Annotated in this window: 56 protein-coding genes and 2 pseudogenes (1 of these 58 running past the window's edge); 18 read left to right on the plus strand and 40 right to left on the minus strand. The window is 40.4% G+C overall.

Going from position 1 to position 57,671, the window contains the following annotated elements; all coding sequences use genetic code 11:
* Nucleotides 1-268: pseudogene (locus JWR23_RS04980) on the minus strand (adenine phosphoribosyltransferase); the annotation flags it as partial.
* On the minus strand, nucleotides 265-1,164 hold the full coding sequence (locus JWR23_RS04985; protein ID WP_299513715.1) for a helix-hairpin-helix domain-containing protein: 900 nt from the start codon (nucleotides 1,162-1,164) through the stop codon (nucleotides 265-267). The pseudogene JWR23_RS04980 and the gene JWR23_RS04985, both read right to left, overlap by 4 nt.
* A gap of 51 nt (nucleotides 1,165-1,215) precedes the next feature.
* Between JWR23_RS04985 and JWR23_RS04990 the strand changes: the two genes are divergently transcribed.
* Complete coding sequence (locus tag JWR23_RS04990) at nucleotides 1,216-2,970, plus strand: GNAT family N-acyltransferase (protein WP_299513717.1); 1,755 nt, start codon at nucleotides 1,216-1,218, stop codon at nucleotides 2,968-2,970.
* Between the two features lie 168 nt (nucleotides 2,971-3,138).
* Here JWR23_RS04990 and JWR23_RS04995 read toward each other — a convergent pair whose 3' ends face one another.
* The 12 genes from JWR23_RS04995 to JWR23_RS05050 all read right to left on the minus strand — a co-directional run bounded on the left by JWR23_RS04995 (nucleotide 3,139) and on the right by JWR23_RS05050 (nucleotide 13,625).
* Nucleotides 3,139-3,645 (minus strand): DUF962 domain-containing protein, encoded by a 507-nt coding sequence (locus JWR23_RS04995; protein ID WP_299513720.1) that lies wholly within the window; start codon nucleotides 3,643-3,645, stop codon nucleotides 3,139-3,141.
* 119 nt (nucleotides 3,646-3,764) lie between these two features.
* Nucleotides 3,765-5,330, minus strand: a complete 1,566-nt coding sequence (rny, locus tag JWR23_RS05000; RefSeq protein ID WP_299513722.1) for a ribonuclease Y — start codon at nucleotides 5,328-5,330, stop codon at nucleotides 3,765-3,767.
* A 229-nt stretch (nucleotides 5,331-5,559) separates the two neighbouring features.
* Nucleotides 5,560-5,853 (minus strand): cell division protein ZapA, encoded by a 294-nt coding sequence (locus JWR23_RS05005; RefSeq protein ID WP_299496768.1) that lies wholly within the window; start codon nucleotides 5,851-5,853, stop codon nucleotides 5,560-5,562.
* 22 nt (nucleotides 5,854-5,875) lie between these two features.
* Nucleotides 5,876-6,163, minus strand: a complete 288-nt coding sequence (locus JWR23_RS05010) for a hypothetical protein (protein ID WP_299513724.1) — start codon at nucleotides 6,161-6,163, stop codon at nucleotides 5,876-5,878.
* Between the two features lie 48 nt (nucleotides 6,164-6,211).
* On the minus strand, nucleotides 6,212-6,583 hold the full coding sequence (locus tag JWR23_RS05015; RefSeq protein ID WP_299513726.1) for a four helix bundle protein: 372 nt from the start codon (nucleotides 6,581-6,583) through the stop codon (nucleotides 6,212-6,214).
* Between the two features lie 78 nt (nucleotides 6,584-6,661).
* Nucleotides 6,662-9,061 (minus strand): phenylalanine--tRNA ligase subunit beta, encoded by a 2,400-nt coding sequence (pheT, locus tag JWR23_RS05020; protein WP_299513728.1) that lies wholly within the window; start codon nucleotides 9,059-9,061, stop codon nucleotides 6,662-6,664.
* A gap of 117 nt (nucleotides 9,062-9,178) precedes the next feature.
* The gene (locus JWR23_RS05025; RefSeq protein WP_299513730.1) at nucleotides 9,179-9,400 is read right to left on the minus strand and encodes a hypothetical protein; all 222 of its coding nucleotides are present in this window, start codon (nucleotides 9,398-9,400) and stop codon (nucleotides 9,179-9,181) included.
* A gap of 126 nt (nucleotides 9,401-9,526) precedes the next feature.
* A complete protein-coding gene (locus JWR23_RS05030; protein WP_299513732.1) occupies nucleotides 9,527-10,276 on the minus strand; it encodes an SDR family oxidoreductase in 750 nt (249 codons plus the stop codon).
* 125 nt (nucleotides 10,277-10,401) lie between these two features.
* The gene (locus tag JWR23_RS05035) at nucleotides 10,402-10,686 is read right to left on the minus strand and encodes a helix-turn-helix transcriptional regulator (protein ID WP_299513733.1); all 285 of its coding nucleotides are present in this window, start codon (nucleotides 10,684-10,686) and stop codon (nucleotides 10,402-10,404) included.
* 73 nt (nucleotides 10,687-10,759) lie between these two features.
* A complete protein-coding gene (gene radC / locus JWR23_RS05040) occupies nucleotides 10,760-11,461 on the minus strand; it encodes a DNA repair protein RadC (RefSeq protein WP_299513736.1) in 702 nt (233 codons plus the stop codon).
* A gap of 415 nt (nucleotides 11,462-11,876) precedes the next feature.
* A complete protein-coding gene (gene rpsT / locus JWR23_RS05045; RefSeq protein ID WP_299513738.1) occupies nucleotides 11,877-12,131 on the minus strand; it encodes a 30S ribosomal protein S20 in 255 nt (84 codons plus the stop codon).
* Between the two features lie 204 nt (nucleotides 12,132-12,335).
* On the minus strand, nucleotides 12,336-13,625 hold the full coding sequence (locus JWR23_RS05050) for an NRAMP family divalent metal transporter (protein ID WP_299513740.1): 1,290 nt from the start codon (nucleotides 13,623-13,625) through the stop codon (nucleotides 12,336-12,338).
* A 159-nt stretch (nucleotides 13,626-13,784) separates the two neighbouring features.
* Between JWR23_RS05050 and JWR23_RS05055 the strand changes: the two genes are divergently transcribed.
* Nucleotides 13,785-14,744, plus strand: a complete 960-nt coding sequence (locus JWR23_RS05055) for a zinc dependent phospholipase C family protein (protein WP_299513743.1) — start codon at nucleotides 13,785-13,787, stop codon at nucleotides 14,742-14,744.
* A 5-nt stretch (nucleotides 14,745-14,749) separates the two neighbouring features.
* Entirely contained in the window at nucleotides 14,750-15,478 is a 729-nt protein-coding gene (locus JWR23_RS05060; RefSeq protein ID WP_299513746.1) for a TMEM175 family protein, read from the plus strand.
* Here the strand turns inward: JWR23_RS05060 and JWR23_RS05065 are convergent.
* The 14 genes from JWR23_RS05065 to carA all read right to left on the minus strand — a co-directional run bounded on the left by JWR23_RS05065 (nucleotide 15,475) and on the right by carA (nucleotide 32,561).
* Nucleotides 15,475-16,125, minus strand: coding sequence for a DedA family protein (locus tag JWR23_RS05065; RefSeq protein ID WP_299513748.1), 651 nt, complete (start codon nucleotides 16,123-16,125; stop codon nucleotides 15,475-15,477). The two genes, JWR23_RS05060 and JWR23_RS05065, sit on opposite strands and share 4 nt — an antisense overlap.
* A 43-nt stretch (nucleotides 16,126-16,168) precedes the next feature.
* The gene (locus tag JWR23_RS05070) at nucleotides 16,169-16,879 is read right to left on the minus strand and encodes a DUF4397 domain-containing protein (protein WP_299513750.1); all 711 of its coding nucleotides are present in this window, start codon (nucleotides 16,877-16,879) and stop codon (nucleotides 16,169-16,171) included.
* A 16-nt stretch (nucleotides 16,880-16,895) separates the two neighbouring features.
* Nucleotides 16,896-17,567, minus strand: a complete 672-nt coding sequence (locus JWR23_RS05075; RefSeq protein WP_299513752.1) for a DUF4397 domain-containing protein — start codon at nucleotides 17,565-17,567, stop codon at nucleotides 16,896-16,898.
* A 113-nt stretch (nucleotides 17,568-17,680) separates the two neighbouring features.
* Entirely contained in the window at nucleotides 17,681-18,805 is a 1,125-nt protein-coding gene (gene dnaN, locus JWR23_RS05080; protein WP_299513755.1) for a DNA polymerase III subunit beta, read from the minus strand.
* Between the two features lie 37 nt (nucleotides 18,806-18,842).
* The gene (gene gldG / locus JWR23_RS05085; protein WP_299513757.1) at nucleotides 18,843-21,242 is read right to left on the minus strand and encodes a gliding motility-associated ABC transporter substrate-binding protein GldG; all 2,400 of its coding nucleotides are present in this window, start codon (nucleotides 21,240-21,242) and stop codon (nucleotides 18,843-18,845) included.
* Between the two features lie 23 nt (nucleotides 21,243-21,265).
* Nucleotides 21,266-21,976, minus strand: a complete 711-nt coding sequence (locus tag JWR23_RS05090) for an ATP-binding cassette domain-containing protein (protein WP_299513759.1) — start codon at nucleotides 21,974-21,976, stop codon at nucleotides 21,266-21,268.
* A 393-nt stretch (nucleotides 21,977-22,369) separates the two neighbouring features.
* The gene (locus JWR23_RS05095) at nucleotides 22,370-22,666 is read right to left on the minus strand and encodes a septum formation initiator family protein (protein ID WP_299513761.1); all 297 of its coding nucleotides are present in this window, start codon (nucleotides 22,664-22,666) and stop codon (nucleotides 22,370-22,372) included.
* A 191-nt stretch (nucleotides 22,667-22,857) separates the two neighbouring features.
* A complete protein-coding gene (locus JWR23_RS05100) occupies nucleotides 22,858-24,054 on the minus strand; it encodes an alkaline phosphatase family protein (protein ID WP_299513764.1) in 1,197 nt (398 codons plus the stop codon).
* A 135-nt stretch (nucleotides 24,055-24,189) separates the two neighbouring features.
* On the minus strand, nucleotides 24,190-25,515 hold the full coding sequence (locus JWR23_RS05105) for a DEAD/DEAH box helicase (RefSeq protein WP_299513766.1): 1,326 nt from the start codon (nucleotides 25,513-25,515) through the stop codon (nucleotides 24,190-24,192).
* Nucleotides 25,516-26,210: 695 nt separating this feature from the next.
* Nucleotides 26,211-27,506: a phosphopyruvate hydratase gene (gene eno, locus JWR23_RS05110; RefSeq protein WP_299513769.1), complete on the minus strand. Its 1,296-nt coding sequence runs from the start codon at nucleotides 27,504-27,506 to the stop codon at nucleotides 26,211-26,213.
* 132 nt (nucleotides 27,507-27,638) lie between these two features.
* The gene (locus tag JWR23_RS05115; protein ID WP_299513770.1) at nucleotides 27,639-28,889 is read right to left on the minus strand and encodes a metallophosphoesterase family protein; all 1,251 of its coding nucleotides are present in this window, start codon (nucleotides 28,887-28,889) and stop codon (nucleotides 27,639-27,641) included.
* Between the two features lie 94 nt (nucleotides 28,890-28,983).
* Nucleotides 28,984-30,084, minus strand: a complete 1,101-nt coding sequence (locus JWR23_RS05120) for an ABC transporter permease (RefSeq protein ID WP_299513773.1) — start codon at nucleotides 30,082-30,084, stop codon at nucleotides 28,984-28,986.
* 69 nt (nucleotides 30,085-30,153) lie between these two features.
* Entirely contained in the window at nucleotides 30,154-30,918 is a 765-nt protein-coding gene (locus tag JWR23_RS05125; protein ID WP_299513775.1) for an ABC transporter ATP-binding protein, read from the minus strand.
* Between the two features lie 542 nt (nucleotides 30,919-31,460).
* A complete protein-coding gene (gene carA, locus JWR23_RS05130; RefSeq protein WP_299513776.1) occupies nucleotides 31,461-32,561 on the minus strand; it encodes a glutamine-hydrolyzing carbamoyl-phosphate synthase small subunit in 1,101 nt (366 codons plus the stop codon).
* 208 nt (nucleotides 32,562-32,769) lie between these two features.
* On the opposite strand from carA, the gene panB reads away from it, so the two are divergent.
* A complete protein-coding gene (gene panB, locus JWR23_RS05135; RefSeq protein ID WP_299513778.1) occupies nucleotides 32,770-33,585 on the plus strand; it encodes a 3-methyl-2-oxobutanoate hydroxymethyltransferase in 816 nt (271 codons plus the stop codon).
* A 96-nt stretch (nucleotides 33,586-33,681) separates the two neighbouring features.
* Nucleotides 33,682-34,401, plus strand: coding sequence for an RluA family pseudouridine synthase (locus JWR23_RS05140; protein WP_299513780.1), 720 nt, complete (start codon nucleotides 33,682-33,684; stop codon nucleotides 34,399-34,401).
* A 19-nt stretch (nucleotides 34,402-34,420) separates the two neighbouring features.
* Here the strand turns inward: JWR23_RS05140 and JWR23_RS05145 are convergent.
* The 3 genes and pseudogenes from JWR23_RS05145 to yiaK form a co-directional block, all read right to left on the minus strand.
* A pseudogene (locus JWR23_RS05145) lies at nucleotides 34,421-34,768 on the minus strand (DUF86 domain-containing protein).
* Nucleotides 34,758-35,051, minus strand: coding sequence for a nucleotidyltransferase domain-containing protein (locus tag JWR23_RS05150; protein WP_299513782.1), 294 nt, complete (start codon nucleotides 35,049-35,051; stop codon nucleotides 34,758-34,760). The pseudogene JWR23_RS05145 and the gene JWR23_RS05150 overlap by 11 nt, the downstream one beginning before the upstream one ends.
* A gap of 115 nt (nucleotides 35,052-35,166) precedes the next feature.
* On the minus strand, nucleotides 35,167-36,156 hold the full coding sequence (gene yiaK / locus JWR23_RS05155) for a 3-dehydro-L-gulonate 2-dehydrogenase (protein WP_299513785.1): 990 nt from the start codon (nucleotides 36,154-36,156) through the stop codon (nucleotides 35,167-35,169).
* A gap of 101 nt (nucleotides 36,157-36,257) precedes the next feature.
* On the opposite strand from yiaK, the gene JWR23_RS05160 reads away from it, so the two are divergent.
* From JWR23_RS05160 to JWR23_RS05170, 3 genes are all read left to right on the plus strand, one after another.
* Complete coding sequence (locus JWR23_RS05160; RefSeq protein ID WP_299513788.1) at nucleotides 36,258-36,761, plus strand: hypothetical protein; 504 nt, start codon at nucleotides 36,258-36,260, stop codon at nucleotides 36,759-36,761.
* A 56-nt stretch (nucleotides 36,762-36,817) separates the two neighbouring features.
* Nucleotides 36,818-37,396, plus strand: coding sequence for a phosphoribosylglycinamide formyltransferase (gene purN, locus JWR23_RS05165; protein WP_299513790.1), 579 nt, complete (start codon nucleotides 36,818-36,820; stop codon nucleotides 37,394-37,396).
* 113 nt (nucleotides 37,397-37,509) lie between these two features.
* Nucleotides 37,510-38,733 carry an MFS transporter gene (locus JWR23_RS05170; protein WP_299513792.1) on the plus strand — a complete coding sequence of 408 codons (1,224 nt, stop codon included), beginning with the start codon at nucleotides 37,510-37,512 and terminating at the stop codon, nucleotides 38,731-38,733.
* Nucleotides 38,734-38,748: 15 nt separating this feature from the next.
* Here the strand turns inward: JWR23_RS05170 and JWR23_RS05175 are convergent, their stop codons facing one another.
* On the minus strand, nucleotides 38,749-39,141 hold the full coding sequence (locus tag JWR23_RS05175) for a hypothetical protein (protein WP_299513793.1): 393 nt from the start codon (nucleotides 39,139-39,141) through the stop codon (nucleotides 38,749-38,751).
* Nucleotides 39,142-39,299: 158 nt separating this feature from the next.
* Between JWR23_RS05175 and purH the strand changes: the two genes are divergently transcribed.
* The 6 genes from purH to rodA all read left to right on the plus strand — a co-directional run bounded on the left by purH (nucleotide 39,300) and on the right by rodA (nucleotide 46,692).
* On the plus strand, nucleotides 39,300-40,826 hold the full coding sequence (purH, locus tag JWR23_RS05180) for a bifunctional phosphoribosylaminoimidazolecarboxamide formyltransferase/IMP cyclohydrolase (RefSeq protein ID WP_299513796.1): 1,527 nt from the start codon (nucleotides 39,300-39,302) through the stop codon (nucleotides 40,824-40,826).
* 150 nt (nucleotides 40,827-40,976) lie between these two features.
* On the plus strand, nucleotides 40,977-41,999 hold the full coding sequence (locus JWR23_RS05185; protein WP_299497436.1) for a rod shape-determining protein: 1,023 nt from the start codon (nucleotides 40,977-40,979) through the stop codon (nucleotides 41,997-41,999).
* 90 nt (nucleotides 42,000-42,089) lie between these two features.
* Nucleotides 42,090-42,926: a rod shape-determining protein MreC gene (gene mreC, locus JWR23_RS05190; protein ID WP_299513799.1), complete on the plus strand. Its 837-nt coding sequence runs from the start codon at nucleotides 42,090-42,092 to the stop codon at nucleotides 42,924-42,926.
* A 118-nt stretch (nucleotides 42,927-43,044) separates the two neighbouring features.
* Nucleotides 43,045-43,437, plus strand: coding sequence for a rod shape-determining protein MreD (locus tag JWR23_RS05195; protein WP_367277514.1), 393 nt, complete (start codon nucleotides 43,045-43,047; stop codon nucleotides 43,435-43,437).
* Nucleotides 43,434-45,425, plus strand: a complete 1,992-nt coding sequence (mrdA, locus tag JWR23_RS05200; RefSeq protein ID WP_299513803.1) for a penicillin-binding protein 2 — start codon at nucleotides 43,434-43,436, stop codon at nucleotides 45,423-45,425. Before JWR23_RS05195 ends, mrdA begins: the two co-directional genes overlap by 4 nt.
* Nucleotides 45,418-46,692 (plus strand): rod shape-determining protein RodA, encoded by a 1,275-nt coding sequence (gene rodA / locus JWR23_RS05205; protein WP_299513805.1) that lies wholly within the window; start codon nucleotides 45,418-45,420, stop codon nucleotides 46,690-46,692. The genes mrdA and rodA overlap by 8 nt, the downstream gene beginning before the upstream one ends.
* A gap of 264 nt (nucleotides 46,693-46,956) precedes the next feature.
* Here rodA and JWR23_RS05210 read toward each other — a convergent pair whose 3' ends face one another.
* Nucleotides 46,957-47,811, minus strand: coding sequence for a hypothetical protein (locus JWR23_RS05210; RefSeq protein ID WP_299513808.1), 855 nt, complete (start codon nucleotides 47,809-47,811; stop codon nucleotides 46,957-46,959).
* 75 nt (nucleotides 47,812-47,886) lie between these two features.
* Here JWR23_RS05210 and JWR23_RS05215 point away from each other — a divergent pair, with 75 nt between their 5' ends.
* Together JWR23_RS05215 and JWR23_RS05220 are read left to right on the plus strand one after the other, a co-directional pair.
* Nucleotides 47,887-48,468, plus strand: coding sequence for a thymidine kinase (locus JWR23_RS05215; protein ID WP_299513810.1), 582 nt, complete (start codon nucleotides 47,887-47,889; stop codon nucleotides 48,466-48,468).
* Between the two features lie 119 nt (nucleotides 48,469-48,587).
* Entirely contained in the window at nucleotides 48,588-48,956 is a 369-nt protein-coding gene (locus JWR23_RS05220; RefSeq protein WP_299513813.1) for a response regulator, read from the plus strand.
* Nucleotides 48,957-48,974: 18 nt separating this feature from the next.
* Here JWR23_RS05220 and JWR23_RS05225 read toward each other — a convergent pair whose 3' ends face one another.
* The 4 genes from JWR23_RS05225 to JWR23_RS05240 all read right to left on the minus strand — a co-directional run bounded on the left by JWR23_RS05225 (nucleotide 48,975) and on the right by JWR23_RS05240 (nucleotide 51,608).
* Nucleotides 48,975-50,300, minus strand: a complete 1,326-nt coding sequence (locus tag JWR23_RS05225; RefSeq protein WP_299513815.1) for a zinc dependent phospholipase C family protein — start codon at nucleotides 50,298-50,300, stop codon at nucleotides 48,975-48,977.
* Nucleotides 50,301-50,371: 71 nt separating this feature from the next.
* Nucleotides 50,372-51,052, minus strand: a complete 681-nt coding sequence (locus tag JWR23_RS05230) for an NAD-dependent epimerase/dehydratase family protein (protein ID WP_299513817.1) — start codon at nucleotides 51,050-51,052, stop codon at nucleotides 50,372-50,374.
* Nucleotides 51,053-51,143: 91 nt separating this feature from the next.
* Nucleotides 51,144-51,467, minus strand: a complete 324-nt coding sequence (locus JWR23_RS05235; protein WP_299497425.1) for a hypothetical protein — start codon at nucleotides 51,465-51,467, stop codon at nucleotides 51,144-51,146.
* 3 nt (nucleotides 51,468-51,470) lie between these two features.
* Nucleotides 51,471-51,608, minus strand: coding sequence for a hypothetical protein (locus JWR23_RS05240; RefSeq protein ID WP_299497424.1), 138 nt, complete (start codon nucleotides 51,606-51,608; stop codon nucleotides 51,471-51,473).
* Between the two features lie 260 nt (nucleotides 51,609-51,868).
* Between JWR23_RS05240 and JWR23_RS05245 the strand changes: the two genes are divergently transcribed.
* Nucleotides 51,869-52,063 (plus strand): cold-shock protein, encoded by a 195-nt coding sequence (locus tag JWR23_RS05245; protein ID WP_299513820.1) that lies wholly within the window; start codon nucleotides 51,869-51,871, stop codon nucleotides 52,061-52,063.
* 96 nt (nucleotides 52,064-52,159) lie between these two features.
* A complete protein-coding gene (locus JWR23_RS05250) occupies nucleotides 52,160-52,366 on the plus strand; it encodes a hypothetical protein (protein WP_299513823.1) in 207 nt (68 codons plus the stop codon).
* Nucleotides 52,367-52,752: 386 nt separating this feature from the next.
* On the opposite strand, the gene JWR23_RS05255 is transcribed toward JWR23_RS05250, so the two are convergent.
* From JWR23_RS05255 to JWR23_RS05265, 3 genes are all read right to left on the minus strand, one after another.
* Nucleotides 52,753-54,933, minus strand: coding sequence for a glycoside hydrolase family 20 zincin-like fold domain-containing protein (locus JWR23_RS05255; RefSeq protein WP_299513826.1), 2,181 nt, complete (start codon nucleotides 54,931-54,933; stop codon nucleotides 52,753-52,755).
* Nucleotides 54,934-54,949: 16 nt separating this feature from the next.
* Entirely contained in the window at nucleotides 54,950-57,121 is a 2,172-nt protein-coding gene (locus JWR23_RS05260; RefSeq protein ID WP_299513829.1) for a hypothetical protein, read from the minus strand.
* Between the two features lie 444 nt (nucleotides 57,122-57,565).
* Nucleotides 57,566-57,671, minus strand: partial view of a VCBS repeat-containing protein gene (locus JWR23_RS05265; protein WP_299513832.1) — the end only. 1,091 nt of this gene lie beyond the right edge of the window; only the last 106 of its 1,197 coding nucleotides appear in the window; its start codon lies off the right edge, out of view — the gene reads right to left on this strand; its stop codon occupies nucleotides 57,566-57,568.

The following is a 57,671-nucleotide window of genomic DNA, read 5'->3' on the forward strand; positions in this document are numbered from 1 at the left end:
TGGTATAAGGCAGTTTACCCGCCTTGCGCACCGGTATAAATGGCACACGCAGCTTAGTTGCCAGCGTTAACCCAAATAAAAACCCGCGGCTCTCTACCCCTGCTATGGCATCAATACGAATGCCCTGTAGTTTCTCAACAAAGGCATCAACAATACCCTCGCACAATATGGGATCTTTTAATATGGTGGTAATATCTTTAAATATAATGCCCGGCTTAGGAAAATCCGGTATATCACGTACGGCTAATTTTATTTGCTGCTCTATCATTTAAAAACTAAATATGGTCCAATTTTACGCAAAATTCCGTCATCAAGTATCACTATATTCTTCATATCAGCAACAGCTTGATAATTACCATGCTGATTGCGGTATTGTATAACCGCGTTGGTTTGTTTATTGGTGAGATACGGGAACTTTCTTAATCCCTCAAAGTCAACCTCGTTAATTTTTATTTTGACGATGCGTGCAGGGTTAATACTTACCTGGTTTTTAATTTCGGCATACTTTATGGTATCAATACCGTAAACTTCTTTTAGCTGCTCTTTACTTAAAAACCCGCCCAGCCGTTGGCGATAGGCTACTATCCGCGCAGCGAAAGCAGGGCCGATGCCATGTATACGCGTTAGTTTGGCAGAGTCGGCACTGTTAATTTCGACAACCTCGCCGGGAGTTAATTTATCAGATGTGTATTCCGCACCGGGGATATTGATATAAGGCGCTAATCGTTTATAATCATCCGCAGTAATGCCGTATATCTTCTGTATATCTTCCTTTTTATTAAAACGGCCGCCTTTGGCTTCGTAATGTTTTATTATGCTGATCTGCCGCCCGCTCAGTCCCAGTTGCTTCCATTGTTCGGCGGGCAGGTTGTTTGGGTTAAAAACAAATAGCACAGGGTGGGCCACCTTCTCATCAGATAATGGCTCGCCGCTATCACTATAACCGGAGGCATCACTACCTTTGGCGCTGTTAAGCAAGGCTACATCCTTATCAAAATCTTTAAAATTTATAACAGTACCTTTGTTGAAGTATTTATACAGATAAGGCGCTGCCAATACTGCCGCAATTATAATAAGTAGTACTACCATTCCGTTCCATTCTTTTTTGGTTATGGATAAGTAATTTTTTATGCGCGACCTCATTATTACGTTTAAATCTGCCATTAAGGTAATAAATTTAGAGATATTTACCCCTACATTCCTACTGATATTTAAATGAAAATTATAACCACCGAAGAGTTTGCAAAGGCCACCAAACTGGATAAGTTGAAAATGCCCGGACTTGCCTCCTTTTTGATGGAGCTAATGAAAATAAACCAGGTGAACGACCTGTTTGAAGCGGCGCAACCAAAGCAAGGCATTGAGTTTATAGATGCAATTTTAAAAGGCTGCGGTGTCGAGATTGAGTTTGACGAAAAAGAGTTACGAAACATACCATCCACCTGTAGCTTTATTGCCATTGCCAACCACCCCTACGGCGGCATTGAGGGTCTGGTACTTTTAAAAATATTGTTAATGGCCCGGCCAGATGCCAAACTGATGGCCAACTTCCTGCTGAAAAAGATACCTAACCTGAGCGATTATTTTATCGCTGTAAATCCGTTTGAAAATATTGACCATTCATCAAGCATTAGCGGTTTAAAAAACACTTTGCAGCTACTGGCCGATGGCACACCGATAGGTATTTTTCCGGCTGGTGAGGTATCAACTTTTAAATTAGATAAGCAAGAAGTTACAGACCGCATGTGGCACCCGGTTGTAGGCAAGATTATTGCCAAGGCAAAGGTGCCGGTGGTGCCCATATATTTTCATGGTAACAATGGTTTGCTATTTAATTTATTAAGCATGATACATCCTGCTTTAAGAACAGCTAAGCTACCATCAGAGTTGTTTAACAAACAAGGGCAAACCATAAGGTTACGCATTGGCAAGCCTATTAAAGTTGAGGATATTCCTGATAATAATAACAGCGCCAAACTGCTCAATTATTTACGGGCACGGACCTATGCTTTGGGTACAGGACTGGAAGAGGAAAAGAAAATATTCAATCCGCGTAATCTTTTCAAAATAAAAAAAACAGAACAGGAAATAGTTAAGGCCATTGATCCTGCTATACTTGAAAAAGAAGTAGCATCCTTACGGGATGATTATACAGTTTGGGTTGAGAAAAATTACGAGGTGTTTATTGTACCAACATCTGCCATTCCTTGTACCATACGCGAGATTGGCCGCTTGCGCGAGGTAACCTTCAGAGAAATTGGTGAAGGCACCAACAAAGCTACAGACCTTGATGAGTATGATATTTACTATCATCATCTGTTTATTTGGGATACAGAAGCAAAAATGGTGGTGGGCGCATACCGCATAGGTATGGGCGATGAAATATTTTACAGCTTAGGCAAAGATGGTTTTTACATTACCGAGCTGTTTAAAATAATGGAACAGTTTACCCCCATCCTGAGAAAAAGCATGGAGCTGGGCCGCTCATGGATACGAAAGGAATACCAGTTAAAACCCCTGCCCCTGTTTTTACTTTGGAAAGGCATATTAAAGTATTTGATAGACAACCCGCGTTACCGGTATTTAATTGGGCCGGTAAGTATCAGCAATACGTTCTCTAAATTTTCCAAATCTTTAATTGTTGATTACATTAACCGTAATCACTTTGATCATGACCTGGCGCAATATGTTAAGCCCCGCAAAAAGTTTAAGGTTGATTTTTCAAGTATAGATACTGATATATTGATGGAGGGTGAGGATACTTTTAAAACGCTTGACAATTTAATATCGCAAATAGAAACGGACCACATGAAGGTGCCGGTATTGCTTCGGCAGTATATCGCGCTAAATGCAAAGATCATCAGCTTTAATATCGACCCCAAGTTTGCCGATTGTTTGGATGGCTTCCTGGTGCTTGACCTGGAGCAGGTTCCGCAAGATGTTTTGGAGAAACTGGGTAAGAATTTGTAGCCCCCTCTATTTAAGCGTCATTGCGAGGAACGAAGCAATCTCTACATAGGACAGTCAATAAGACAAGTTTCATTCGTGGTGTAATGCTACTAACAAACATCCTGCACATTGATTTGCATGTGCAGAGATTGCTTCGTTCCTCGCAATGACGCGTGGGAGTAGAGGGGCCTAATACTTCACTCCAAACCTTTTCAAAACCAAACTTAACAACCATATCGGTTCTATTCCTAAAAACTTAAAATTTTCTGCGGATGTTGGTTTTTTGCCTTCTATCCTATAACCTATAAACTGAATAATGTTGGCAGTTACAAATACTACTACACACATTTGAGGTAAGATGGGTCCGCCGGTTTTTTGCCAGCCTTCTAATTGTATAATACAAAAAGTAAAAACAAACAACACGATCAGCATAATATAGGATATGATTGGCGACAGCTTCATATAGAAATAAATAACCAGCGCTATTAAAAATGAGCCCCAGTTTAAATAACCATTATAACTGCCTAAAAAATTAAGATGCGGAAAAGGAATTGACCATACAAACCCCAATATGCTAAACGATATAAGCGGAACGCAGATATAATTAATATACCGGTTTGCCGGCTTTTTATGAAATTCGGCATAGCGGTCAATCAAAATATCGACCGGGCGCTTTTCTATCTTTTGATTTTTCATATTTAAGAAGCAACGGAAACTAAACCATGTCATTGCGAGGAACGAAGCAATCGCAAGAAGACTGAGCGGTTCTGCACAGTTCGCGATTGCTTCGTTCCTCGCAATGACAGTTAGTGTTTCTACTTAGCAAATGCTACCGACCGGGTTTCTCTGATAACGGTAACCTTGATCTGGCCAGGGTAGGTCATTTCTGTTTGTATACGGTTTGATATATCAGCCGCTAATATCTCTGATTCCGCATCGCTTATTTTTTCGCTTTCTACCACAACACGCAACTCACGGCCAGCCTGTATAGCGAATGTTTTCTCAACACCGGGATACGACATCGCCAGTTCTTCCAGCTCTTTTAAACGCTTTATATAGCTTTCAACCACCTCGCGGCGTGCGCCCGGACGTGCGCCCGATATGGCATCACAAACCTGTATTATTGGCGATAACATGGAAGTCATTTCAACCTCGTCATGGTGAGCGCCTATAGCGTTGCAAACTTCGGGATGCTCCTTATATTTCTCGGCTAACTGCATACCTAAAATAGCGTGAGGCAGTTCGGGGTTATCATCAGGCACTTTACCAATATCATGCAGTAAGCCGGCGCGTTTGGCAAGCTTAACGTTAAGCCCTAATTCGGCAGCCATAGTGGCGCAGAAGTTAGCAACCTCGCGCGAGTGCTGCAACAGGTTTTGTCCGTATGATGACCGGTAGCGCATACGGCCAACCATACGTATCAGTTCCGGATGCAGGCCGGTAATACCTAAGTCAATTACGGTACGCTCGCCTATTTCAACAATCTCTTCTTCTATTTGCTTTTTAGTTTTAGCTACTATCTCTTCAATACGTGCCGGATGTATACGTCCGTCTGTTACTAAACGGTGCATGGCCAAACGGGCAATTTCACGACGTACCGGGTCAAATCCGGAAAGGATTATGGCTTCCGGAGTATCATCCACAATAATTTCAATACCGGTAGCTGCTTCCAGCGCGCGGATATTACGTCCCTCGCGTCCAATGATGCGGCCCTTTATCTCGTCATTCTCAATATTGAAAATAGAAACCGTATTCTCTATAGCGCTTTCGGTAGCGGTACGTTGTATGGTTTGGATAACAATTTTCTTAGCCTCTTTAGTAGCGGTAAGCTTGGCTTCGTCAACAATGTCTTTTATCTGGATCATTGCTTTTGAGCGCGCGTCCTCCAACAAGTTTTCTATCAATTGGCCCTTAGCATCTTCGGCAGACAGGCCGGCAATGTTCTCCAATTGCTCAACATGCTGATTTTTTAACACTTCTACATCTTCTTGTTTTTTAACAACAATTTCTGTTTGGCGCTCCAGGTTTTTGCGGGTGTTATCCAGCTCTGTTTCTTTACGGGTAATATTTTCTAAACGAGAATTATAAGATTGCTCCTTTTGTTTAACCTCATTTACACGCTGATTAATGTCGTTATTCTTGCTGTTTATTTCCTGCTCGTGCTCGGCCTTCATTTGCAAAAAGCGCTCTTTTGCTTCAAGCAATTTATTTTTTCTTAATATCTCGGCATCGTTCTCTGCATCCTTAAGTATTTTCTTTACTTTATTTTGCGCCGATGCTTCCTGATCTTTAAATAGTTTTCTAAGCAGGAACCGCCCTACAACGATACCCGACGGAATACCTATCAGCAGCCCGATTATGATGTATAATATGTTATTCATTTTTAAAGGTTTATTGTTAGTATATAAATAAAAAAACCGCAACTAAACTTTACGTATCATGTATTTAAAAACTTCGTTACAGATATTTAGAATCATGGGTTACCGTTAAACTTGATGAGTAACGCACGCCTTCCTGATCCGTAGATATTGAAGTGTTAAGTTTTTAATAGTGAAACATAAAATTCAACCGCGGTTAAATCTTAATTGGCTCTGTTATATTTAAAGAACGTTATTGTTTAGAAAAAAAATCAGACAATAAATGATCTAACTGGTAAACCTTTTCTGCTACTTCCGAATCCTCGACCGTAACTTTTTTCTCTGCTTTTAATGATGATGTTGCGTAATGCAGCACACTCATTGCAAGCAAATCTTGTTTATCCCTAACCGCATAATTTTCCTGGTATTCTTTTATGCGGTCGTTTATCAACTTAGCTGCCCTACGTATTATTTCTTCCTCTTCCATGTTCACCTTTAAGGGGTAAACTCTGTCAGCAATATTTATTTTTATTGAGATTTCTCCCATCTGAGCTTGTTCACTTTATGTATTACTTTTTCAGTAATACAATGCACTTATCTATTTCTTGCACAAATTCGTTAATTTTTTGCTTTATGTCAAGACTTTTTTCATTTGTTTCTGAAAAAGATTTTGCAAACTTCACCGCACGCATCTTTTCATCCAGTTCTTTGATCTTATTTTTGCCGGCATTTAGTGCCGATGTTAAGCTGTCGTTCTCTAATTTCAACAGATCATTCTCTTCCTGCAAAGCAGCACAAAGCTCAATAAGACGTTGAGTTTTGTCGATTACCTGGTTGAGTTGATTTGCAGTGCTCATTAAAGATTAGTTATTGAAGATTAAAGATTAGTTGTCTTAGTATATTAATTAGTTTTTCACTGCTGGTTGATTTCTTAAATAGTTGATGTAGCCATTTAACATTCTTAGACACTCTTCGCAATCAGCCTTAAATTTATTAAAAATCTCGTCTGTTATATACTTTTCATCTAAAGCAATTATCAGATGATCCAATGTTTCGATTAATGACCCGCGAGCTGTTACTAAAAATCTTGAAGAATCGACATAATGAAATCTACCATGACCTTCTGCTATATTATTTCCTACTGATCTTGATGAACGAATGATCTGATCGCTCAATCTATACTTTTCTTCAGAAGGAAATGATTTAGTCAATTCAGAAATATTAATTCTTAGCGATCTTGACTTTTTCCAAACTTCCATATCAGTAAATGCCTTCATGCTAATAACTAATCTTCAATAACCAATCTTCAATAACCAATCTTTAATAACCAATCTTTAATCTTCATTAACTAATCTCTATTTCCTAATACTCGCTCCCGCTTCCTTTTCTAAGTTATAAATTAATTTTTGCATGGTGGCATCTATCGCTTTATCGGTTAGTGTTTTTTCGCTATCCTGTAAAATAAAGCTCAGCGCGTATGATTTTTTTCCTGCCGGAAGTTTGTCGCCTTCGTACACATCAAATACATTGATCTCTTTTAACAGCTTACGTTCGGTGCGTTGGGCTATTTGTTTTAACTGGCCAAACGAAACATCCTTATCAATCAGCATAGAAAGATCACGCCTTACCGCCGGGAACTTAGATGTATCCTGATAAACTATTTTGTTCTTTTTAACGATGTTTAATAACTGGTCGAAACTAAAATCAGCATAAAAAACATCTTTATCAACATCGGCTTTTTTCAGGGCAGCTGTTGCCACCTGGCCAAATTTAACCAGGGTTTTGTTATTGCGGTTATAGTTTAATCCGTAAGCCAATTTTTTGCAGGTGCTATCTTCAACCACCACATCGGTAATATTGAGTTTTTGCAGGATGCCATCTACAATCGCTTTTAAATTATAGAATGTCGCTGACGTTGCCTTTTGGTTCCATTGGGCAGATGCAGTTGCACCACTCATGAAAATAGCAAAACGCTGACTCTCGTTATACTTATCTTCCTTAACGCTGTAAACTTTACCAAACTCGTAAAATTTAATATCAGCATTTTGGCGATTCTGGTTATAAGCTATTGCCTCTAACCCCGAGTATAACATGGTTTGACGCATTACATCCAGATCAGAACTTAGCGGGTTCAATATTTTAACTGCCGCGTCTAAATTATCAGCATAAGCTGATTTTGTTAACGAATTCGACATGATCTCGTTAAAGCCATTAGCAGTTAACAGGTCTGATAAAAGATTTTGTACGGTATCCTTCTCCGGCCTTGGCGACGTGCTAAGCGACGCGCGCACCTGCGTTGGTATGTAGATATTATTGTAACCGTAAATGCGCAGTATCTCTTCTATCACATCCACATCGCGGGTTACATCAACGCGGTAAGGGGGCACTTTTAATATTAAGCCTTCGGCAGATTCGCTTACAATTTCAATATCTAAAGCTTTAATGATATTCTTTATCTCCTCATGCGGGATAACCTGGCCTATTAAACGGTGGACGTTGCTGTAACTCAGGTCCACATCAAATGGTGCAACCGGGTTAGGGTATAAGTCGATGATATTTGATGATATAGTACCACCTGCAACTTCTTTAATTAACAAAGCAGCACGCTTTAGCGCGAAGATCACCATGTCCGGATCTGTACCACGCTCAAACCTAAATGAGGCATCGGTTTTTAAACCATGCCTTTTAGCTGTTTTACGTATCGAAACCGCGTTAAAATAAGCGCTTTCTAAGAATATACTTGTTGTGGTTGCTTTAACACCCGATTCGGCCCCGCCAAAAACCCCGGCTATACACATAGGCGTTTCCGCGTTGCAGATCATCAGATCATCGGCAGATAGCTTGCGCTCTACATCGTCCAGTGTTTTAAATAGTGTGCCCTCGGGGCAATTTCTTACAATAACCTTATTGCCTTTAATTGCATCCGCATCAAAAGCATGCAACGGCTGCCCAAGGTCATGCAAAACATAATTGGTAGCATCAACCACGTTATTAATAGAACGCACGCCTATAACCGCCAAACGCTCTTTTAACCATTGCGGTGATTCTTTAACCTGGATACCCGAGATGGTTACACCCGCATACCGCGGACTTGCCTGCTCATTCTCTACCACTACATCAATAACACGATTAGTATTATCAACTTTAAATGCAGAAATATCCGGTTTGGTAATACCAATTTTTAAGAAAGCGGCTATATCACGTGCCGTACCTAAATGCGAAACCGCGTCGGCACGGTTAGGGGTTAAGCCAATCTCGTACATATAATCGTCATTCAGCTTAAAATAGTTTTTAGCCGGACTGCCAACAACGGCATCAGCAGCCAAAACCATTATACCGGCATGATCTGTACCCAGGCCTATCTCGTCCTCGGCGCATATCATCCCTTCGGACACTTCACCACGAATTTTTGATTTATTGATCGGGAACGGCTCACCGCTTGTTGGATGTACAGTTGTACCAACTGTTGCCACCACCACTTTTTGCCCGGCAGCAACGTTATTAGCGCCGCAAACAATTTGCAGGTCCTCGCCGGTACCAACATCAACTTTGGTAACTTTTAACCTGTCGGCATTGGGGTGTTGGATAGTTTCTTTAACGTAGCCAATTACCAGGCCCTCTAAACCGCCGGGTATGGCCTGTACCTTCTCCACGCTTTCAACCTCTAAACCGGTACCGGTTAATATGGTTGAAATTTCCTGGGGAGTTTTATCAATATGAATAAATTCTTTGAGCCAATTATAGGATATCTTCATTATAACGAAACGATAATCGGCAAAGATACAATTTAAGGTTAAAGGCGGAAAGGCAAAAGGTTAAAGGTAGATATGCAAACCTTTTGCCTTTCCGCCTTTTACCTTTTACCTCATAAACTATTCTTCATCATCCGGATTGTCATCGTCAAAATCCAGCGTGTATGATGGTTCTGAAGCATCGTAAGCCTGCTCAAGTGCATCAGATTCATCTTCGGTATTATCGCCGATCAGTTCGTCGTCGTCAAATCCGTTGCTGTGTATATCATTCTGACTTTGTTGATCTTCCGCATCCTGATCATCCGAATCATCAAGCGGTATTTTGTTGTCTGGAGTTATCATGACTGTAGTTTTAATTATAGAACGCTGTTTGGCACCCGTTATTTCAATTATTAAAAGGTAAATCTTATTAAACAAAAAGAGGCGATTAAAAAATTAACCGCCTCTTTTATTAATGTAATTCAACTATTAAAATCTGCTGAAACCTCCGTCAAGCACCAGGTCGCCGCCTACCATAAATTTTGAATCGTCAGAAGCTAAATACAAAAATCCTTCGGCAATTTCTTCTACATTACCCAAGCGTTTTATGGGAGTTATATCGGCCATATAGGCTTTCATGCCATCAATTTGCTCAACACTTGCGCCGCCCCTGCCAAATATTGGTGTTTCAATGGGGCCCGGAGAAAGTACGTTAACTCGTATGTTCCTATCCAATAGCTCAGCCGAAAATCCTCTTGCCAGCGAAGTTACCGCCGCTTTTGTGGCCGCGTAAGCTGATGCTGTTGCCATAGCTTTATTACTCACACCTGATGAGGTTAATATAACAGATGCACCATCATTTAAATAAGGCAATGCTTTTTGTACCGAAAAGAAAGCACCTTTAAAATTAATGTCGCTGGTTTGGTCAAACATTTCTTCGGTATAATCGGCCAGTGGGGCAGCTACAAATACGCCCGCGTTAACAACCAATACATCAATTTTGCCAAAGTTTTCGCTTACCTTTTCATATACCTGGTTAATATTGTTCAGGTCAGACACATCGCTTACCAGGCCTATCGAGCCACCGCCTATTTCTGCAACCGCGGCATCTAATGTGGTTTGGTTGCGGCCGGTTATAGTAACTTTAGCGCCCTGCGCGGCAAATAATTTTGCGGCCGCTAAGCCAATTCCGCTATTACCACCTGTAACTACGGCTACTTTATTTTCTAACTTTTTCATTTGTTGTTTTATTTATATATTTAAATTTTTCGATGTATTGTATTCTATTTATTTCTTTATTATCCCTTTTCTCATAAATAACAAATCGACATATTTAAAATAATCGATTAATTATTTAAATTTTTTTATCCTTTTAATTGATTTAAAAAATTAACGTATGCGGTAACCACTTCTTTATTAACCAGGTATTTTGCATTGCGCCCGTCTTTTTCGGCAATAAGCAAATCGGCATCAACCAATTGGTTTATATGATGCGAAATGGTAGACTGCGCCAGGTCAATATTATCAGCAATGCAGGCACATTGCATCCAATTATCATTTTGCTTTTTGATCATTTCCATTATTTTTAAACGGTATGGATCGCCAAGGGCCTTAGAGATTCTTTCAACTTTTTTTATATCCAAAATCATGATGCAAATATATCGACGTTTTTCGATTTAATTGTAATTGGTTTGTATTTTTTATTAATAACTAATTCTGAAATCAAATAATTCCCTCATCCGCAAAGCTATAAAAGCCTTCATTAGTAACAATCAAATGGTCAAGCACATTAATATCCAGCATCCGGCCGGCATTGGCTATTTTTTTGGTGAGGTCGATATCCAGCTGGCTCGGTTTTAAATTACCTGACGGATGATTATGGGCCATAACTATAGATATAGCGTTATGCTGTAAGGCTATATTAAATATAATTTTCGGGTCGGCTACCGTTCCGGTTAATCCACCTTTACTTATCAGTTCTTTAGCTATTACTTTTCCACCCTGGTTAAGCAGTAATATCCAAAATTCTTCGTGGTTAAGGTCCATAAAGATGCGCTTCATAATAGCAAAAGCATCCTTACTGCCTTTAATTTCGTCCAATACTTTTGCTTCGGTATCGTTCCGCCTGCGGCCAACTTCAAGCGCGGCTATAATGGAAATAGCTTTTGCTTCGCCGATGCCTTTAAAGCGGGAAAGCTCATTTATAGATGCTTTGCTTAAATTATTTAAATCATTACCGTAATGGTGCAGTATGCGTTTGCTCAGTTCCACTGCCGATTCTGTACGACTACCAGACCCGATCAGAATAGCTATAAGCTCGGCATCAGTTAAGGCACGCCTGCCCTGGCTGCTCAGCTTTTCGCGCGGTCGGTCCTCTTCGGCCCAGGACTTTATGCTGATCTTGTTCTCGTAGTGTTTTTCCACGGGATTAAATTAAGGAAAAGTTGGTAAACAAAAAAGGCGATGGCTTGGCGGCGATTACTCACCCCGACATTGCTACGCTTGTCGACCCTTTCTTTCGCAAGCGGGAAAGAGGGTTGGGATAGTTCAAAAAAAAATAAAAAACCCTCTTTACGCCAAAGGCGAAGAGAGGGAGGTGGAGCGAAGCAAAGACCGGGTGAGTAATCGGCGCGCGTTCTAAAGCGACCGCGTTAAGGATTGAAGCGGATACCGGCCACTTCGAGGGCCTCAGTGCAGGCCGTGATTAAGGCCTGAAGGCGTATAAGCGGAAAGCCTGACCCGCAGGGTAACGCCCAACAAATAAAACCATGCCCCAACAAAAAAGGCGATGAGTATTAAAACTCATCGCCTTTTTCGGGGATTTAAAAAAATATCTTGATTAGCTTAACGCGTTTACAAATTTTGTAAGCTTCGATTTATTGTTTGAAGCTTTGTTTTTATGAATAACGTTTTTCTTAGCTAAACGGTCAAGCATAGAGATCACTTTTGATAAAAGAGGAGCCGCGTCAGCTTTGACGGTTGTGCTTCTCAATCTCTTGATAGCGTTTCTGGTGGTTTTAGCCTGGTAACGGTTACGTAAGCGCTTCGCAGCGTTAGACCTGATCCTTTTTATTGATGATTTATGATTTGCCATTTTAGCTTATTATTCTATTCGTTATTTAAGGACTGCAAATATAGGAGTTCTTATTATAAAATCAAATGCCTTTTTTAATTATTTTTTTGACTCTTCAAAATGCCATCTCGACGAGGTACGAGGAGGGATCTATACACCTGCAAAATTGGAATGCAATTGTATAGATCTCTCCCGTTGGTCGAGATGACAAAGGGGAAAGAATCGTTATATCGTAAAAAGCAAAGCCACGGCTGCCCCTCCCATCACCACAAAGGTAAACCATAAAAGCGTTTTTGATAACCATCCGCTTTTAAATTCGCCCATGATCGCATCGCTGGTTGAAATTTTTATAATTAAAAACAATAACGGCACAGCAGCCACACCATTTAATACGGCAGTATAAATAAGTGCCTTTACCGGATCTATGCCCACAAAATTAATAATTAAACCTATTAAAGTAGCAATGGTGATAACGCCATAAAACCCATGTGCGCGCCTAAGTTTAAGATTAAGGCTTGCATTCCAGTTAAAAGCCTCGCATACGGCATAGGCTGCTGAACCTGATAAAACAGGAATTGCCAATAAACCCAAACCAATAATACCTATGGAGAAAATAAGCTTTGCCAAAAAACCCGCATTAGGGAAAGAATGTACCAATGGCTGTAAAGCCTTGGCGGCATCTGCTGCAGTTTTTATGTCCTTTACACCACTTTTATACAACACTGTTGCTCCTACTAACAGTATGCACCAGGTGGTAAATTCTGATATGATCATGCCCGCTGCATTGTCTTTGCGCATAGTATGGATACTTTGCCACCCAATCTTTCCATTTGGCATTAAGCGCTTTTCTTTTACTTCTTCTACTTCCTGCGATGCTTCCCAAAAAAACATATAAGGGGTTATAGTAGTACCAAACACACCGGTTATAATGAATAAAAAAGCAAAGCTAAATTCAATATGCGGCACTACAGTAGCTTTTAATACAACGGGCCAATCCTGGTGAATAATAAATACAGTAATAGGGTAAGCCAGTAGCGCCAGGGCAAGCCATTTTAATATTTTTGAATAAACATGGTAGCTGGTAAATATTTCTAAGAGTAGTATGCTAACTGTAAACAACAGTGTTAAAACTATAAATGGCATAGGTATCAACAAGTTTGCTGCTTCGGCCATAGCGCCAATATCTGCGCCAATATTAATGGTGTTTGCAACTACTACCAGGCCAACTACACAATACAGCACCGGCTTGCTGTAATGCGCTTTAACTACCGCGGCAATACCTTTGCCGGTAACCAGCCCTATACGTGCACAGGCCTCTTGTACGGCCGTCATAAAAGGCAACATATAAAGTGCTGTCCATAATTGCCCGTAGCCAAACTGCGCGCCGGTTTGCGTGTAGGTGGCTATGCCCGATGGATCATCGTCTGCCGCGCCGGTTGTGAGGCCGGGACCTAATACAGTTAACCATCTCCAGAAACTTTTTTTGCCGGGTTTAGATTTAGCTTTTTGAGGCATATAGGTTGTTTATGGTATATATTATTTAGCAATTGCAGTTATTGCCATCATGCAATAAAGTAAATGTACTAACAAATGACGCGACATTTAGTTCGGGCCGGGGGCTGGTTTAACAAGTTTATTTTTAAATTTACAGTTACCGTTATTTTATCACATTCTATGAAACCTGCCGTCAGAATCATTACCGGGTTATTATTGATCATACTATGCTCTTCCTGGGGGTTCTTCGCGCATTACCGTATTAACCGTTTAGCTGTTTTTATTTTGCCTAAAGCGATGGCAGGTTTTTACAAAGCCAACATCGGGTTCATTACAGCGCATGCTATTAGTGCGGATAAACGACGCTATGTTGATTCATTAGAAGCACCACGTCACTATTTAAATGCAGATCATTACGGCAAGAACCCGTTCAGGTTAATTCCAGAACGCCGGAGCGAGGCTGTTGTAAAATACTCAGAAGATACACTCAATAAATACGGCACTGTTCCCTGGGCCATTCAATACAACTATTATAAACTGGTTGATGCGTTTAAGGGGCATGATACTACCGGCATACTAACCGCGTCAGCCAACCTGGGGCATTATGTTGCTGATGCTCATGTGCCACTTCATCTTACCCAAAACTATAACGGGCAGCTTACCAATCAAACCGGTATACATGCCCTATGGGAAAGCCGCCTGCCAGAGCTTTTTGCCGCCAATTATAATTGCTATGCAGGTAAAGTAAGATATATTGAAAACCCATTAAAAGAAGCCTTTAAAATTTGCCGCACATCTTTTAAAGAAGCCGATTCGACATTACGATTGGAGCGGTTACTAAATAAAACCTATCCTGCCGATAAAAAATACACTATGGTAATGCATGGTAAACGAGCGGTTAAAGATTATTCTGTTGAATATAGCAGGGCCTACCAAAAAATGTTACGGGGCATGGTACAGCGGCGCATGCGGTCGGCGGTGTTATCTGTGGGTAGTTATTGGTACTCGGCCTGGATAGATGCAGGGCAGCCCGATCTGAACAAATTAATAAAGCAACCTTTAAATGCTTCCGACATGCATAAAATTCAAAAAGAAGAAGCTATTTTTAAAGCAGGAAAAATTGCAGCATTCACTAATTAACAACTATGAGAGCAAAAGCAGCAGCACACATAAATAAAAAATCAGTAATTAAATGGCGCAGCCATGAACCCTCGCGACTGGAAACCTTTAGTGATGCTGTGTTTGCATTTGCCTTAACACTAATTATTGTATCTATAGAGGTGCCACATTCATTTGATGACCTATTTGAAACCATGAAGGGCACGCTAAGTTTTGCGGCCTGCTTTGCCATGCTGTTCCTGATATGGAATAGCCAGAATGTTTTTTTTAGGCGATATGGGCTTAGTGATAACACAACTGTTGTATTAAATGCCATTTTATTATTTGTAGTGTTGGTTTACGTTTACCCGATGAAGTTTTTGGCGCTTCTACTATTTACAAATCATACTTATATGCATGATGGCCAAATTTTACAAATGGGTATAAAGGAGGGTCAAAGCACATCCCTTATGCTAATCTATGGGTTAGGATATAGTGTTATATATGCTTTATTTTATTTAATGTATTTAAATGCCCAACGGCAGGCAAAACATCTTGAACTTACACCCAGAGAGCAGTTTGAAACCAAAACTATATCATCTATTAATCTTATTAGTGCCTTAATAGGGGTTTTGGCCATGATAATAGCACTTCTATTGCCAACAAAAACTTCGGGACTATCCGGGTTTGTTTATTTTCTTATACCTATTTGCTATTCGTTTTGGTTTAGCTACCGCGGAAAAAAAGGACGGGAAAAATTTGCACAACCAGCTTAACTTTTCTTTTTATTGGTACCGCTTTTAACAGCTGCAATAATTGGCGGGATGATAGAAACCAAAATAATAACTATGCCTATTAAAGAAAAATGCGCTTTAAAAAACGGCACATTACCCAACATATAGCCGGCAAATAAGAAAAGTATTATCCACGCCGCGCCACCAATAATATTATATAAACTATAACGTAAAAACGGCATGCGCCCTACCCCAGCTACAAACGGCGCTATGGTTCTGACAATTGGCATAAAGCGGCTAAATATTACAGCCTTGCCACCATGTTTATCAAAAAACGCTTTGGTTTGCAGGTAGTAGTCCAGCTTTAATATTTTGTTTTTTTCTTTAAATACTCTGGGGCCAAAATAATTACCAAGCGTATAATTTAAGGTATTGCCTGTAAACGCCGAACATATTAGTATAAGAGCTAAAATATAAATATCCAGGCCCGAGTTACCACCGGCTATTAACGCGCCTGCGGCAAAAAGAAGTGAATCGCCGGGTAAAAACGGGGTTACAACAAAGCCCGTTTCGGCAAATATGATAACAAATAATATCAGGTAGGTCCATCCCTGGTACTGACTGGTAATTTGTACCAGGTGTTTATCAATATGTATTATAAAATCTATTAAGGCTTTTACTAGTTCCAATGGTTTAAATTTTTGGCAAAAATAGAAATATATATGGCAAAGTTTACCGGTTATTTAAAATGCCGCCCGCAAAGGCAACAGAATCTGCCCCTCCTACAATACCCCGGCAATACAGCGTATACACTTTACCGTCAAGAATAACTGTCCCTGGCATATCTGCCAATACTTTACCTGATCCGGTTGGCAATATCTTAAAATCATAATTACCGGGCGGCACTTCTATAAAGTTAGATACTTTTTTATAGCCTTGGTTGGTAAAAGCCATAGTACCGTTTACAGTTATATCAAACGCGCCTGATCGGGGCGAGGCATTTACAAATCTAATTTTACCCCGCCCAACAGCTGGTGTTGCTGCTGTATCAATAGTAAATATAGATGTTATACTGCTATCTGCCCTTAAACCGGTTACAAATAATGTATACTTATAGTTATTTTTTAAAGGCGTGTTTAACGAAATAAAATTTGTTGTAGAAACATTTGTATTGTACGACCTGATCTGTACGGGTGTATCAATATTCTTTAGCGTAAAATATCCTGATGGCGAAGGGTAAGAAAAAGGTACCGTGTTTTGCTTTATATAGCTAACGTATAAATTTACCGGTTGCAGATCTGGGCTTAAGTTAATAACCTGCATTTGTATGTTTGAGCCCGCAGGTGCAGTACCATTTTTTCCGCACGAAGCAATAAATGGTATAACCATTATGCCTACACAGCATAAAAACAGAAAAACCATTGCCTTATTTCTATCAGCCATTTTATATTTTTAATATTTACAAGGTTAAAATACGCGCGCCAAACGCATTATTACCTGTACCATTTAATACGCCTTTTGTATATAAAGTATATATGCCCCCGGCAACCAATGTTAAAGTACCGGATGGAATTAATTGGCTTGTACTACCCGACTGGTAAATTGATAACACATTTTTCCCGCTGTTTACTTGCATATATGCCGTTGCCGATTTAAATGCCCTGTTCTTATACACTAAATTACTTCCTATATAAATGTCAAGGTTACCCGGTATTGGCGATGCGTTTATAAATCTTATTACTGCGGTATTTTTAACTGTATCATTAACTATGGTATCACGTAGCAAAAATACTTTGTCTACCGCTTCACCTGCTACAAATAAGGTATGAGCCGTTTTAGAATCGATCGTTAAAGGCAGGTCAATTAATGTGTTTGAACTGCCAGCTTTTTTAAACTGGTAATTTTGCGTACCTGCAATTACATTAACATTAGTTAATGAACCAAAGGGGTATAAATTAGTAGTATTATTTAACCTTGTGCCATTTTGATAAAAATTTAAGGTATCGGCACTTGCATTAACTACATTAATATTGGTCGTAAGAGCTAAAGAGGTAGTATCGCTGGTTTTTTTACAAGACGATAAGCCTGTTACGGCAATGGCAAAAAGTAATATTAAAGCTTTAATATTCATATAAATACCCAGGTGTTATATAACTGCTTATCGCGGGTTTTGTTGTCGGTTTTAACAAAAAAGTCCGGTTTTTACGCCGGACTAATATTTGGATCTATAATTTAAGTTTACACTTAAGCATAACTATTAAGCATAACCGGCATTACCAGCATCAGCACATCTTCGTTCTCATCGCCTCCTTGTGGTAATAATAATCCGGCTCTGTTAGGCGTAGACATCTCTAAAGATACTTCCTCCCCGCTTAGATTTTTCAACATTTCAATTAAAAACCGTGCATTAAAGCCTATCTCCATATCCTCACCCTCATACTGGCAGCCTAAACGCTCATGCGCCTCGTTTGCAAAATCAATATCTTCTGATGAAATATGCAGCTCGCTGCCGGTAATTTTTAATCTAACCTGGTGAGTGGTTTTATTGGCGTAAATGGCAACACGGCTTAATGAACCTAAAAATGCCAAACGGTCAATACTTAATTTATTAGGGTTATTTAATGGTATAACCGCTTCGTAATCCGGGTAGCGCTCATCAATTAAGCGGCATACCAGGTTAATATTGTTAAACTTAAAGAACGCGCTGGTACTGTTATATTCAACAGATACATTTACATCATCAGTTGGTAAAGCAGATTTAAGCAGCGTTAGCGCCTTTTTAGGCAGGATGAACGAGGTGGTAGTTTCTGCCTTGGCATCTAACCTGCGGTAACGTACCAGCTTGTGTGCATCGGTAGCAACAAAGGTTAAATACTGACTGCTTAGCTGGCAGTAAACACCTGTCATGGCCGGGCGCAACTCGTCATTACTTACGGCAAATATGGTTTTGTTAATAGCCTCGGCCAAAACCGATGCCGGTAAATTTACTGATGAAGCATTTTCTACAACCGGAATTTTCGGAAAATCCTCACCATTCTCTCCGCTCAGTTTATATTTTCCATCACCCGCGTTAATTTCTATAGCAAACGTAGCATCGTCAACAGAAAAAGCAATGGGCTGCTCTGGTAATGATTTTAAAGTTTCTAACAGTATGCGAGATGGTATAGCAATACGCCCGTTCTCTTTAGCCTCAACAGTTAAAGAGGTGGTCATGCTGGTTTGCAGGTCGGTAGCAGAAATGGTTAAGTTTCCATCTTTTATCTCGAACAAAAAGTTTTCCAGTATAGGTAATACGGTACTATTGCTTAATGCACCGCTTACAGACTGTAATTGCTTTAGTAATGTTGATGTAGAAACTATAAATCTCATATATAAATTTAGTGTTAATTAGTCAAAAGTATAAAATTTAATGAGCATACCTTCTCTTGCGGATATAATGTTGAAAAATAGCAAATATTAACACTAATAACAAAGGAATAATTGTATTAATTACCTGCCAGTATAATTTCTCGCTGCGCACCCTTGCTCTATTAAGCAGGCGCAGTTTAATTTCTTTGTTTCGTAAGGATATCAGGCCCGAATCGTCGGTCATATAATCGGCAATATTGAGCAACAGATTTTTATTGCCGAAGTTTTGCTGCGTATAATGATCATACCCTAACGGATATGGCGAACCATCAGCGCCCACCTGGTTTTTAAATATATCGCCGTCACTTATTACTATCATTTTGGTGGGTTTACTTTCGTCCTGTATGGCAATTTTTTCTTTCAGGTCGGCGGGTACGGGGCGGTTCTTAAAGTCCGATGCAAACTTGCCTTCCAGCAATACCGCAGTAGTTTTGGGTATGCCTTGAAAATCTTTAGGCTCGGGCACTTGCTCTACCGCCTGTAATGACAGCATATGCGGAACAGACATTTTTTTATTATAGGGCGATGTAGCCAGCAGCACCGTTTTTTCAACGCCTTTGGTATCCAGTATATCGATAGTGCTGGGGAACTCACTGTATATGCCATCCAGATTTTTAACTACAGGATGTTTGGATAATGGAATAAATATCGGGTAAAACAACCAGGGCACCAATTGTATTTGTGCCTGCCCGCCAATATTGCCTGTGCTAAGGGGTATTTGCGCGCAGCTCATATCAGCTATCAGATCATAATTTATGCGGATGCCATAAACAAATAATTGATCGTCTAAATTTAACTGCTTGCCAAACGCCAGCTGATCGCCGCCGCGGCCACGCAGGCTATCCAGTTCGGCGCTAACCTGGTCTATCGTCCAAAGCACCCTGCCGCCACGCATCAGATATTGATCCAGCTTAAATTTCTCCAGCTCGGTAAATGGCTTTTCGGGCTTGGCTATTACTATTAGCTTTATTTTCAGCAGGCTATCAAAAGGAATATTTTTCAAATCAACCCTACCCACCTCAAACCCGTCCGACAAGCTTTTCATGGCATCATTTAATTGCAGGTCGGTCAACTCATAGTGCCCGGCTGTAAAACCAATTTGCGGCTTGCCGCCACGCGTTACTTTTTTTATAGCCGATGTAAACGCGTACTCCAGGTTTTGGATAGAATTGTTTAGCTGCTCATCTGCCGTCAGGCGCATTTGATTTTGGGCATACAGCAGCTTAACCGGTATATCCTTGCCATTTGCTGATACCATGGCCGCCGGGAAAATAGTTTTTTGCGATAACCCATCATCCGTTTTTACACTTAATGAAGTTGGTTCTATGCCCCTTGATTGCAGGTCCTGTATGGCCTGGTTTTGCTGTTCGGTTGATAGGCCCTTTAATGGGTCAACAAATTCAAACTGCAGCTTACGGTGACTGTAAGCCTGCAAATCGCTCAGCATATCATTGGTAGCACGTTTCAGGCGCTTCATGCCGCCGGTTAGGTCGCCCTGCAGGTAAACAGTAACTTTTACAGGTTTCGACAAGCTATCTAACACTTGCCTGCTAATGGGTGATATGGTATAACGTTTTTCGGCAGTAAAATCAATACGGGTAAATGCAAGGCTGGTGAAAATGGTTACGCACAACACAATACCAACACCGCCCAGCGTTATGTTTTTGTTTAACGCCTTTTGGTGTTGTTTTAAAAGCACAAACAGGGTGAGCCAAATAAATATGGCTATCAATACAATGAAATAGGCCAGATCGCGGGTATCTAACACACCGCGGCTTACTGATTGGTAATGCTCATTGATACCCAAACTTTGCACGTTTGTATTTTGCAATGAAAGCAGGCTGCTTAATGAATCAAATCCGCTATAAAAAAAGAAACATAAAAATACCGCTATAGTAAAAGCAATGATCTGATTTTTGGTGATGGATGATGCAAACAAACCAATTGCCGCGAATGCTGCCCCCAACAAAAACAAACCGATGTATGAGCCTATAACCGCGCCGGTATCAATATTACCTTGCGGTGTACCCAATACATAAACCGAATAATAATAGGTGAGTGTAGGTACCAAAGCAAACAGCACCAATAATACAGCGGCGAAATATTTACCCAATACAATTTGAAGATCAGTTAGCGGGCGGGTTAAAAGCAACTCAAACGTGCCCTCTTTACGCTCCTCGGCTAACGACCGCATGGTAATTGCCGGAATCAAAAACATAAACAGATACGGGGCCGTGCTAAACAAGCCATCCAATCCGGCGTAGCCGTAATCTAATAAGCTTGAATCGGGGAACACCCATAAAAACAAACCCAGCACCAGCAAGAACACGCCAATAGTTACATAGGCCACCAATGAACTTAGATAAGAGGTAATTTCTTTTTTGAGGATTGAGTACATTCCTTATATTATATTTTTTACGCTTAATTATTATTTGTTAAACTTATAAATACATTTTCTAAAGTATTCCCGTTATTCTTCGCCCTCAATCCTGCCAAAGTATCATTGGCCACAATTTTTCCTTTATTAATAATAATAACATGGTTACATACCGCTTCCACTTCCTGCATAATATGGGTAGATAGAATAATGGTTTTAGTTTTACCCAAGTCAAGTATTAACTGGCGGATGCCTATTAGTTGATTAGGGTCAAGGCCCGAGGTAGGCTCATCCAATATCAATACCTGCGGATCATGCAGAATAGCCTGTGCCAAACCTACACGCTGGCGATAGCCTTTAGATAGCTGGCCTATTTTTTTATGCTGCTCAGGTCCAAGCCCGGTCATTTCAATTATATCAGCTATGCGTTTTTCGGGCTCATGTATTTTATGGATGCCGGCTATAAAAGCAAGAGATTCTTTTACATACATATCCAGGTAAAGCGCATTACTTTCTGGCAGGTAGCCAATATTGCGTTTAACTTCGAGCGATTGGGTGCTTACATCAAAATCACATACCGTTGCCTTACCACTGGTTTGCGGAATAAAGCCTGTCAGAATTTTCATGGTGGTAGATTTCCCTGCACCATTCGGACCCAAAAAGCCCAACACCCCCGGCTCTGCATTAAAAGTTATGCCATCAACCGCTTTTTGCTTCCCATAAATTTTTTTTAAATTTTCAACCCGGATACTCATGGTTCAAATGTAGAAAAATTAACCTTATCGTCATTGCGAGGAACGAAGCAATCTCTACGTAGGACATTCAACTGTGGAAGTTGCTTTTTTTTATATGGCCCATTAAGCATTTTTCATAATTGATTAGCAAGTGCAGAGATTGCTTCGTTCCTCGCAATGACGTGATTGTAAGTTATTTATTATCAATACAATAAAATTACCATCTCGAACATAGTGAGAAATCTATACACGTGCTAAGCAGACGGATTGAAATGCATAGATTTCTCCTCGTTCCTCGTCGAAATGACACCGAGTTTTATATAGTTTCCTTTTTTTCACACGTCATAACGATTTTTTCCAGGGCCACTTGGTGGGTGCTCGCAATGACCCGTGGTGAAGAGCAAGGGTGAAGATTTACTCAGCCTTTTCTTTAACAATCACAAAAACATCCTCATTATCTTTCCGCATCAAGTATTTTTCGCGGGCGAATTTCTCGAGTTTTTCGGGGTTTGAGGTTAGCTCATCAAGGTCCTTGCTAACTTTGGCGGTTTGCAATTTGTAAAAATCGCGCTCCTGTTTTAGCTTACTTACTTCCTGGTGATACTGGTATTGAGATAACAGATCGTTCTTATCAAAAAACACCATCCATACCACAAAGGCAAGCGACAGCAAAAAATATTTGTTTTTAAAAAGATCTATCAATCGTTTCATAAACGTAAATGGTAATTTAAGTTAAAATTAAACTAAAAGATCAACCTATGCAAATATGTTTATTAACTTACTAATATTGAGGGTCATCTGCGAGAGCTTAATATGTTTCCATATTTTAAAGAACCTATCTGCATGGTAACCCGGAGCTCAACTTCCTGCTGGATGCTGAACCCGGTAAAGCCACTATCACTTTAATATAGCCACCTTAGCAAATCTTTATTGTACTTAAAATATGTGGCTGCAGGATGAGGAATATTATAGATAATTAACGGCACATCTTCTTCATAAACTGAGCCATGCGATCTGTAAGTTGCAGCCAGTGTTTCTGTTTCAGTTGTGGCTTCACCTAAAACAGTGTTTTTATCACCCAAAACAACCAGGTCGCCAATGCGCGATGCCATTTCATGAAATTTGACAACGGCCTCCCGGCGGGTATAAACCGTTTCAATACCAGGCAGGCTTAGCAGTATCTTTTTGGCTTTAGCAGTATCGGCAGCTTTATTAAGGTAAACATATACACAGCCCCCAAAACCCAGGTGATGTTTAGGATATAAGTCTTTTGAAGCGGAAATGCTCAACTTAATTGGTAAACCCCGGTTGGCTAATGCTTTGGTAATATCCCAAACCTTACTTTTATAGTTCATGCCATGGTCGGCAGTTATAAAAATAGCGGCGTTAGGCAAAGTTTTAACAATTACGCCTAACAGGCTGTCAATTGTGTGCAGGTGCAGTTTGGAGCGGGCATCGCCAGGCTCCCACATGTGCATAGGGTAATCGGTGGTATGAATGTAGTATAAACCAATATCCGGACGGGTTTTCATAAGATGAATAGCGGCGTTAAAGGTCCAGTAATTCACCTCGCTGGAGTATTTATCTGGCGGAAGGCCAATCGCATTTGTCCACTCTTCCGTTGCTATTTCGGGGCTTATGGCAATGGTGGTGCCTTTTGCTAATAAATGAATTGTTTTTAGCTTGCTTGAAATTAATGCTGATTTAACGCCATACTTAGCCGCCCGGGTAAATATAGTAGGCGCCATTACTAAAGAGGAGTCTTCCATCAACTCTTCCTCATTGGTTTTATAATTATAAAAACTGTTGCCAACAATGCCGTTAACTTCCGGAAAAGTACCTGTACAAATAGCAGCGTTATTACAGTTAGTAACCGAGGGCGTCATGTCTTTAGCTATTTTATAGAGGCCTTTAGCCAAAAGGCTTTTAAGCACAGGCATATCGCTCGCGTCAAGGTAAGGCTTGCCAAAGCCATCCATCATAATCATAACAACCGGTTGTTTGGGCACAACATGGTTCAATTTTAAATGTTGCTGCGAAAAAGAAGTGTTAACAGCGCCAATGATCAACAAAAAACTAAATGTGAGCTTATAATTCATATAGTAAATGTATAGCTTTTGAAACACGATGGTATTAAGCCAGTGTTAACATTTTATTTAAATTATTAACGAAAGTTATGATTAGAGGTTGGTGATTAGAGATTGGTTGATTAGCTAATCTCTAATCACTAATCATTAATCTCTGCGGCGATTGCCGCTTGGCCTGCCGCCACTTAGGTTACCATCCGGCTTGCCGGCAGGACGGCTACCACCGCCACCACCACGGTTACTTTTGCCAAACCCACGACCACGTTTAGGCGCGCCGGTACGTCCGCCGCCGCCTTTTGCTTGACTGTCGGCATGTTTGGCAACTATACTTTGCGGACTCATTACATACGGATGTCCATCGTTAACAGGTATTAGTTTACCTATCAGTTTATGTATATCCTTTAAAAAGTCAATCTCTTCCTGGTCGCAAAAAGTCATAGCTATACCGCTTGCCCCTGCCCTGCCTGTACGGCCAATACGGTGTACATACGTTTCGGGGATGTTTGGTATCTCGTAATTTATTACGTGGGTAAGCTCATCAATATCAATACCGCGCGCGGCAATGTCTGTGGCTATTAAAACACGTGTGGTACGGGCTTTAAAATTAGTCAACGCCCTTTGACGCGCGTTTTGCGATTTATTACCGTGGATAGCCTCGGCAGTAATGCCAATTTTAACCAGGTCCTTCACTACTTTGTCGGCACCGTGTTTGGTACGGGTAAATACCAGCGCGGTTTTAATATCTTTATCTTTTAATATATGCACCAATAATAACCGCTTATCATTTTTCTCTACATAGTAAAGTTCCTGCTGTATAGTATCGGCAGTTGATGACGGCGGGGTAACTTCCACCTTCTCCGGGTTAGTTAATATGGTATTAGCCAGTTGTTGAATCTCATTAGGCATAGTTGCCGAGAAGAACAGGGTCTGTCTTTTGGCAGGTACCTTTGCTATAATCTTTTTTACATCATGCACAAAACCCATATCCAGCATACGGTCGGCTTCATCAAGCACCAGCATTTTAATGTGGTCAAGGTGAACATATTTTTGGTTCATCAGGTCCAATAAACGGCCCGGTGTAGCAACCAAAATATCCACCCCGCGGCGCAAGGCCTCGGTTTGCGGGTTTTGTGATACACCTCCGTAAATTACCAAATGTTTTAAACCGGTATGCCTGCCATAAGCGGCAAGGCTCTCGTTAATTTGTATGGCCAGTTCGCGCGTTGGAGTTAATATCAGCGCCTTAATGGTTTTTTGTTCTTTATGCTGTAACCTGTCCTGGTATAATAACTGCAAAATGGGTATAGAGAAAGCAGCAGTTTTACCGGTACCGGTTTGCGCGCAGCCCAAAAGGTCGCGGCGTTGCAGTACAATAGGTATTGCTTGCTCTTGTATAGGTGTAGGTGTGGTATATCCCTCAGTTTTTAAAGCCCTGAGAATAGGCTCAATCAAGTTTAAATTTTCGAATGACATGTATTGTTTCTTATTATTTATGTGCTAACGCGATTGCATAGCGGATCTGAAGAGTTTGTCGGTGATCAAAACCGTAAAGCTAACGGGTATTAAATTATTTGCGCAAAGATACGGTTTTTATTTGGGATGTGTGTTGGGTAGAGATATTGATGATGGTGTTGGTGGGTTTTGTGTTAGGAGATTTGTTTGGTAAGAAGAAAAAGATGATAATAATATGGGCGTTCCCTTCGGGGCAGGCTTTTCGCTCATACGCCTGCAGGCATTAGGCGCAAGGCCGGTATCCGCTGCAATCCTTAACGCGAGGACTCATCCTGTTAGTCCGGATTTTCAATTAGGGGTGTTCGAAAGATTTAATATGCTAATAAGTTCCCCTCTTGAGAGGGGGCGCGGTTGGCGGTGTGGCTGCAGGGGTGTGTTTAGCCGCCTTGCGAAACACACCCCTACACCCCTCTCAAGAGGGGAATCGCACGGCCCGCCACTCTTTTTAGAATCTTTCGAACACTCCTAATTTTCAATCCCGACTAACTTTTTCAAATTAATGGTGACACCATTTTGCCAGTGTATATGGGTGTATATAGGTGTATATGGTGTATACACTTACCGTATACACCTACACTTTAAACAAAAGGCCCCGATAAATCGGAGCCTTTTCAATTCGTGAAATTCGCCTTAATTCGAAAAATTCGCGGCGGATATTATTTCTTCAAAAACTTAAAGTTCTTGCCGATGAACTTAGCGTTAGCGCCTAATTCTTCCTCAATACGTAATAACTGGTTGTATTTAGCTATCCTGTCAGACCGTGAAGCCGAACCTGTTTTTATTTGTCCGCAATTTAAAGCTACTGCTAAATCAGCAATAGTAGCATCTTCGGTTTCGCCGCTACGGTGACTCATTACTGATGTGTAACCATGCGTTTGTGCCAGGCTTACCGCGTTAATAGTTTCTGTTAATGAACCTATCTGGTTAACTTTTACCAAGATAGAGTTTGCAGTTTCTTCGTCAATACCTCTTTGCAGGCGGGTTACATTGGTAACGAACAGGTCATCACCTACTAATTGTACTTTATCGCCAATACGGTCGGTTAATAATTTCCAGCCTGCCCAGTCATCCTCGGCCATACCATCTTCAATAGATATGATCGGATATTTCTCTGCTAATTGAGCCAAATATTCTGCTTGTTCTGCACTGGTGCGGATGGCGCCTTTTTCGCCTTCAAATTTGGTGTAGTCGTATTTGCCGTCTTTGTAAAATTCAGACGCGGCGCAATCAAACGCTAAATATATATCTTCGCCTGGTTTGTAGCCTGCTTTTTCAATAGCTTGTAAAATAGTTTCAACACCATCTTCGGTACCTTCAAAAGTTGGGGCAAAACCACCTTCATCACCAACAGCGGTTGATAAACCACGATCATGTAATATCTTTTTCAAGTTATGGAAAACTTCAGTTCCCCAACGTAGTGCTTCAGAGAATGAAGACGCGCCAACCGGCATAATCATAAACTCCTGGAACGCTATAGGAGCGTCAGAGTGCGAACCGCCGTTAACGATGTTCATCATCGGAATTGGCAGGGTATTAGCATTTACACCACCAATGTAGCGGTATAAAGGCTGGCGGCTTTCCTGCGCGGCAGCTTTGGCAGCGGCAAGCGATACACCTAAAATGGCGTTAGCACCTAATTTACCTTTGTTAGGCGTACCATCTAATTCGATCATTATCTTGTCGATACTGTTTTGATCGAATACGTCAATACCTTGTAATTCTTTAGCTATAATATCGTTTACGTTGGCAACTGCTTTTAAAACGCCCTTGCCCATGTAAACAGCTTTATCATTATCACGCAACTCAACAGCCTCATGGATACCTGTTGATGCACCCGAAGGTACAGCGGCACGGCCCAAATAGCCATTTTCGGTTAATACATCTACTTCAATAGTAGGGTTTCCGCGCGAATCAAGTATCTGGCGGGCGTGAACATCAATTATTAAACTCATTTTTTTCTACGATTTATTCGGTTGTATAACTTAGTGTAAATAGTACACCAAAAACGTTTAGTTTTTCAAAGATACAATTTCAAATAAATAAGTGGGAAATTACTTTAAGATTAACAGTTTTATTACCTAATGTTAATCTTTAATGAGTTTGAAATAATCAACCGGGTTACCTTGTTTGTCAAATACTTTGTACGCAATGGTATTACCCTGGATGGTCATTTCAGAATAGGTGTATATTTTTTGCCGTGGTGTAAATAACATATCGGGCATATCCCAGCCACCTGCACCTTGCAATGAGCCGCCGCTTGAGCCATTGTTTACATAAACAGTGCCCTGTGGCTTGTTGTAAACGTGCACATCGGCCTGTTCAAATATTTGAGTGCCCTTTATAGCTTTATGCCTTTCGTATACATGCCGATGGCCCGCTATGTATAAGTCGACCTTATATTTATCAACTAATGGCTGTATATGATTTTGCCAGGTTTGGATATGGCTCACACCAAAAACAAACAATGGATAATGCGAGTACATAATTATCCATTTAACGTTTTTGTCTTGCCTTGCATTTTTCAGGTCGGCTTCCAACCACTTATATTCTTCAGAATTTTCTGCAAACAAAACCTTCCCAACTTTTTCTGCCCCCTGCGCGTAACCTGAATTGATAGCGATAAAATGCGCGTTACCATAATTGTATGAATAGTTCAACTGATCCCCGGGCAAATTCATCAGTTCAAAAAATACAGGAAAAGGGCGCTGAAAGATTTTTGAAGTAGTATCATTCACCACATCATGATTACCCGGTACAGACATTAACGGCATATTTGAATTAACAGGCTGCCCTGTATTAAAATAGCCGTTCCAGCTTTTGGCGACTGAGCCGTTCTCTACAATATCGCCGGTATGGATAGTAAAATCATAAGTGTTCTTGCTTAATTGTTTTACTATGGTGTCTGTTTGCTCGAAATTGAGATTGCCGCCGTTATTCTGGGTATCGCTCCAAAGGCCGATGAATATTTTTGATTTATCACCGTCGGCAGGGGCCGTTTTGAATTTATATACCGCGCTCCATCCGTTTCTATCCGACCCCACTTTATAAAAATAATAGGTGGCAGGTTTAAGACTTTGGATGGTGGCTTTGCTAACATAAGTTTTAACGCCCGATGAAAAAGCTTCAATAGCTGTTACAGTTTGATCTAAGTTTTCGGCCTTAGTTCCATATTTAACAACGCCGTTATCTGTATTATCATTTAACCAGGTAACAGCCATGGTAGTTGCTGTTTTGCCAGTGCCGTTCCAGCTAATATGTATACCGCGGGGTTGGGCATTTAATATAGCAATTTGAAATGACAGGGCAATTGCTAAATAGAAAAAAGAAAATTTCATATCACATTATTTATTTATCTGAACCATGATTTTAGGATTATTAGATATTGTAATCAAGACAATCCTCAAATCCTAAAAATCATGGTTCAGACAATTACTCCCACTTAAACGTTTTAACAGCCACAAAATAAATACCCACACCCCATAAACACATAATTAATATTTGATGCGATACATCCATCAGGCTTGCACCCTCGAATGCTACTTTACGCATGGCATCATTTAAATAAGTTAACGGCAATGCCCTGCTGATAGGTTGCAGCCATGCCGGGAACACGTTAATAGAAAAAAACGTACCCGACAACAAAAACTGAGGCAGTGTTATCATATTAGCAATAGGCGGCACAGAACTTTCATTTTTAGCTATGCCTGATACTGTAAACCCAAAACCCATAAAAACAACCACTCCAATAAAGGAGAGTATGAGCATATTTATTACCGTGACAAACCCGTGCACCAGCGTAAACCCAAAAGCAAAGCGACCAATGGTAATAATAAATAAAGCACCGATTAAAGCGAAGGATATGCGGGCTAATGCCTCGCCAATTACAATGCTGTATCGTTTTACCGGCGTGGCAAAAAAGCGTTTTATAACCAGCGTTATCCGCAGGCTTAAAAAAACGAAGGCTGTGCCGAATACGCCTGTGCTTAATAAGGCAAACCCAAGTTGCCCCGGTAAAATAAAATCTATGGTTTTATACTCGCGGCCCTGTATGGCGTCTTCTTTTATTACAGCAACCGGCGGCGGAGCATCGGGCACGTGCGAGTTGATCTGGAAAAAAATATTATTTAAAGCCGATTTCAGAATGCTGATCTTATCGCCCGATGCTTTGCTGGATTGAATATTTACAGTAAAGTAAGGCGGCTTAGTATTTTTTTGAATATTCATTATGGCATCAATGCTGCCTTTTTGAAGGTTGGCCCGCATTTGCTCAGGAGTTTGGTTGTGGATCAACCGCACCACGCTGACTTTTTTTAATGCCTGGTAAACCGGGTTAATGGTATCATTAGTTTTAGCCACACCAACATCAACAGAAATAACACTGCCCCCGCTGATAAAGCCAAACACCAATATAAATATCAACGGAAAAAGTAATGTAAACACCACCGACGATGGGCTGCGTACAATAGAACGGAAACTCGCTTTGGCAATAGCCAGGGTTGCATGAAGGTTACTGTATGGTTTATCTGTCATTGGGTTATTTGTCATTAATCATTGAGTCACTATTGGCTGCTAACTGCAAACCGAAAACTGCCAACTGGGCTACTCTTCCCGCCACTCTTTACCGGTCATGTTAATAAACACATCTTCCAGGTTAGCCAGTTTTACCTCCTTTTTGCGCTCGAAACCGGATTCAACCAGTTTATCAATAAAGTTATCTGGCGTATCTACACCTATTATATTACCGCCATCAACAAACGCAACGCGGTCGCAAAGCACTTCGGCCTCGTCCATGTAGTGAGTGGTGATAACAACGGTAGTTCCCTGGTCGCGTATATCGCGTATCAGGTCCCATAAGTTACGGCGCGCCTGTGGGTCGAGGCCCGTTGTAGGCTCATCTAAAAATACAATACGTGGGTTATTAATTAAAGTGGTGGCGATAGAGAACCGCTGTTTTTGTCCACCGGAAAGCTCTTTATACTTTGATTTGGCTTTATCAGTCAAGGCTACTTTTTCCAGCATTTCTATCGGGCTACGCTCAATCCCGTAAAGGCCGCAAAAAAGATTAATCAATTCGGTAAGATTTAGATTTGGATAATAGCCCGCGGCCTGTAGCTGTACGCCTATGCGCTTTTTGATATTGGCGGCATCGGTTTCAATATTAAAACCATCAACAGTTATCTCGCCGGATGTTTTGTCGCGCAGGGTTTCAATAATTTCGAGGGTGGTAGTTTTGCCGGCGCCATTGGGACCAAGTAAACCAAATATTTCGCCCTCATATACTTCAAAGCTAATGCCCTTTACGGCCTTAAAATCGCCATAGTTTTTCACCAGGTTTTTTACAGTGATAATGGGTTGTTTTACCATAGCGTAAAAATGCTGCAGAAAATTGGAATATCAATGAGTTTTTAGCGGATTACTGTTTTTATTACAGTAATCCGAATAAACACAGGTAGGTAGCTATTTATTTTACTAAATGACCTAATAAATGGATTGCTGCAACGGCATGAGCAATAAACTTGGTTATTATTATCATTGCAGGTACGGTTAATAACGTTGTCATAGTTAGTGATGATTTATAGGACAAATGTGGCCTCAAAATCAAAATCTACACATAGTTATTAGGTAAAACGGGGGATTTTATCGGTGAATGGGTGGAATTGATCTGCTATCCGTCGGTTAAAAAGGAGATTGTGGATTTGGTGTCGGTGAATTTCTTTTCAGCGCGTCATTGCGAGGAACGAAGCAATCTCTTCACTTGCTAATCAATGTACGACATGTTTGTGTCGGCTATCGCCTGATTCATTAATCAACAGCAATTAGATTTGACAACTTTTAAAAAGTTGTCAAATCTATACTATGCAGTTATTCGCCCACTCGCGTCTCTAAAGTGTTGGTCATTTATGATGTTACTTCATCAGCTTAATAAAATCATCAAACAAATACCTGCTATCATGCGGGCCGGGTGACGACTCAGGATGATATTGTACCGAGAACGCTTTTTTATCTTTCACCCTTATACCTTCTATCGATTGGTCGTTCAGGTTAACGTGGGTGATCTCTACTTTATCAGATGCGCGTACTGCCTCTGGCACCACACCAAAACCATGATTTTGCGAGGTTACTTCGCAATGGTTGATGATGATATTTTTTACCGGGTGGTTCAGTCCGCGGTGACCGTTAAACATTTTTTTGGTTGGGATATCATTAGCCAAAGCCAGTAGCTGATGGCCCAAACAGATACCAAACATTGGCTTATCAGCCGCTAATATCTCTTTCACGGTATCAATAGCGTAAGGCATGGCAGATGGATCGCCGGGGCCGTTTGATATGAAGTAGCCCGATGGCGCAAAATCTTTTTCCATTTCGGCAAATGTGGTTTTAGCCGGGTAAACTTTGGCATAAACATCCCTGTCGTCAAAATTACGCAGGATGTTTTTCTTTACACCCAAGTCAAGCACCGCTACGCGGTAAGGCGCGCTCTCATCGCCAAACGTATAGGTTTCTTTAGTTGATACTTTTGATGATAGTTCCAAACCATCCATTGATGGCACTTCTGCCAGTTTAATTTTTAGTTCTTCAATATCTAAAACTTCTGATGATATAATGGCATTCATAGCACCCTTATCGCGGATATGGCGCACCAGTTGGCGGGTATCAATATCTGATATACCAACTATGTTTTGCTCCTGGAAATAATCCTGTATAGACTCATCAGCCTGTTTGCGGCTGTAAGCTATGTTATAGTTTTTACATACCAGCCCGGCAATTTGTATGCTGCCAGATTCTACCTCTATATCTGCAATGCCATAGTTACCTATGTGCGCGTTGGTAGCAACCATTATCTGGCCGAAGTATGATGGGTCTGTAAAAATTTCCTGATAACCGGTCATACCGGTATTAAAACAAATTTCGCCGGCAGTAGTACCAATCTTTCCGGCAGCTTTGCCATAAAAAACAGTTCCATCAGCTAATAATAATACTGCCGGTAATTTGGTGAAATAAGTCATTTGTTTAAATAAATTGAATGGTTAAAATAACGGCTGGTTTGGTGCAACGCGCCGTAAAATTTGACTGGAAAGATGAAGTAAGAAACTTCCGGATTCACGGTGCAAATGTATGATTTTTAAATATTTGTTCAATGTAAAATTTCAATAATTTATAAACATAGAGTTTCTACCTTTGCATGGCTTATTATAAAGCATTAAATGATTTACCATGTCTGTACATAAAGAAGTAAAAAGAATTACCACCCACATATTACAGGAAATGAAAAATCGTGGCGAAAAGATATCTATGCTTACCGCCTATGATTACTCTATGGCTACCATAGTTGATAACGCCGGTGTAGATATTATATTGGTAGGCGATTCTGCATCAAATGTAATGGCCGGCCATGAAACTACCTTGCCTATCACACTTGACCAAATGATATATCATGCGTCATCAGTAGTGCGTGCCGTTAATCGCGCCCTTATCATTGTCGATCTGCCTTTTGGTACCTACCAGGGAAACTCTAAAGAAGCTTTAAGCTCTGCCATACGCATCATGAAAGAATCTGGTGCGCACGGTGTGAAAATTGAAGGGGGCGTTGAGATTGCCGAATCGGTGAGCCGCATATTAACCGCGGGCATACCGGTTATGGGCCACCTGGGTTTAACGCCGCAGTCTATTTATAAATTTGGCACCTATACTGTACGCGCAAAAGAAGAAGCCGAAGCGCAAAAATTACGCGAAGATGCATTAAAGCTACAAGACCTTGGTTGTTTTGGTATTGTACTTGAAAAAATACCTGCAAAACTGGCTAAAGAGGTTTCTGAAAGCCTGCAAATACCAACCATAGGCATTGGCGCCGGGCAGCATTGCGACGGGCAGGTTTTAGTTATACATGATATGCTGGGCATTAACAAAGGATTTAAACCACGCTTTTTGCGCCAGTATGCCAATTTATATGATGTAATGAACAGCGCTATCAAAAGCTATGTTAGCGATGTAAAGGGGCAGCGTTTCCCGAATGAGCAGGAGCAGTATTGATAGTCTGAAGTCGAACGTCTGAAGTCAGAAGTCAGAAGATTTCAATAACCACTAAAGACTTACGACTAAAGACTCACGACTAAAGACTTAATCACAATGGCCAGACCCGAATTTAATTATACCAGTTACGATATTACCGAGAAGGATATTCTTTATGAGGATAACCATTTGATTGCCGTGAATAAACGCGCGGGCGATATTGTGCAGGTAGATGATACCGGGGATGAATCGCTGGATGAAAAGGTAAAGAAATACATTGCCCAAAAATATAACAAACCTAACGGCGCTTTTTTAGGCGTAGTACACCGGCTGGACAGGCCCGTGAGCGGCGTTATTCTGTTTGCTAAAACCAGCAAGGCGCTTGAGCGGATAAACAAAATGTTCAAGGCTCGCGAAATGCATAAAACCTATTATGCCGTAGTGCGCAAAAGGCCTAATCCAATAGCCGGCACTTTGGTTCATTACCTGATAAAAAATCCGCAGAAAAACGTGACCAAAGCATATGATCGTGAAGTGCCGGGCAGCCAGCGATCTGAGTTAAATTATAAACTGGTTGGTGAACTGGAAGGATATTATTTAATTGAAGTTGATCCGATAACCGGTCGCCCGCACCAGATAAGGGTGCAGTTATCCACCTTAGGGTGCCCAATAGTTGGCGATAATAAATACGGTTACCCGCGCGGCAGCCTGCGTAAAAGCATTTGCCTGCATGCTCGCAGGCTGCAGTTTATCCATCCTATAAAAAAAGAACCCATATTAATTATAGCACCTGTACCTAAAGATGGATTTTGGGAAAAGTTTGAGGGGATGATGTAAGCCCTAATCCTTTTCATAATTAAGAAGTTCTATTGATAAGACTAAATATCTTCTCTTTCAACGAAGGCAGATCATCAATAATAACCTGCCAAACCAGGTCGAAATCCACACCAAAATATTCATGGACAAGAATATGGCGCATTCCTATTATCTATTTCCATTTCAAATCGGTAAAAATGGCTTTGGTTTCGGGAGTTATTGTATTTGCAGCTTCACCAATTATTTCAATTTGTTTAATGCAGGCAAATCGCATCATTGAATTTGCAAGGAAAGATTTTAAATCTGTTTTTGAGGTATAAAGCTGAATTTCATTGATCGCTTCCAAAATATGAAGTAATCGCTGGCGATCGCCAATTTTACCTTTCATAAATCAAAACTTTGTCTTTTTCAATAAAAGGTTTTATATATTTTGACACAGCTTTAGAGGAGATCAGGTCTATTTTTTTATGCAGTTTTTGTTGAAGTTCTGATTGCATGGTGACAAATCCAAGCCCTATATGCTTTGAATAATCAAGGTCAACCAAAATATCTACGTCACTGTCATGTTCAGCTTCATTTCGGGAAAACGAACCAAATACATAGGCCTTTATCACCGGTTGCCCGGAAAAATAATCCTTCACTATCTGTATGTCATTAGCTGATAACTGCATTTCAATACAAATATAATATTTCTAATGCCTGATTTGTGAAGTTTTAAAAACTTCGCAAGTCTTTATTTTATAGACAATAACCTGGGTCAGGGTAGATCAGGTTAGCTCAGGCAGTTCAGAGCGCATGCACCTCCGCCCAAATCTTCTCATCCACCAACACCCCTTCATTAATATTTTTCTTCCTTGTCTTTAAAGTATTTTCACCCGGATAAGAAACCGGTTTATTCGGATTTACGGGCGCGCTGCTTTTGGTATAGTTCAATATTTCTTCTATAAGGTCATCTGTTTGTTGGCCATCCTGTGGCTTTATTGCTATAAATACCTGCGATACGCCCGATTCCGTTTCACGCTCGCCGATCTGTTTTACAGATCGACCCTGGCTTAATACAGTAACCAGCAGGTCGAGCACCATGGCTAATCCTGAACCTTTCCAGAAACCGATGGGTAATAACCTTTTTGACGCGGCTATAACTGTGGCATCTGTACTTATATTACCCTCCTTATCATATCCACCGGGCACAGGCAATTGTTCGTTATAACTTTGATACTGTAACACTTTACCAAATGAAAATTGCGATATGGCCATATCCAACACCACATGCCCCTCTTTTCGCGGTACAGCAATAACCAACGGATTATTACCCAGTGTAGTTGTTGTGCCTCCCCACGGCACTATGGTTGCCGCGGCATTGGTAAAGCTTATGCTTATATATCCTGCTTCGGCAGCTTGCCAGCCATAAGTACCACCACGCATCCAGTGGTTGGTGTTTTTAATAGCTACACACCCTATGCCATTTTCTTTGGCAAGGCTAATTGCCCTGTCCATACAAAAACGGGCGTTAAGCATACCGGGGCCCAAATTACCATCCCATTGTTCCATTGCCCCCAGGCCATTAACTTTTGTCGGCGATGCCTCTGCAAGTATAACGCCTTCTTTTATATAACGTACAAATGTGGGGAAACGGTTCAGTCCGTGTGTATAAACACCATCCCTGCTGTTTTCGGCAAAGACTTGCGCGCATAGGTCGGCTTTTTCGGCAGGGAAATTAAGATTAGTAAGCACACGTTTAAATTCGGCTTTAAGTTGTTCAAAAGGTATTCGCATAAGGCAAATATAGTAGCTTAAAAATTGCCTGTAAAATAATAGTAATTTAAAACAGTTATAATTGCCGGTTGGTTACTTATTTTTGCAGCAATCTGTTTTTAATGAAAACTAAAATTCCATTTCTGTTTATACTGGGCTTACTGTTGATAAACATGCTTAGCAATTCTTGTAAAAAAGATAAGCAAAATTCTGTACAAACGCTTTTTGCCAATGGTAAGTGGCAGCTGGCATCAGTAAATGTAACATCGTTTGTTGGCGATACCATAAAAAGAATTGATACTTTAAATACCAAGTGCGATACAACCCAGCTTTTTACATTTAACACAGATAATACCTGTACCTATACCAATTTTGACTGCCTGCATCAACCTACAGCAAGCGGGCACTGGTTATTAGCTCCTGATCAGTTATCCATCAGTTCGGATATGGTATGTAAAGACACTACAGCCGCAGGCAGCTCTAAACCATTTGCTTCGGCTAAAATTGAGAATGTTGGCGATTACTCACTGGTATTATTAACCGGCGATATACCAAATCATACCTCAACTACAAAACGCAGAGTTGTACGTTATGGTTTTGTTCGTCAAAAAGCTTCAGTTCAATAGTGATTAAAATGTGTAAAGGTTTATATTTGGGTCATAAATAATATTCATTCGCCATTTTGAAAAAACGAATAGCCATTTTTGCTTCAGGATCAGGGTCAAATGCTCAAAAAATAATGGAGCATTTTAAACGCAATGCAGAGGCCGAAGTTGTATTGATACTTACTAATAATCCGCAAGCTTATGTATTACAGCGGGCCGATAATTTTGAGATACCATCGCATGTTTTTACCCGCCAGGAATTTTATGAAACAGATGATGTAATAAGGATGCTGAAAACCCTTCAGGTTGACCTTATTGTACTTGCCGGTTTTTTATGGCTGGTACCACCATCACTACTTAAAAGCTTCCCTAATAAAATTATTAACCTGCACCCTGCCCTTTTACCCAAATATGGGGGCAAAGGCATGTATGGCGATAATGTGCATAAGGCCATACTGGCTGCAAACGAAGAAGAATCAGGCATTACTATCCATTTTGTGAACGAAGAATTTGACGAGGGTGAGATCATCCATCAATCTAAATTTAAAATTGAACCGGGCGATAATTTGGAAATGGTAAAATTTAAGGGCCAGCAATTAGAGCATCAGCATTTCCCCAAAGTGATTGAGAGTTTATTGAAGAAAATGAAGGGTTGATTTTTTAAAGATTAAAGTTTGGAGATTGAAGATTAGGTGTATTTTTATCGCACCAATAATCACAATAACTAAAAACCATCTTTAACCTCTATTGGCTAATCTTTATCACTCCCATGACCCAAAAACCATCGACCAGCATCTTCCAGCTTGCCGTAATAGTTAGCGCACTTGGCTTTTTTGTTGATACTTATGACCTGCTGCTATTTGCCATCATCCGTAAACCCAGTTTAGCATCGCTTGGCTTAAACCCTGCCGAAGTACTATCTAAAGGCGAGTTGCTTATCAGCATTCAAATGATAGGTATGGTGATAGGCGGAATTATATTCGGCGTACTTGGCGATAAAAAAGGACGGCTTAAAGTTTTGTTCGGGTCTATATTGCTTTATTCCATCGCTAATATTTTAAATGGTATGGTGGGTACTTTAAATCAATATATTATTTTAAGATTTATTGCCGGAATAGGCCTTGCAGGCGAGCTTGGCGCGGGCATAACACTGGTAAGCGAATTATTACCAAAAGAAAAACGCAGCACCGCGGCGGGTTTTATTGCCGGCTTTGGATTATTTGGCGTGGTAGCCGCATCAGTAATTAGTAAAATGGTAGACTGGCGCACCTGCTATTATATAGGCGGCGCGCTTGGCCTGGTGCTTTTATTGATGCGTATGCAGGTGCAAGAGAGCAGTATGTTTAAACATATACAACAGGCCACCGTAAGCAAGGGCAATTTTTTAATGTTTTTTAATAACCGTAAACGGTTTGCAAAGTATATGCAATGTATACTAATAGGTTTACCTGTATGGTATATTATTGGCATACTGGTTACTTTCTCAGATCAGTTTGGTAAGGATATGGGTATAAACGGCATTGAACCGGGTACTGCCATTATGTATTTATACCTGGCTATTGCCGCCGGCGATTTTAGTGTTGGCTGGCTAAGTCAGCGGTTACAAAGCCGCAAAAAAACATTATTCATATTTTATGGCATTGCCATTGTGTTTACATTGCTGTACTTTTTTCAATCAGGCGGCAGCCCGGCATGGTTTTATTTCATTTGTGCAGGCCTGGGTTATGGTGCGGGCCTAAATGTGGTATACATTACCAGCAGTGTTGAGCAATTTGGCACTAACCTGCGGGCATCGGCAGGTATAAGCATACCAAACATGGTGCGTGGTACATTACCCTTAATGTTGTTATTGTTTAAATTTACACGGGGAATTTTTCATAATTACTTAACCGGTGGCTGGGTAACCGGGCTAATTGTGTTTGCAATTGGCATTACAGCAGCCTGGTTTCTTGATGAAACTTATGGCAAGGACTTGGATTTTATGGAGGAGTAATACTTTTAGCTTATCCTACTTCTGCTTAACAAACCGTACCGCACAGCCTTCATAACAACTTACAGAAGCGGGCGACACAATCAATGTATCATGTTTGATAGCGTATAGTAATCTTAATTCGGCATCTGCAGTGCTGTTTAGGGTAAGCAGGCTATCTTTTACTTTGTAACCATAATATTGCGAATACTCATTACCGCCCAGCGTTCCATCTGCGTTAAATTGCACGGTATGGTTATCATCTTTAGCTACGGGGTACCAGGTTGGAGCGCTGCCCGTACCATAAAAATTGGCATCAAGTTTCCATTTGCCTATTAAAGAACTTTGACTTATAACAGCAACACCATTTTTTTGACATGCGCTAACCAACATAATAATGGCAACACCTAATAAGCAGGTAGGAGTTTTCATGGTTTTCGGTTTGGTTGATGAACAATAATAAGGCTTTTTTATTCAATATTACAATTTTTACTCAATACTATAAACTTACAATTTTCATAAAAAACCAATCTCAATTACCAATCTTCAACCACTATTCACTACCTTTGCGGCTCAAAATTTTTCTTTAAATGAGTCAATCTGTTGCAATTAAAAATGCCCTTATTTCAGTTTATTATAAAGATAACCTGGAGCCTATTATTCGGGAGTTAAACCGCCTTGGAGTAAAAATATATTCAACCGGCGGAACGGAAACTTTTATACGCAGCCTTGGGGTTGATGTTATAGCTGTTGAGGATCTTACCTCTTATCCTTCTATTTTAGGCGGACGTGTTAAAACCCTGCATCCAAAAGTATTTGGTGGCATACTGGCCCGCCGAAACTTTGAAGGCGACCAGCAACAACTTACCCAATACGAGATACCCGAAATTGACCTGGTTATTGTTGACCTTTATCCGTTTGAAGAAACGGTAGAATCGGGCGCGGGACATGCCGATGTTATTGAGAAAATAGACATTGGCGGCATTTCCCTTATCCGCGCAGCGGCAAAGAATTTTAAAGATGTGGTTATTGTTGCATCAAAAGATGACTATACCGTGCTGGATGAAATATTAAAGGCCCAAAATGGCTCAACTACTATTGATCAGCGCAAAAAATTTGCACATAAGGCATTCAATATAACTTCAAACTACGATACCGCGATATTCCAGTACTTTAACCAGGAAGATCCGTTGCCGGTATTTAAGCAAAGCATCCAAGCCAGCCAGGTGTTACGCTATGGCGAGAACCCGCATCAAAAAGGTGTGTTCTATGGCAATTTAGATGCTATGTTTACCAAATTACATGGCAAAGAGCTTTCCTACAACAATCTGGTTGATGTTGATGCCGCTGTAGCATTGATAGATGAGTTTACCGAACCTACTGTAGCTATTTTAAAACATACCAATGCTTGTGGCATTGCAAGCAGATCATTTATTAAAGAGGCCTGGATTGATGCTTTGGCATGCGACCCGGTATCTGCTTTTGGGGGCGTTATTATTGCTAATGATGAGATAGATGCCGAAACAGCTACCGAAATAAGCAAAATATTTTATGAGGTGTTAATAGCGCCCGCATATACTGATGAGGCTGTACAAATTTTGCAGGAGAAGAAGAACAGAATTATTTTAATACGCCAACGTGTTGAATTACCTTCTAAACAATTTAAAACACTATTGAATGGTGTTATTGAACAAGATAAGGATGCTATTATTGAAGGCCCTGAGCAAATGACAACTGTTACCAACAGGCAGCCAACCGCACAGGAACTAAAGGATCTGCATTTTGCCAACAAGGTGGTTAAGCATACCAAATCAAACACGATAGTATTTGCAAAAAATCACCAGCTTATGGCAAGCGGTGTGGGGCAAACTTCAAGGGTTGATTCTTTAAGGCAAGCTGTTATTAAAGCTGAAAGTTTTGGATTTGACCTGAACGGAGCGGTAATGGCATCTGATGCTTTTTTTCCGTTCCCTGATTGTGTTGAGTTAGCTGCCGAGGCCGGCATACTGGCTGTATTACAGCCCGGGGGATCAATAAACGACAAACTTTCTGTTGAAATGTGCAATCAAAAAAACATTTCAATGGTTACTACCGGGGTACGCCACTTTAAACATTAATAAAAACGCACTAATTACACAAATTAATACGAATTGCACGAAATAGGAGTTATATTTATCAATTCGCATTAATTCGTGAAATTCGATTTTCATTAGATTAATTAGTGCTCTTAATCATACCTTTGCAATTATTTTTGAAGCAAACTAAAAATGGGTTTATTTAATTTTTTCACACAAGAGATCGCTATAGATTTAGGTACTGCAAATACCCTTATTATACATAATGATAAAGTTGTTGTTGACGAACCGTCGATAGTAGCTTTTGACCGTACAACCAACAAGGTTATTGCCATTGGGCGCCAGGCCATGCAAATGGAAGGCAAAACTCACGATAACATACGCACGGTAAGGCCACTAAAAGATGGTGTAATTGCCGACTTTAACGCAGCCGAGCATATGATACGGGGTATGATAAAAATGATAAACCAGGGTAAGGGATGGTTCTTTCCATCGTTGCGTATGGTTATCTGTATCCCATCAGGTATTACCGAGGTTGAAAAACGCGCGGTGCGCGACTCGGCCGAAATTGCAGGCGCTAAAGAGGTTTACCTGATACATGAGCCAATGGCTGCCGCGGTAGGTATTGGTATTGATGTAGAAGAGCCAATGGGTAACATGATCATTGATATAGGTGGTGGTACTACCGAAATAGCGGTTATTGCCTTATCCGGTATTGTTTGCGATCAATCCATACGCGTAGCAGGTGATAACTTTGACTCGGATATTGTACAATATATCCGTCGCCAGCACAACATTATGATTGGTGACCGTACTGCCGAGAAAATTAAAATTGAAGTTGGCGCAGCTTTACCTGAGCTAAGTGACCCACCTGCTGATTTTGCTGTACAGGGCCGCGACTTAATGACCGGGGTACCAAAACAGATCATGGTATCGTACACAGAAATTGCGCATTGTTTAGATAAATCCATATCAAAAATTGAAGAGGCGATATTAAAAGCTTTAGAAATTACTCCGCCAGAGCTATCAGCAGATATTTATCAAACAGGTATCTATTTAACCGGTGGTGGCGCGTTATTACGCGGTTTAGATAAACGCATAGCCGCTAAAACCAAATTACCGGTTCACGTTGCTGAAGACCCGCTGCGTGCCGTAGTTCGCGGCACCGGAACCGCCCTTAAAAATATTGGTAATTTTAAATTTTTAATGCAATAGTTCAGTGAGTAGTAAATGGTGAATTAAGTGAGTGGTTTAAGCTACCTTAATTCACCACTCATTACTCACTTAATCAACCACTCACTAACCATGCGTAACCTGTTAATCTTCATCAGCAAGTACAACGCATTTTTCCTGTTCGTTATATTTGAGGTCAGCGCGCTGGTTATTTATATTAAATATAACTCTTTTCAAAAAGCCACTTTCATTAACAGTACCAACCAGGTTACTGGTAATTTATATGCACAGCTTAATAAGCTGCAGAGTTACCTTTCTTTAAGAGAAGTTAATGATAACCTGGCCCGCGAAAATGCAATATTGAAAGATCAGCTCAAGTCATCCTTCTATGTAGATACTATTGCCAGGCATAAAGTAACCGATACTGTTTACAAACAGCAATATGAATACATAGATGCTGCAGTGATTAATAACTCAATTAACCGGCGCAATAATTACCTTACTATTAATAAGGGCAGCAGAGCTGGCATTGCCAAGGGGATGGGTGTAATTTGCTCGTCGGGCGTTGTGGGCAAGGTTGTAGTTGTTGGTGAGCATATGTCTGTCGTTCAATCATTATTACATAAAGAAACTATTATAAGCGCTTCACTTGCAGGCACAAAAGATCTGGGTTCGTTTATTTGGGGCGATGACCTTAACCCGCACATGGGTTTGCTATACAATGTATCAAACAATGCTACACCTAAACTGGGCGAGCTGGTAGTAACGTCAGATTTGTCGCTGTTCCCGGCAGGCATACCAGTCGGGAAAATAGCTAACCTGCATTCTAAAAGTGGTAAGGGCTCTTTTTTAAATATGGATGTAGCAATAGCTGTTGATTTTAGCAAACTGCAGTATGTATATGTAGTAAGCAATAAACTTGCTAAAGAACAATTGGGATTGGAGGCCCAGCAGAAGAAGGATGAGTAGATCTATAATTCTAAATATAATAAGGTTTATTTTACTGGTTTTTATACAGGTGTTTTTATTAAAAAATATAACACTATACAATCTCTCTACGCCTTACTTGTATATACTTTTCATTTTATTGCTCCCATTTGAAACGCCCAACCTTTTATTATTTGCGCTGGCCTTTATATTGGGTTTAACAATTGATGCTTTTTATGATACGCCCGGTCTGCATGCTACAGCATGTGTTTTACTTGCATTTGTGCGCATTTTATTTATCAGCATTACCGTACAAAAAGAGGGATTTGATAATGAGCCGGAACCAACCCTTAGCTTAATGGGTTTTAGGTGGTTTTTTACCTATGCGTTTGTCCTCACTTTATTCCATCATTTCTTTCTTTTCAATTTGGAGGTTTTTCGCTTTTCTGAAATACAATATACACTTATACGCGTTGTATTAAGTTCAATATTTACTGTATTTTTGATGTTGATCTCGGGCTTATTATTTTTAAAAAGCAGGGAACGTAAATGAATCAATTTTTTGAGCGGCGATATGTTATCGGGGGCATATTTATAGCCCTTACATTAATATTACTTGGCAGATTATTTTATATCCAAATAATTGACGACAGATACCTGCTTTATGCCAATAAAAACGTAATCCGCCAGTTTATTAAATACCCTGCACGCGGCCCGATATTAGACCGAAACGGAAGAACACTTGTAAAAAACGAATTGGTATATGATATCAGCGTTATCCCTAAACAAGTTAAACCATTTGATACTTTAGAGTTTTGCAAACTAATAGGCATAAATAAAACCGAGTTTGACAAACTGTTTTTAAAAGCCATAAAATATTCGCCAAACTTATCATCCTCGTTCGAAAAGCAATTATCACCACAACTTTACGCATCGCTACAAGAGAGGATGTCAGAGTTCCAGGGGTTTTCTGTGGAAGAACACCCCATACGCAGTTATCCGGATTCTGTTGCCGCCCAGTTCTTGGGGGGTATAGGTGAAGTAAACGATGCTACCATTGCCAAATACGGTGGGTATTACCGCCTAGGTGACTATATTGGTACCTCAGGTGTTGAAAAGGCCTATGAAACAGTTTTACGCGGGCAACGTGGTGTACAAAATAAGATGGTTGACTCACGTGGCATCCCTAAGGGATCTTATGCTAACGGGGCCTACGATACGGTAGCAATTTCGGGTGAGCGCTTAACCTCTTCATTAGATATTACCCTGCAAAAACTGGGCGAAAAACTAATGCAAAACAAGGTGGGCAGCATTGTAGCCATTGAACCATCAACCGGCGAGATATTGGCATTTGTGAGCAGCCCTGGTTATGACCCAAACTTGTTGGTTGGACATGATCGCGGTACTAATTATCATCTTTTAGCTACAAATCCATATAAACCATTTTTGGTGAGGCCAATACAGGCAAATTATCCCCCGGGTTCGTCATTTAAACCACTTAGCGCGCTTATTGCATTACAAGAAGGCATAATAACCCCCCAAACTACTTATAACTGTCCCGGTTATTACATGTCTGGCAACAGGCAGGTAAAATGTACGCACGTACATGGTATTGTAAATTTAAGTGGTGCTGTTGCAGGTTCATGTAACGGATATTTCTCTATGGTATTCCAAAAACTAATAGATAAAAATGGCCCTAAACTAACTGATACAACCTTTAATGATTGGAGAAACAATGTAGCTAAATTTGGGTTGGGCTCGCGCATTGGTGTGGATTTACCGGCTGAAAGGGCAGGATATTTGCCCAAGGCTGCTCTTTATGATAAAATGTATAAAGGCCCAAGATGGCGCGCAAGCACCGTACTATCATTAGCTATTGGGCAGGGTGAGCTGGGCGCTACACCTTTGCAATTAGCTAATATTGAATGTACCATTGCTAACCATGGTTTTTATTATACCCCCCATTTAATAAAGGGCATTGGCACAAAAAATATCATAAAGCCAGAGTACCTGATTAAACACGATGTTGGCATAGATTACCAGTACTTTGAACCCGTTATTGATGGTATGCAGGCAGTGGTTGAAAATGGCACAGCCATTCAATCTAAAATACCCGGCATTATTATGTGCGGTAAAACTGGTACTGCGCAAAACCCCCATGGCGAAAACCATTCTATTTTTGTAGCCTTTGCCCCGCGCGAAAACCCAAAGATAGCTATAGCTGTTATTGTAGAAAACTCGGGCGAGGGGGCGCACTGGGCAGCGCCTATTGCCAGTTTCATTGTAGAGAAATATCTAACGGGTAGTATATCTCCACGCGAATCCGGCATTACGCCCGAACACTTTATAGAAGCTAACCGCTTGCCAGAAATTACTACCTATAGCGGCAATAAAGCAAAAACTGCTAAAGCCGATAGTATAAAAAAACTAAAGCTTGATTCAATACGTAAAAAAGGGTTGATCAAGTCGGCTTCAAACAAAAATAAAAAAGATATACCTATTAAATATTTGGCTGCTATTAAACCTAAAGACGATGAGTAACCCGCAGCGCAGCTTCTTTTTTAATGTTGATTGGCTTACGGTATTTATTTACCTGGCACTATGTACCATTGGTGTGTTAAGCATCCATTCGGCAGTGTTTGATCCTAAAAATCCGTCTATTGTTGATATGGATACCAATTATGGAAAGCAGTTTATTTTTGTTATTATATCTGTAGTTCTTGGCATTTTTATCCTTTTATTAGAGAGCCGTTTTTTATCCGCGCTTGCACCTACAATTTATACGGTAACTACGCTGCTATTATTATTGGTATTAATTATCGGGCGCAATGTAGGTGGCAACCAGGCCTGGATCTCACTACCGGGCGGCATCAGGTTACAACCGGCAGAGTTTGCCAAATATGCTACCTGTTTATTGCTTGCGCGCTATTTAAGCGGCACCAATATAAAGGTGACCGAAATTAAATCCTTTGCTATTGCTGCCGCTATAATATTTTTTCCAATGCTGCTTATCCTGCTACAGCCCGATGCAGGCTCAACCCTGGTGTTTAGCTCATTACTTTTTGTTTTATATCGCGAAGGGTTATCACCATACTTTTTGATATTAGAAGGGTTATTTATTACACTGTTTGTTTTAACACTTAAGTTAAACAACATGCCGCTTATTATAGGGGTAATTATTGCCCTTACCCTGGTAATTGTATTACTTTTTAAGCGTAACCGGAAGATAATTACCACTGTACTTTTAGGTGCTGCAATACTAATATCTTTTGCTTTTAGTGTAAAGTTTCTTTATACCAGTGTTTTAAAACCACATCAAAAAACACGTATTGATATTGTGCTGGGCATAACAAATGACTTAAGAGGAAAAGGATATAATGTTAATCAATCAAAAATAGCTATTGGCTCTGGTAAGCTTTGGGGCAAAGGTTATATGCAGGGCACCCAAACTAAATATTCGTTTGTACCCGAGCAAAGTACCGATTTTATTTTCTGTACAGTAGGCGAAGAGTTTGGCTTTGCCGGGTCTGTAGTAGTATTGGGCCTATACCTGCTGTTAGTATTGCGCATTATATACATTGCCGAGCGGCAACGATCGCCTTTCTCGCGTATTTATGCTTATGGGGTTGGATCGGTAATCTTCTTCCACGTGGTAATTAATATCGGCATGACGATAGGTATTGTGCCCTCAATAGGTATCCCTTTGCCATTGATCAGCTATGGCGGGTCATCATTATTAAGTTTTACGCTAATGATATTTACCCTGATCAAGCTGGATTCTAACCGGATGGGAATGATATACGCTTAATGCTACATGTTCATTAGCGTGGCAATTGCAAGGAGAATATGGGTGAGGTTTTGTTTCACCCGAGTGTGAAACAAATGAAACAAGTGAAACAAGATTTTGGCTTAAGGTATTGTTTATGAGGTAATTGATAAAAAGTGGTGAAACAAAATGCAACAACTTATCCGTCAGTCTTTTTAGGTATGACTTTAAGTTTTTTTATTGATAATCAAATAATTACAAATTGCTAATTTAGGAGTGGTTAAACAAGTTATTTGAAATCTACGCTTAACTATACCTTCTCTTTAACAACGCATAAAATTTCCCGGTAGTTTCGGGCTTATCCTCCCAGTTGTGTTTAACCACGTAGTTTTTATTTAAAAAACGATCGGCTTCTTCGAACGTGTTAAATCGGTTTAATATTTCAATAGCTTCGCTGTAGGCCAGGCTATAACCATTAAAAAGATCTTTCACATACAGCAATTTATCGTTAAGGGTTATTGCTTGTTTAAGATCAGTAACAGGCTGTGTACCAGCCTGCTCTGTTATATTAGTTTTACTACTTAGCTGCGACGATATTTTTTGATTGATGGTAACAACCTCATCTTTAATGGTTGCCTCGTTTTTAGCAAGTGATTTATCCTCCTCTTCATTGGGGATAGCAGGTTCTTCAATAGCAACAGGCTGTTCGGTTTTTTCTTCGGCTACTGGTAGTTCGCCCTCGTCATCACTAAAACTTTCCGTTTCATCAACAACCAATTCATGGCGTATAACATCGGGCTCCTCCCTTATAAAGGAATAAGAATCTTCCGGCGTACCTGACGAAATATCTACAGGTGATGCCGGTTCATTAGCAGGTTCAGAAAGCGTGCGCCTGCCTTTTAGCTCGGGCTTAGGCTGCACAACAGGTTCAAAATATTTCTCATTGCTGCCGGTTTCCCTTTCAATTAATTTCTCGGTTTTATTTTTCTGGTTAAGCTTTATTAATATCTCTGCATGGTCTGCCAAAAACTTAGCATTGGCAACAAATAGCTCAAGTTCCAGCTCATTTAAATTGGCGGGGTTAGCTTCTATATAATTATACTGGTCATTTAGCTCTTTTATGATGATGCCTATCTTATTAAATACTTCCAGCTGCTTCATTATAATTCTTTTATAAAATTGCTTACCAAAATTAAGCATTAAATTCTGATATTAGACCTTTACTAAAAGTTTAGCATGCAGCTCACCGAGGAAATTTTTAAGCGAAAAAATGAAAGTGGTGGCGGCATAGAGGTTATTTGCGGCTCCATGTTTTCTGGCAAAACAGAGGAGCTGATAAGACGGATAAACCGTGCACGGTATGCCAAGCTAAGCGTAAAAATATTTAAGCCTATACTTGATGTACGGTATGATGAGAGTGATGTGGTATCGCATAATTCAACGGCGGCGGCATCTACTCCTGTTAGTAAATCTGCAGATATATTATTGCTGGCCGGCCACGCCCAGGTAATTGGTATTGATGAGGCCCAGTTTTTTGATAATAAGCTCCCTGACGTTTGCACCACCCTGGCCAATAAAGGTGTGCGTGTAATTATTGCCGGTTTAGATATGGATTTTAAGGGCCGCCCCTTTGGCCCTATGCCAACGCTAATGGCCATTGCCGAGTCTGTAACCAAAGTACACGCCGTATGCGTTAGATGTGGCAACCCGGCACTTTACTCTTACCGCCTGGTGCCCAGTAAAGAAAAGGTATTGCTGGGCGAAAAGGAAAGCTACGAGCCGCGCTGCCGTATTTGTTTTAATAGCAAAACTTTTTAAAAAATTACTTTTGAGTATTTTTTCTGTCACAATCAACATAATTCTCCTAAAAAATCTGTGCAAAGTAAAACAAAAGGCATAGGCTGAGTTGTTATTGGTTATATTTACGAATAATGGCAATGGCTAAAAAAATATTGGTAATTGAGGATGACAAAGACATTAGAGATTCTATTGTTTATGTTTTAGAGGAAGAAAATTATGAGGTAGTCTCTTCCGGAGATTCTAAAATTCTTAAATCTATAGATGAAATTGCACCCGATATGGTATTGTTAGATAACTGGCTTACCGAATGGAAAAGCGATGCAAATGGCGAACAATTAAGCCGGCAATTAAAAAGCAATCCGGCTACATGCCATATCCCGGTTATCATTATTTCGGCAGTGAGTAATATTAAAGAAATTGCAGAAGCGGGCCTGGCTGATGCTTATTTAAGAAAACCCTTTGATTTAACCGAGCTGACCGATATTATAAAAAAACATCTTAAATAAGAGCCTGGAAACTATTTTCTAACTTCCTTTGCGCATAACCGCCTTTTCATCAGGTGTTGGGGTTACTTTCAAACTATCAAGAGGTACTAAATGCGCTGCTTTTATATGTTGTAATCCTATACTTGTTTTCTTCCAATCAGCCGGATTATATTTAGCAAGAGCAATTGTATCGGCCTTATTGTAAAAATTAATGATATTCTGCTTTAATGGTAATGTAAGATTAACAAACTTGTTTTGTACTAATTTATCAACCAACTCATCATAAGTTTTATCGGTAAGTTCATATTCGCCGTATTCTGTTTTGCCACCGGTATCAAAATCAACATTGGGTAAATTAAGTTGTCTATAATTTATTTGTATTAAAGCAGAGGCATATTTATTCATAACCGTGTCAAAGCTTTTTATAAATTGCTTTTCGCCTTTTTTACTTACTTCCTTAAATCTAAAAACTCTAAACGCGCCAACTTTAGGCGCTATTGTTAATAAAAAAGCTATTATTTGTTCTTTAAACTTAGGTTTATCCAGATCATGCCCAAACTCTTCATAATATTTTTTGCGACGCATACGATAATGAAATTTTTGGCTCGTTATACCTGGCATACTTTTCTTTATTTCGTCCTTTTTTAGTACCCATGCACTACGGGTAACGGTTGGCATAAGGCTATGTATGGCCCACCTGAAATTATTTATAGAGCGATCAAGGTTACCAAATATTTCATTAATATTCTGTCCGTATGTTTTAAGAAAGGCTTTCTCTAATACCGGTTTGGCTACATTAAAACCAATAAAATCATGGTAGGCTTGCGATGCATAATTACCCCGGGCAATTTGCAATACATCAAACGCAATTTCTACCCTGCTATGCGCTATATGATTCTCTTCGTAAGTTACAACATTGCCAAATTTCTCTTTTAATTTAGGGTAAACCATAGGTACTACTAAATTAGTGCCAACAGAATGACCATATCTGTCGGCCATATAATGGCATAATGCTCCTAAAGCATACGAGAATTCATTTAAGTTTTGCGATTCAGAGATCAGGTTATTTACAAAGTCGCCGCTCCGAACATAGTGTATCAGATTAGTAAAATAAATGCTGCCAAATGGAGAGTAGCCTATATCAGTCATTAGACTACCGCCATAAGCATAAGAGTGCGCAATTAACAAATCGGCGTCAGTTGCTTCAGGAAATCTTTTTTTAAGTAATGGCTTGATTGATTTTTCCCAGCTTGCATCAATAATTGCCTCGTGCGTTAAAACAGAATAAGCCTTAACATGTAGTGGGACGATACAAATTATCAATAAAAACAGGAAAAGGTATTTTTTTACGCTAAAAAGTTTCATGCTAATTGTGAAGTCTATGCAAAGACTTATACACAATAACAAAATCATATATTTTGTTTTAATTTACCTCATTAATTCCTGGCCAGTGCTATAATATCTTTTACCTCCAGTATAGGTTTTGCATATCCCCTGGTTACAGAATGGACCATAGCCAGGCCAACTTCTTGCAAGGTACAGGCTGTTGATGGAAAAAATATTCTTAACACCGGGTAAAGCCAGCCAATGTATTTGTAATACTTATGCGTATGTTTTAGTCCTTTAATAGCTTTAATAAAACCGGGCCTAAAGGCAAATACTTGTTTAAACGGCAGTTTCATCAGGTCATTCTCTGTTTTTCCCTTAACCCTTGCCCACATTGACCGGCCCGTTTCTGTGCTGTCTGTTCCTTTGCCTGATACATAGCAGAAGGTCATATCCTTATTCAGCCTGCTCAATGTTTCGCCAACGTTTAATGTTAAGGTATAGGTGAGCCTATAATAATCTTCTGCGTTCATTCCTACTGACGAAACGCCCAGGCAAAAAAAACAGGCATTATAACCTGTTAGCTCATCTTCAATAGCGGTTAGATCTGAAAAATCCTGATGGATGATCTCTTTTAGTTTGGGGTGCTTTACATCACCCTGCTTGCGGTTTATAACCAGTACGGCCTCAACTTGCGGATGCAGCAGGCATTGGTGCATAACGCCTTCGCCAACCATACCGGTTGCACCGGTAATAATGACCCGTACTTTTACATCTGGTTTTACTTCCATTTTATCGAATTATAAAACAAACAGAACAATAAGTATATCCTCTTATTTTATACTACGAAATATGCAATTAACTTGTTTCAAAAAACCAAAACTATGTGCGCGGACGCTTAGGATTAAAGGCGACTATATAATTCAATTCGTTAGTTACAACATTACGGTTATCCATGCTTTCTTCATTTTTATTTAATGATAAATTTAGCCGCAATTTAGCCAGGTGAAACACCTGCAATAAAAACTCAGGAATTACTTTTGTCGCAATAGTAGGGTAATAGTCTTTTTGGATCTTTATCCTTTCAGTGTCGGTCACCATGCTCAATTCCCATTTATCATCTGTTTTAAAACCATGTTCCTTGGCTGTATTCATTAAATCATACAGGTACATTTTTGTCTGATTTTCTATTGATTGCTCTTTCATATATTATTTTGCCTTTTTGCCAATCGCATTATCAGCTTTTGATACCGAACCTTTATCAGATTGATAACTTGACTGTTTTTTATTTACGTTAGCGCTTGGCTCTTTCTTTTTTTCTTTAATGGTTTTTCTGTCTTTACTCATGGTATTTAATATTATGCCGACAGAGAATAATTCCTGTGACAGCGGGTATAACCTATTATTAGCGCAAAGCTTAAATATCACCGATAAAAGAAAAGGGGCAATGCCTAAGGGTTGTGTGGGAAGTTTTTAAAGGTATGCATTGTAAATTGAATATCGGCAGATAATTGGAATATAAAAAGGCGGCATAGAATTAATATCGACCAAAAAGGTATATATTCCAGTATAAATGCCTACCTTGCGGGCTTATTCAATAAAATATAATGCAAAAAGAAGGAACAGTAAAGTTTTTCAACTCCGAAAAAGGATTTGGATTCATTTCACAGAGTAATGACAGAAGCGATGTTTTTGTACACTCAACCGGCTTAATCGATGAAATTCGTGAAAACGATAAAGTATCTTTTGATGTTGAAGAAGGCAAAAAAGGCCTTAATGCGGTAAATGTAAAAGTTATCTAAAAAATCACTATAAACTTAATCGTGAAGCATCCCGATTAATCGGGATGCTTTTTCTTTATAACTATTATTTATTATTCACTTAACTCAATATAATCTATGGCTAAATCTCAAGCAACCTTTATGAAAAAACAACTGGAAAAAAATCGCCAGAAAAAGAAAGAAGATAAGGCTCAACGCAAACAAGATCGCAAAGAAAACCCAACCAGCGGCGACCTGGACAGCATGATGGCCTATGTGAATGAATTTGGCGAAATAACCTCTACCCCGCCGGACACCTCCCCAAAACCACCGAGTAAAGCTTAACCCGTATTAGTTATTTCCCGTTGTTATTGTGGCCATGTTTTATCATGCCTTTAACGGCCTGTGCCAAAAAATATATAATCGTTACTATTTAATTGTATTTGATCGCCGCTGCCACAGGGCAATCGCTTTTAAAATTGCAGGCAGACACAGCTCCAAAATATAATTACCGATTTTGGCTAAAGCCCGTCTATAATTATAGTTAGCCCGTTGGCTGAAGCCAACAGCCATGAAAAAACTATTTTGCTATCATTACCGTCACATTTATGTGACGGACCCGTAAAAGAATTAGCACCGGCTTTAGCCAAAAAAATCGCCATTATAGGTACATGGCCTGTTTGGTACAGTCAATTTTAAAAGCGATTTCCTGGTCGCTGCCATTTATAGGATCAAAGTTTCTTTTTATCCTTTTCCCATAATTTATTAGATGCCGCAACCGCCACAGGCTCGCCTTTTTGGGCGCTTTTGGCGATATTAACATCCTGCTTTACCAGGTCGGTTAACGCGTTCCAATCTAAATTTTGGGTACGGGCAAAAAGCTGCGGCTTATATTGTGCTGATGCTGCGTTTGCATAGTTGATCCATGCAGCCACTTCGGCCCCTGTTTCGGCAACTGCCTGTGCTTTGTTTTTTTCATCGCCCGCGAAACGATATAACGCTGTATAGGTAGCACCTTTTACTTTATGCGCATAATAATCGGCTAAATAACCCATTGCTTTAAAATCGCCAATGGTTTGTTTTAATTCGGGATTATTATTGTCTTTTAGTTTGGCTGCGCCGGCCAGTAAAATTTTAGATGTTTCTGTTAATTTATCTGCAACCTCTATAGGAGTTAATTCACCTGCAACTTTTCCTTTCTGGGCAAAATCACCTATGGCTGTTACGCCCTGATCGGGCATGCAGTCGTTGCGGGCAAAGGCGTTAAGGTCCTTGAATTTGGTAATATCAAAGCTGCCTTCGGCTAAAAATTCCGCATCATTTTGGCGGTAATGTATTTTATCTACCCATTCAATTACGTCCGCGGTAGCGTTCCAGGTAGTGTACATTAACTTGGCATTTGTTCCGGGGAAATGTTCTGCTATTTTATCAATATAATAAGACTCAGGCAAATCGGGATTATAGCCCGCCATTCCCCATATCATAAATAAATACCATTGCTTATCTATCTCATATTTAGGTACGCCCTCATCCTTGCTATGAAAATCACGGCCGTAGATATAGCCATCCGGTCCCCAGAAATAGCCGGCCATTAAGCTTTTGGGCATATTCTTGATAAAATCGTTGGCATATTCTGGCTTTCCCCAGCGGAAGGTAAAAATATCATCATTGCGCACATTCATCCATACTTTAATTTTATGGTCTACCACCTCATCTTTATATATCTTATCAAACCAGGTAGGTTTTTCGCTGCTAAACATGCGCGCACGTGCATATTTAAACTCGGTATCAAACGGACCAACATAATCTTTAAAAGCAGTGCTTATCAGGTTCATATCACTCTCGTGCTGCCTGAAAATAAACGTGCAATTTATTTTAGGATTGATAGCTTTAGCCTCCATAACGCCCTTACCATAGGTTTGCCAGATAAAGTTCTCGACAGAATATTCGCCTTTAATACTATTTTTTGTGTTTTCGCCTGCAGTTACACCAATACCTTTTACTGTTGGATAGGTCAGCATAAATTGCTTTACGCTTTTACGCAAATATTCAATAGCTTCCGGCGAGTCCTGGCGGGCCTCTATACCGTGCTTACCTTCGGCACCATTAACAAAAACGTTCCAGTGATACATGTGTATATCAATGCCCCGGTCATCAGCATATTTAAATACCTTTTTCCAAAAGGCTATTTTTTCATCGATGGTGATCTTTTTAACTACCCTTAAATGCTGCGGGTCCTGTATAGGTTCTTTCTTCCAGCGCATGTCAGTTTTTGAGTTAATAGCGCCGGTATATACGCAAACATCGTTTAGCGCTACATCCTCATAACCGGGCACTTTTACCATAGATGGGTATGGATGCAAATTCCATAAGGTAAGCAGGTTATAACGGTCGCGCGCCATATTATCCAGATAGTTCTTCCAATAGTCAAAATCCCACATGGTTTCAATATTCATCTGGGCGGCATCGCCGGTATCATCATAGCTGGGGCTACGTGCATCCAGCGGAATATTAAATTTTATACCCCTGTAAGGCATATAAGGTTTGCCTTCAACTGTTCCGGTTTTAAGCAAATCCTTACCGGCTTGCAGCTTATCAGCCAAATCAAGCCCGGCATACATTAAGCCACGGGAATCACCTCCCCTAACCTTTATGGTTTTGTTTATCTGCGTAATTTTATAAGCCTCGGCCCCTAATGATTTATCCAGCACAAAGGTTACCACAATAGCACCTGCCGGGCTTGCCGAATATTGCAGGTTAGCCATTTTAAACGCACTCTCAAACTCCTGCACACCAAATTGCAGCTGCGGAATGGTTTTATCATATACCACCGCAACTTTTTGCAGAGTGCCGGCGCTCATTAAGGTACTGGCAATAAACAGTACAAGGCAAATTTTTATCAATCTGTTCATATCTGGTTGGGTTAGGTTATTTCTTTTTTGCTGGTGTTGGTGCAGGGTTTACGGCCAGTTGCTGGTCAAGATCAACCTGCGTTTGCATGGCCTTTAGCGAGAACTCACCGCTGGTTATAATAAACGGGAACGACTCTTTATTATACTTACCTACCGCGTTGGCATAATTGGCCCAGTGCGATGAGCATTGTTTCAGGTAATCAACCGCTTGTTTACGCTCATCCACATTTTTATAGCGGAAACGTGCCACTGCCACACCGGCCCTGATCTTATCGGCAAAATACCTGCCGAACCAGTACCAGGCCAGCATATCATTTACCTCGACAGCTGCGCCGGGCGACAATCCTTTAGCTTTTAATTGGGCGATCAGTGTAAATAGTTTGGCATTATCCTGATCCAGTTCGGCCGCTAATTGCAGGGGCGACATTTTGCCAGGCTTCACTTTTTCGCCTGCGGTCTCCCAGTCCCTTATATTAACATATAATGTTGAATCTAATACCGGGTGGGTGATAATATTATTGATATCAAACAGATGGGCGGACTTATCCGGCGCCCAATCGCAAAATCCTTCTGAATATAGTTGCGCATCCGCAGTACCCGAATGGAAGGACGCGAATTTTAGCTGGTTGTTGGTAGCTATTTTCCATGCTTGCAATGCTGCAGGGCCTGTACCCTTGCCGTATTTGGCAGCCAGTAATTGCTCAAAAGTAGCATCGGGGGTTTTATCATCGTACATTAAGCGGCCCCACATGGCATACCATAACCACTGGCGCTGAAAATGGTAATCCCAAGTTTTTTGCGGACCAGACAGGCTGGTATAATCCAGCGCCGGTGTAAATATTTCGCTGCCGATAAAACAGCCAGCTACATAGGCCTGACCATTGTTTTTAATAAATTCGCGTATAAAATCGCTGTTGCCCCAGCGCAGGCGGTAAAAGTCTTCATTGCGCATGGTCCACACATATTTGTATTTGGTGGGGAACGGATTATAATACTTATCAGTAAGCTTACCGCCATGCACCATAAACAATTTTGGCGACGAGTGCCCGTGGCTCCAGTTAAACTTAAATTCCACAAACATGTCCTGCACATCCTGCTGCTCAATATGCTTGCGCGATGCCAGGTCGTTCTCCTCGCTGGTACTGCCGCCCGAGCCTGTGTTGGCCGATAACGGCGCCCGGTACACAAACTTTATTTTACGGTTAGCGGCTTTCATTCCCGCAAAGATAGTACGGTCAAGCCAGTCGCGGCGTTGCTGTGGGGTTTGTCCGCCCATGGCCTCGCCAATAGTTATGCCCAGGCCGTCAAGCTCCGGGTATTCATTAATTACCTGGGTAATGGTTTCGCGGGTGTATTGTTCAACCAGCTTGGTAGTATCCTGGGTGCCGCCAAATAATGGCTTTACCGAGTATAGGGCCACTTTGTGCGCCAGCGCAAAGCTTGGCGATACAAAAGTGTTCCAGTTGATGATATAGGTTTGTATACCCCTGTCATGTGCCATTTTGAAAAGGTTGGTCCAGAACTCTTTTTGCGCCTGCATTTCCGCATCATCAAACGGGCAGGCCTCGGGGAAGTTTTTGGCGCGTATCATATAATGGTACGGGTGCAGGCTCCACAACGACAATACGTTATAACGGTTGGCCGCCATCATATCCAGGAAAGTTTCCCAGAATTTAGGGTCACGCACAACATAGTCCTGCTGGGTAAGTGATATGCTTGACCGGTAGGCCATAAACGGCAAATTAAATTTTATGCCCCTGAAGCTTAAGCGGGGTTCTTCCTTCTTCTCTTTTATTAGTTGCAAATTGCCACCGGTGGCGCGCAGCTGTTCGGCCACATCAAGGGTGCCATACATGGCTCCTTTTTCATCGGCACCAATAATTATTACCTTTTCGCCATCGCGGATAATGCGGAAGCCCTCAGCCGCTAATGGTTTTTCGCTAACAGATAAATACCTGCGTACTGATATATCCGTTTGTGCCAGCACCACCACATTAGCCATATTTTTAAAGCCGAGCGTTTTTTGCACCAGGCTATTGCCGGTAACTGCCGAGGCCTGCTCCATCTTGCTCATGGCATAATTTACCATGCGCGAATTGTTAAAGCCGGTAGCCGAAACAATTGTTGCACCCTGTGCAGTCAGGCACAACAGTAAAACTGCAAATGACAGTGCAATTTTTAACTTCATAATTTTAAGGTATTAGCGGTTATTATTGGTGTTACACAAATCTATTATTATTTAACACTTTGTGTGTGGGTGAGTGTGTAAAATTTGTGGGATAATAAGCAGGGAGATGCAACACCGGCAAAATGGCGTCACCAAAAGTTTGATGGAAATGTTATTAAACTTTACTATACAAGTCAAATGGCTACTTAGCGCGTGTATAGATCTCTCACTATCGTTCGAGACGACATACTACATAATTCGCTTATTATCAATTATTTATATTGCTAAATTTTTAATACGGTTATTACAAACGCAAATATGGTTACTCGAGATGACAAAGTGGAAAAACGGATATGAGAATGCACATTACCCACATGGGGCAACTAATAATAGTTCCGTTTTGTTAATATTTGTTGGTGATGGTAAATTATTAATGCAATATTTTATTGCCTTTTATATTGTTAATTAATACCGCTCAAAATAAAACACACCCTTTTTATTGGCTACCACTATATCTTTCTTTTTATCTTTATTCATATCCTGTACAACCAAATGCAGGCCAACGCCAGAA

Source organism: Mucilaginibacter sp., assembly GCF_028288205.1.
In the GTDB taxonomy this organism is placed as follows: Bacteria; Bacteroidota; Bacteroidia; order Sphingobacteriales; family Sphingobacteriaceae; genus Mucilaginibacter.

Bases quoted from the DNA above. Each gene is read 5' to 3' on its own strand.
- JWR23_RS04985 (WP_299513715.1), bottom strand. From the start codon at position 1,164: ATGGCAGATTTAAACGTAATAATGAGGTCGCGCATAAAAAATTACTTA.
- JWR23_RS04990 (WP_299513717.1), top strand. From the start codon at position 1,216: ATGAAAATTATAACCACCGAAGAGTTTGCAAAGGCCACCAAACTGGAT.
- JWR23_RS04995 (WP_299513720.1), bottom strand. From the start codon at position 3,645: ATGAAAAATCAAAAGATAGAAAAGCGCCCGGTCGATATTTTGATTGAC.
- rny (WP_299513722.1), bottom strand. From the start codon at position 5,330: ATGAATAACATATTATACATCATAATCGGGCTGCTGATAGGTATTCCG.
- JWR23_RS05005 (WP_299496768.1), bottom strand. From the start codon at position 5,853: ATGGGAGAAATCTCAATAAAAATAAATATTGCTGACAGAGTTTACCCC.
- JWR23_RS05010 (WP_299513724.1), bottom strand. From the start codon at position 6,163: ATGAGCACTGCAAATCAACTCAACCAGGTAATCGACAAAACTCAACGT.
- JWR23_RS05015 (WP_299513726.1), bottom strand. From the start codon at position 6,583: ATGAAGGCATTTACTGATATGGAAGTTTGGAAAAAGTCAAGATCGCTA.
- pheT (WP_299513728.1), bottom strand. From the start codon at position 9,061: ATGAAGATATCCTATAATTGGCTCAAAGAATTTATTCATATTGATAAA.
- JWR23_RS05025 (WP_299513730.1), bottom strand. From the start codon at position 9,400: ATGATAACTCCAGACAACAAAATACCGCTTGATGATTCGGATGATCAG.
- JWR23_RS05030 (WP_299513732.1), bottom strand. From the start codon at position 10,276: ATGAAAAAGTTAGAAAATAAAGTAGCCGTAGTTACAGGTGGTAATAGC.
- JWR23_RS05035 (WP_299513733.1), bottom strand. From the start codon at position 10,686: ATGATTTTGGATATAAAAAAAGTTGAAAGAATCTCTAAGGCCCTTGGC.
- rpsT (WP_299513738.1), bottom strand. From the start codon at position 12,131: ATGGCAAATCATAAATCATCAATAAAAAGGATCAGGTCTAACGCTGCG.
- JWR23_RS05050 (WP_299513740.1), bottom strand. From the start codon at position 13,625: ATGCCTCAAAAAGCTAAATCTAAACCCGGCAAAAAAAGTTTCTGGAGA.
- JWR23_RS05055 (WP_299513743.1), top strand. From the start codon at position 13,785: ATGAAACCTGCCGTCAGAATCATTACCGGGTTATTATTGATCATACTA.
- JWR23_RS05060 (WP_299513746.1), top strand. From the start codon at position 14,750: ATGAGAGCAAAAGCAGCAGCACACATAAATAAAAAATCAGTAATTAAA.
- JWR23_RS05070 (WP_299513750.1), bottom strand. From the start codon at position 16,879: ATGGCTGATAGAAATAAGGCAATGGTTTTTCTGTTTTTATGCTGTGTA.
- JWR23_RS05075 (WP_299513752.1), bottom strand. From the start codon at position 17,567: ATGAATATTAAAGCTTTAATATTACTTTTTGCCATTGCCGTAACAGGC.
- dnaN (WP_299513755.1), bottom strand. From the start codon at position 18,805: ATGAGATTTATAGTTTCTACATCAACATTACTAAAGCAATTACAGTCT.
- gldG (WP_299513757.1), bottom strand. From the start codon at position 21,242: ATGTACTCAATCCTCAAAAAAGAAATTACCTCTTATCTAAGTTCATTG.
- JWR23_RS05090 (WP_299513759.1), bottom strand. From the start codon at position 21,976: ATGAGTATCCGGGTTGAAAATTTAAAAAAAATTTATGGGAAGCAAAAA.
- JWR23_RS05095 (WP_299513761.1), bottom strand. From the start codon at position 22,666: ATGAAACGATTGATAGATCTTTTTAAAAACAAATATTTTTTGCTGTCG.
- JWR23_RS05100 (WP_299513764.1), bottom strand. From the start codon at position 24,054: ATGAATTATAAGCTCACATTTAGTTTTTTGTTGATCATTGGCGCTGTT.
- JWR23_RS05105 (WP_299513766.1), bottom strand. From the start codon at position 25,515: ATGTCATTCGAAAATTTAAACTTGATTGAGCCTATTCTCAGGGCTTTA.
- eno (WP_299513769.1), bottom strand. From the start codon at position 27,506: ATGAGTTTAATAATTGATGTTCACGCCCGCCAGATACTTGATTCGCGC.
- JWR23_RS05115 (WP_299513770.1), bottom strand. From the start codon at position 28,889: ATGAAATTTTCTTTTTTCTATTTAGCAATTGCCCTGTCATTTCAAATT.
- JWR23_RS05120 (WP_299513773.1), bottom strand. From the start codon at position 30,084: ATGACAGATAAACCATACAGTAACCTTCATGCAACCCTGGCTATTGCC.
- JWR23_RS05125 (WP_299513775.1), bottom strand. From the start codon at position 30,918: ATGGTAAAACAACCCATTATCACTGTAAAAAACCTGGTGAAAAACTAT.
- carA (WP_299513776.1), bottom strand. From the start codon at position 32,561: ATGACTTATTTCACCAAATTACCGGCAGTATTATTATTAGCTGATGGA.
- panB (WP_299513778.1), top strand. From the start codon at position 32,770: ATGTCTGTACATAAAGAAGTAAAAAGAATTACCACCCACATATTACAG.
- JWR23_RS05140 (WP_299513780.1), top strand. From the start codon at position 33,682: ATGGCCAGACCCGAATTTAATTATACCAGTTACGATATTACCGAGAAG.
- JWR23_RS05150 (WP_299513782.1), bottom strand. From the start codon at position 35,051: ATGCAGTTATCAGCTAATGACATACAGATAGTGAAGGATTATTTTTCC.
- yiaK (WP_299513785.1), bottom strand. From the start codon at position 36,156: ATGCGAATACCTTTTGAACAACTTAAAGCCGAATTTAAACGTGTGCTT.
- JWR23_RS05160 (WP_299513788.1), top strand. From the start codon at position 36,258: ATGAAAACTAAAATTCCATTTCTGTTTATACTGGGCTTACTGTTGATA.
- JWR23_RS05170 (WP_299513792.1), top strand. From the start codon at position 37,510: ATGACCCAAAAACCATCGACCAGCATCTTCCAGCTTGCCGTAATAGTT.
- JWR23_RS05175 (WP_299513793.1), bottom strand. From the start codon at position 39,141: ATGAAAACTCCTACCTGCTTATTAGGTGTTGCCATTATTATGTTGGTT.
- purH (WP_299513796.1), top strand. From the start codon at position 39,300: ATGAGTCAATCTGTTGCAATTAAAAATGCCCTTATTTCAGTTTATTAT.
- JWR23_RS05185 (WP_299497436.1), top strand. From the start codon at position 40,977: ATGGGTTTATTTAATTTTTTCACACAAGAGATCGCTATAGATTTAGGT.
- mreC (WP_299513799.1), top strand. From the start codon at position 42,090: ATGCGTAACCTGTTAATCTTCATCAGCAAGTACAACGCATTTTTCCTG.
- mrdA (WP_299513803.1), top strand. From the start codon at position 43,434: ATGAATCAATTTTTTGAGCGGCGATATGTTATCGGGGGCATATTTATA.
- rodA (WP_299513805.1), top strand. From the start codon at position 45,418: ATGAGTAACCCGCAGCGCAGCTTCTTTTTTAATGTTGATTGGCTTACG.
- JWR23_RS05210 (WP_299513808.1), bottom strand. From the start codon at position 47,811: ATGAAGCAGCTGGAAGTATTTAATAAGATAGGCATCATCATAAAAGAG.
- JWR23_RS05215 (WP_299513810.1), top strand. From the start codon at position 47,887: ATGCAGCTCACCGAGGAAATTTTTAAGCGAAAAAATGAAAGTGGTGGC.
- JWR23_RS05220 (WP_299513813.1), top strand. From the start codon at position 48,588: ATGGCTAAAAAAATATTGGTAATTGAGGATGACAAAGACATTAGAGAT.
- JWR23_RS05225 (WP_299513815.1), bottom strand. From the start codon at position 50,300: ATGAAACTTTTTAGCGTAAAAAAATACCTTTTCCTGTTTTTATTGATA.
- JWR23_RS05230 (WP_299513817.1), bottom strand. From the start codon at position 51,052: ATGGAAGTAAAACCAGATGTAAAAGTACGGGTCATTATTACCGGTGCA.
- JWR23_RS05235 (WP_299497425.1), bottom strand. From the start codon at position 51,467: ATGAAAGAGCAATCAATAGAAAATCAGACAAAAATGTACCTGTATGAT.
- JWR23_RS05240 (WP_299497424.1), bottom strand. From the start codon at position 51,608: ATGAGTAAAGACAGAAAAACCATTAAAGAAAAAAAGAAAGAGCCAAGC.
- JWR23_RS05245 (WP_299513820.1), top strand. From the start codon at position 51,869: ATGCAAAAAGAAGGAACAGTAAAGTTTTTCAACTCCGAAAAAGGATTT.
- JWR23_RS05250 (WP_299513823.1), top strand. From the start codon at position 52,160: ATGGCTAAATCTCAAGCAACCTTTATGAAAAAACAACTGGAAAAAAAT.
- JWR23_RS05255 (WP_299513826.1), bottom strand. From the start codon at position 54,933: ATGAACAGATTGATAAAAATTTGCCTTGTACTGTTTATTGCCAGTACC.
- JWR23_RS05260 (WP_299513829.1), bottom strand. From the start codon at position 57,121: ATGAAGTTAAAAATTGCACTGTCATTTGCAGTTTTACTGTTGTGCCTG.